Genomic DNA, 57,671 nt, shown 5'->3' on the forward strand with positions numbered 1-57,671 from the left:
GCGGTTAGGGAATTAAATCTACCTCATGAAGCGTCGCCTGTACGTGAATATTTAACAATTAGTGCTGGGTGTGTATTTGCTACAAAAGAAACCTTAAGTAGTAATAATGTGTCTATGCAATCACTAATTAAAGAAGCTGACATAATGCTTTACGAAGCGAAAAACTCAGGTAGAGATAAAACATCAATCAAATCTATATAATTCAAGTGAATTATTAAAGATGCATCAGCTGTTTTTTATTATAAAACGCTTAAACCTCTTTCCCGCCATGGCTCTGTGCTAGGTCGTCAAGTTCGGCGCAAGTATAATCAAAACCACTTTCGTCGTATTCGTATGTCACTTTTACACTATCGCCGCCATTAAAAAGTCGTGTTTTTACATCGTTAACCGGCCAGTCTTTCAGCTCGTGTAAAAACCGGTTAGCAACTTGTGAAGATTCAAAACAATAGCGAATTTCTGTTTTCATAAATAATAAAGCTCTGGCTGTTTACCCCTGCAGCTAGTGCATTATTAATGGGGCGTTCATGATTCGGTTACAAAAAATAAAGAGTTAAATTGTAAATTTTGTGTTTCAATAAATGCATCAAACTCGGTACACACTAACGTACTTTAATTAACAAATGATGACGACTTTACATGCATTATAAATTTGCTCTGATCGCAAGCACGGTTTTTATACTAAGCGCTTGCGGTGGTTCAGGCTCAGATGATACGCCAACCGTTAACGGAAATAAAATCCCCATTTTGTCAGTCGCTGATATTCCTAGTGAATTAAGTAAGGGCCAAACAATTGAGCTAACAGCAACAGCCAGTGATAAAGACGGCACTATTACATCGGTTGTATGGCAACAAACGCAAGGGCCTGAACTAATTCGCGGGCCTTTAGAGGCAGTAACCACCTCAGTAACACTGCTAAATGCGCAAAGTTATAAGCCTGTTAATTACGCTTTTTCGGTAACAGCAACCGACAATGAAGGGGCAAGCAGTGTAAAAACGCTGAGCTTTATAGCGCGCAATAATATGGATGAGATTAGCGCCGCACGGTTACTACACCAAGCAACAATGGGGCCTAAGCTTAGTGAAATACAAAACGCACAAGGTTTAAGCGAGCAGCAATGGCTTGATAAACAAATAGCGCTACCTATTAATTATCACCGTGATTATTTAGTAAAGCTAAATGACGATGACGACTTTAAATACATAAGCCGCATAGATGCATGGTGGAAAGCAGTAATGCAAAGTGACGATCAACTTCGTCAACGTGTTGCGTTTGCGTTAAGTGAAATATTAGTGGTGTCGGATGAAAATAGTGCCTTAAGAGGCCAACCTGAGGGCATGATCACTTATTACGATTTATTACTAAAGCATGTCTTTGGTAATTATCGTGACTTACTCGAAGATGTCACGCTTTCGCCTATTATGGGGACTTACTTAAGCCATTTGGGTAACGAAAAAGCAGACGATACACTCAATATTCGCCCAGACGAAAATTACGCACGTGAAGTAATGCAGTTATTTACTATTGGCCTTGAAGAACTAAATCTAGATGGCAGCGCCAAGCTTGATGCACAAGGTAATACCATTGCCACTTACGGACAGGTAGAAATAGAGGGTTTTGCACGCGTATTTACTGGTTGGACGTTTGCCGATAGTGAAACATTTAAGCGCAAAAGTCGTGATTATATTAAGCCAATGGAAGCATTTGACGAGTACCATTCTAGTAAACAAAAAACCTTACTAAACGGTGAGGTTATACCACAAGGTTATGTAGCAGAAGAGTCATTGCAAATAGCCCTTGATAACTTATTTAACCATCAAAATGTTGCGCCGTTTATTAGCAAGCAGCTTATTCAGCGATTAATTACCTCAAACCCAACACCCCAATACGTTGAGCGAGCAGCTAATGTATTTATTGATAACGGCGCTGGTGTACGCGGCGATTTAGCGGCTGTAGTAAAGGCTATATATTTAGATGATGAAGCGCGGCATTTTGGCTCAGTGCTTAATTACCAAGGTAAAATTAAAGAGCCTATTTTAAAAACTGTACAGTTTTGGCGAAATCTAGATGCTAAATCGCCAGCGGGTTATTATAAAACATGGAATTTAATAAATAACTACGGGCAAGGGCCCATGCAGTCGGCTTCGGTATTTAACTTTTTTAGGCCTGATTATCAAACCGCAGCTTTGCGAAATGAAGGTATTGTTGCGCCAGAATTACAAATAGCAAACGATGCAACACTGATTGGCACCATGAACGCGCTTTACGCAAGTTTAGTGTGGAGTACCGCAGAAGCGCACAGTGATTTAAATTCAAATGGTATTTATGTTTATATTCAAGACGACATGAATGTTTTAGAGAAACACGGTGTTAGCGCGCTATTAACTCAGTACAACACGCTATATTTTGCAGGCGCAATGAGCAGTGACACACGCCAAGCATTACTTGATTTAGATGCCTATTTTAATGAAGAGCAATACCGTGAACGGGTTTCGTATTTATTATATATGATTGCTATTTCACCTGAATTTAACGTGCAGTATTAGGATCGCATAATGAGCATTAATAGAAGAGAGTTTTTGTCGTTATGTGTAAAAGGAAGCGTATCGGCTGCCGCGTTAACGAGCCTGCAATTACAAGCATTAACTGGAGCGACTAATGCTGTTGAGCTAGGTGATTACAAAGCATTAGTGTGTGTGTATTTATACGGGGGGAATGATTCGTTAAATATGCTCGTTCCGCTTGAAGGCGAGCAACGTAGTGTTTACGAGCAAAGTAGGCAGAACCTAGCGGTAGAGAGCCCACTTGAGTTAAGTATTAAAAGCCAGTTTGCCGGTGGAGTCGGTATTCATCCCTCACTTGAACCTATACAAAATGTGTTTGAATCTCAAAATTTAGCATTTATAGGTGGGGTAGGTACTTTACTCGCTCCCACAACATTGAGTGACTATAAAAATAAAACAATAGGTTTGCCTAAGCATTTGTTTTCGCATAACGATCAGCAAGCTGCGTGGATGTATGGTCGAGAAAAACAATCACTTAATAGCGGGTGGGGCGCACGACTTTTAGAACGTTTAGAGCTACAAGATGAGTTTGCAGCTAATGTATCACTCGACGGTACTAATTTATGGCAAACGGGAAGTGCTAGCAATGCATTTGCGCTTAACAAAAGTGGCATTAGTAGTATTAACGCGTTTGGTGGGTATCAACCTCGTAGCGAGCACGTAACTTCTATTATGAACCGCTTACTAGGTAATACGAACCATCCGTTAAGTACAGCTTATGCCAATGGCTTAACAAGTGCGATAAATAACACTCAAGCAATGAACAGCGCGTTAGAAAGCGCGCCTGCACTTATTACCCCATTTAGCGATAATAGCCTTAGTGAGCAATTTGCAGCAGTCGCTAAAACAATTAGCGTACAGGCAAAATTGAGCACTCAGCGCCAAGTGTTTTTTGTTTCTATGGGGGGGTATGATACGCACGATAACCAATTAACAACGCACCCTGCTTTATTAAATACGTTAGCTCAAGGGTTAAGTGAATTTGATAGCGCGATGAAAGAGCTTGATATGGCAGATAAAGTGACTGCGTTTACTATGTCTGATTTTGGTCGCACGTTGACCTCAAATGGCGATGGCACTGACCATGGTTGGGCAGGAAACCAAATAGTAATGGGCGGCGCAGTAAAAGGCGGCAATATATATGGCGAGCTACTAACTCAACATTTGGATGGCCCACAAGATACCGGTGGCGGGCGTTTAATTCCAAGTGTTGCTAATGAGCAGTACTTTGCCACATTGGCTCAGTGGTTTGGTGTGCCAAGCTCTGAGCTTGTTGATATTTTTCCAAACTTGAGTAACTTTGATCACACAACATTGGACTTTTTTGTGTAATTAGTCGCTAATAGTAATCTAAAAGCACTTGTTAGTAGTATAAGCTACTGGTTAATAGTGCTTATCTGTTTTAATAATAAAAATCACACACAATATAGGAATCATAAAATGAAAATTTTAGTGAGCTTAGTTAGTTTAATCTCTTTTTTACTCGTCATACTGCCAGGGCCTTTGTATAAATTTGGTATTGTAGAATTAGGCGTTGCGTTTACGGGGTTTAAATTTGGCGTTTATGCTGGTGGCGCTGCATTGGTGCTACTTATAGTACAAGCGTTATTTATGCGTAAAACGTTAACGCTAAGCAGTGGTGTTATTGCACTTGTATTTTCGGTTGTGGCTATTGCTATGCCACTTAATATGATGAACAAGGCTGAAGGCGTACCGGCAATTCATGACATTTCAACTGATTTAGTTAATCCACCAAAATTTGTAGCAATCGCACCACTACGTGCAAATGCATCTAACCCAGTAGAATACGCGGGTGAAGAAACGGCAGTACAGCAACGCAAAGCATACCCGGAGCTGGTAACTTTAAGCTTTGCACAATCTAAAGCCGATTTAATGACAGCAAGCGAACAAGCAGTTAAAAATCTTGGCTTTGCAGTGGTAAGTGCAAATACGGCTACAGGTATTGTGGAAGCTACCGATACAACAACGTGGTTTGGTTTTAAAGACGATGTGGTAATTCGTATTAAAGATGAAGGCAGCCAACGTTTTGTTGATATTCGTAGTAAGTCGCGAGTAGGGCGTAGTGATTTAGGAAAAAATGCAGAGCGCATTCATTCAATTATTAATGAACTAAACAGCTTACTTGCAAAATAATTAAATTTAGCGCCCTAGTACTAACGATTGAGCCCAAACAGTGTTTGGGCTTTTTTTGTGCCGATTTTATATTGTCAGGTTCTATTCACAGGCTATGTACTATGCTGTTGATGATTTAAATTTTTAACCACTATGGAGTTATTATGAAGACAGTAGGATATGCAGCAAAAAGCCAAGGTTCTGAATTGACAGAATTTTCTTTTGAGCGCCGCGATTTACGAAATAACGATGTAGAAATTGAAATTTTATACTGTGGTGTGTGCCATTCAGATTTACACGCTGTACGAAATGATTGGGGTGGCAGTGACTACCCATTGGTACCTGGGCACGAAATTGTTGGTAAAGTTATGTCGGTAGGTAGCGACGTTAAAAAATATAAGCAAGGCGACACGGTTGCTGTTGGTTGTATGGTTGATTCGTGCCAAAGCTGCGATCAATGTGATAACGACGAAGAGCAATTTTGCCGCGAAGGTATGATTGGTACTTACGCAGGCAAAGACCGCATTAGTGGTGAAATGACCCAAGGTGGGTATTCTAAACATGTTGTTGTACGCGAAGAATTTGTACTTTCCGTGCCAGAAAATTTAGACCTTTCTCGCGTAGCACCGCTACTTTGTGCAGGTATTACTACTTACTCGCCACTTCATAAATGGGGCGTAAAAAAAGGTAGCCGTGTTGGTGTTGTTGGTCTAGGCGGACTTGGCCATATGGCCGTTAAAAATGCAGTTGCAATGGGCGCAAGCGTTACGGTAATTGGCCGTAGTGAGTCTAAAAAAGATGATGCGGTTAAATTGGGTGCTCAGCACTACTTAGTGTCATCTAATGATGACGAAATGAAAGACTCGCAATCTGCCTTTGACGTCATTATAGATACGGTACCTGTAAAACATGATTTATCTATTTACACACCACTACTTGATATAGATGGTACTTTAATTATTGTAGGCCAAGTTGGTCCTGTAGATGAGCTAAGCACGGTGCCATTATTAATGGGTCGCCGTCGTATTGCAGGCTCACTTATTGGTGGTATTGCACAGACGCAACAAATGCTCGACTTTTGTGGTGAAAATAACGTGCTACCTGAGTGCGAAATGATCAACATTGACGAAATTAACACTGCATACGAGCGTATGGAAAAGTCAGACGTACGATACCGCTTTGTTATTGATATGGCATCACTAAGCGCTTAATTTTACCTAAAAAGAGCCGCTAATTAGCGGCTCTTTTTGTATTTTAAATTAACCAGAACTCAGCTAATTAGCTGCTTGCGCTGTTGGTTGCTGTTTGTTTAGTTGTAAGTAACTTAATAGCCACATACCCAAACCACCTAAAAACAATGCAGCTGCTACGTAACCTGTTTGATTAGGTGCAGCACCTTGCGCTATTGCAATTCCGCCAACCCAAGGACCTATAGCATTGGCAGTATTAAATGCGCACTGTACTAAGGCACCAATCATAGCGTGGCCTTCGGGCGCAACGTCCATTAAAAGCGTTTGAATCAGCGTAGCCAAGCCCACACTGCATCCAATAAAGAAGATCACTGCATAAAGAGCCCAAATATTATGGCTTGCCGTTACATAAGCAAAGGCAAATACAATGGTACATACAAGCGCAAGGCCAGTCGTTTTAATTGCTGATTTATCGGCTGCTTTACCCAGTACATAGTTACCGAGCGTACAACCAATACCAAACATTACCATTGCGATAGAAATAGTATACGGGGCTGTTTTTGTTACCACTAATATGGTGTCGGCAATGTAAGTATAAATACAAAACACCCCGCCAAAGCCAATAATTACAATACCCAAAATAGACCAAACCAGTTTATTTTTAAGTACGCCAAACTCGTTTAGTAAGTTAGAAGGCTTAGCGTTATCTATATTTGGAACTACTTTATAAACAAAAATAAAAGCAATAAATGCAAGCACTGCAGCGCCGGCTAAACAATACCGCCAACTAAGGTTTTGACCCACAAGTGTTACAACAGGCACACCAACAATAGTAGCTACAGTTAAACCCATAAACACCTTAGACATAAAGCTAGCACGCTTACCTTTTGGGGCAATATCCGATGCTAATAAAATAGCCGCGCCAAAATATGCACCATGAGGTAAACCACTTAAAAATCTAAATATTACAAGTTGCTCAAGCGACGTTGCCATCGCGCTTAATCCGTTTGAGACAAACATTAAGCTTATAAATATGAGCAATGCTTTGCGCTTTCTCATATTAGCAGTGGTAAGCATTAAAATAGGGGCACCCACTACAACACCAATGGCGTAAGCACTAATTGCATAGCCACTTTGTGATGGCGTTGAGCCAAATGTTTCGCTAATTAGTGGCAGCATAGGCATCATCGAAAACTCAGATAATCCTAAAATAAATGTGCCTAACGCTAATACGAGTAAAATAGCGGTTCTGTTAAGTTGACTAGATGCCGACGTTACATCTGATGTCATAGATGATCCCTTAAGGTTTAATTTAAAAATGAAATTGCACAATAAATCCTGAATAGGAAATATCATGTGTATGCTTAAATTTGGTGTGAGAGGGTAGTCAGTGAGAACGTTATTTTAATTTAAAAAAAGTACAGAGTCATGCATAAATTAGTGTTTTTGTTAGGTTTTTAAAATGTTAATTAGAAGAAAATACTACTTAACATTCATAAAATAAAAAAACTATTTATAAAGCAGGCGTCTACAGGGTATTAAATATTAGCCGAAAGGTTATTTAAAGCTTATATTTACAGTACAGCTACATATTGATATCACATTAATTTGCTAATTTTTGTACTAATTTACTCCTTAAGGTTTTTATATGTTTGGTATTTCTAAAAGAAACGCAAAAATTGAAGAAATGGAGCTTCAATTAATTCAAAAACAATCTATTTTATCTGCAATTAATAAGCACGTTGCTTATATAGAGTTTACACCTGATGGAATAATATTAGACGCAAATCAGTTGTTTTTAAAAACGATTGGGTATAGCAAAGAGAAAATAATTGGTAAGCATCATCGTATGTTTTGCGAACCTGAATATGCAAAGTCAAACGAATATAGTCAATTTTGGCAAGCATTAAAAACAGGGAATTCTAAAGCAGGCTCGTTTTTAAGGTACAAAGCTAATGGCGATAAGCTTTGGCTTGAGGCAACTTACTTTCCTGTAGAAGAGCGCGGCGTAGTCACCAAAGTTATTAAAATAGCCTCTGATATTACGACCAGTTACATACAAAGAAAAGCGCAAGAAGCTATTGCAAATGCACTCGACAAAGCCTTGGCTACAATAGAGTTTACCCCAGAGGGTAATATTTTAAAGGCGAACCAAAACTTTTTAGCAACAATAGGTTATAGCTTAAAAGACATTGTAGGCAAGCATCATAAAATGTTTTGTACTAAATTGTTTTATGAGAAAAACCCACGCTTTTGGAGTGAATTAGCGCAGGGGCAGTTTAAGTCAGGAAAATTTAAACGTATTGCCGCCGACGGTTCAGAAATTTGGTTAGAAGCAACTTATAACCCAATTTTAGATAGCAAAGGTAATGTAATTAAAATAATTAAGTTTGCATCAAATATTACCGATCGAATTAATAATAACAGTGCAGTGACAGAAGCGGCTGCAATAGCACATGAATCGGCGGTAGCTACTGCTACAACCGCTAAAAAAGGCTCTGAAATACTACAAAGCTCTATAGCGAACTCCGACGCCATTGTAAGCCAAGTACTTAAATCGGTAGATTTAATAAAAAACCTTAATGAACAGTCTGCGGTCATAGGTTCCATTGTTTCGACGATTAGCAGCATTGCGGATCAAACTAATTTACTGGCACTTAATGCCGCAATAGAAGCAGCGCGTGCTGGTGATTATGGTCGAGGTTTTGCTGTAGTAGCTGATGAAGTAAGGCAGCTTGCAGCCAGCACTAGTCGATCTACTAATGAAATAGCAAGTGTTGTTAAAAATAACCAAGAGCTCACTAATGATATATCAAAGCAAATAACGTCAGTTTCAGACTCATCAAAACAAGGAAGAGAGCTTATTGCTAATGTGTCTGAGGTCATTAAAGAGATTGAACGTGGAGCCGATATTGTTTCTCAAACGGTAGCTAAGTTAAATGTTTAATTTATTATATGACCTTTTAGATTAAACACACCTAACAACACTCTAAATTGATAAAGTGCGACAATATGTCGCGCTTTTGCTTTTGCCACTCACACTATAATTACGCCAATTATTACAGTGGCATAAATTAACAATGGTTTATAAAAGCAAAACTCAAAAAACATATTTCCTTACCTCTGTCGCACTTTTTATTAGTGGTGTGTTATCTCCTTTCGCATTTGCCGACGATACGTCTTTAGAAGTGATTGAAGTACACGGGCATGCTCAAAATAAACATTTAGTGCTTGGCTCGTCAGAATCATTATTAAATGATTTAGGTGTCGATTTTTCTGCGGCGGGCGGCGTATCTAACTTACCTATTTTAAATGGTTTAATGGGCGACAGAGTTAAAGTGTTAATCGATGGTGCAGATGTAACCGCTGCATGCGCTAATCATATGAACCCGCCACTTTCGTATATCTCGGCCAATCAAATTACGTCTTACAATGTGGTTGCAGGCGTGTCGCCAGTAAGCGCAGGCGGCGATAATATTGCCGGTGTAATAAGCGTTAATTCTATTTCACCACAGTATAGCGATAGCAATGAATTAGGTTGGCACTCAGGTTATGTGTCAGCAAAGTACAGTAGCGTTGATAACGGACGTAAACTTGGCGTAGGTGCACGTTTAGCAAGTGACACGTTTAGCCTTAATTATCAGGGTTCGTTTAGTGACGCAGATAGTTATGAGGACGGTAACAGCGATGTAGTATTAGATACATTGTATCGAGCACAAAATCATAGTTTAACCGCAGCTATGCGCGATGATAAACAGCAATTAGTTATAAAGCTAACGCATCAAAAAATCCCGTATCAGGGATTTGCAAATCAGTATATGGATATGACCGATAACACCAGTTACGGTGCAATAGCTCAATACAAACGCTCCTTTGAAAACAGCGAGCTTGAAGGGCAAGTTAACTGGCATAGCGTAAAGCACGAAATGGGTTTTTTCAGTGAAGAAAAAACAGGCATGATGCCAATGAAAACTGATGCACAAGATATAAGTACGCAGCTAAAATGGCGTATTGCGCTTGATAAAAACAGCAGTATTTTACTCGGTCAAGAATATTATAATTACAGCATTGATGATTGGTGGCCAGGTATTGAAGGCTCAACCATGATGGGACCAGACGATTACGTAAATATTAATAACGGTAAACGAGAGCGCATAGCGGCATTTGCTGAATTTGAGAGCCAAGTAAATACAAAGTTATGGTTAAACGCAGGCGTACGCATTGAAAGTATTAGTACCCACGTTGGAGAGGTTCAATCTTACAACGATGGTATGAGCATGACGGATATGGACGATATGAGCGACATGGGTAGTGTGGAAAGTATGACCATGAGCGATACGTCTACAGATAACACTGTTGCTGCACAGAACTTTAATGCTGGCGACAGAGATAAAACCGACACTATAGTTGATGCTAACTTATTAATTAACTACCAAATAACAAATTATGATGAGCTGCAACTTGGTCTTGCCCGAAAAAACCGAGCGCCTAATTTATACGAGCGATACAGTTGGGGTGTAAGCACCATGGCAACCACCATGATTGGTTGGTATGGCGATGGTAATGGCTATATTGGTAACCCTGATTTAGACGTTGAAACAGCGCATACAATAAGTGCTACTTATATTAAATCGGCTAAAGATGACCGTTGGCGATTAAGCACCAATGTTTGGTATACAGATGTGAGTGACTATATTGATGCTGATATTGTAAGAAGCTTCAATAGTTATGATTTAGACAATACAGCGCGTAACATTTTTCAGTTTACTAATGTAGATGCTATTTTGTATGGTGCAAAAATAGATTTAACAGCCAACATTTATGAATCTAAGCAATTAGGTAACTGGCAGTTACACGCTAATCTTACTAATACGAGAGGCAAGCGCGACGATACTAACCAGCCGCTTTATCAAATTAAACCACTGCAAACCCAGCTAGGTATTAGCCAGCAAATAGGTCGATTTGAAAACGCATTATCTTGGCAATGGGTAGATACTAAAAGCCGAGTAGATAATAATCGTTTTGAAAACCAAACAGACAGCTACAGCCTGGTTAATTTAAGCTCTAAAGCCACATGGGATTCATTAACGCTAAGCGCAGAAGTGAGTAATGTGTTTGATGAGTACTACCAACTCCCGCTAGGAGGTGTAAGTATTGCGGCACTTAAACAAGATAGCAGCAACGGGTTTGAACAACTTGCTGGGCAGGGTCGTTCATTTAATGTAAGCGTTAGTTACGCGTTTTAATTAACCTCATATTCAAATTTAAAATAAAGCAAAAGCCATAACCACGTTATGGCTTTTTTTGCGCTTTAATAATTAAGCCGTAAACTTATTTTAATGAAATGTTTGTATGCAAAAAGCGTTCTATTAAGCACGCTTGTATTAATTTTACAGCGTTATTTTAAGGCAATGCAGTAAAAAGCAGTAACTTGTTCATCGCTCAATGATTAGGAAGTACAGTGTTTAAGCAATTTAAAAATAAAGTGATGGGTGCGCCAACAGCTATGTCCGGTTTAGCTTTGGGTATTGCTAGTATGGGATGGACATGGGAAAACGTTTTTAATTTAAACTCCCAAGGGCAATTTTTGGGAGCGGTATTAGCTGGCGTATTAGTTTTACTTTTGGCTGCTAAGTTTTTACTACACCCTCATTTATTAAAAGCCGATTTAGCACACTCAGTTGCAGGAAGTGTGATCCCTACATTTGCAATGGCTAATCTTGTTATTTCAAACTCAGTTGGGCAATTTAACCCATTAGCTGGTGACATTATGTGGGTTTTAGCTTTTGCGCTGCATCTCACATTTTTGGTGAGTTTTTTATACCAGCGAGCAAAAAAGTTTAACTTTGAGGATATGGCGCCCAGCTGGTTTGTGCCGCCAGTGGGGATAATTATTGCAGATGTTACTTTTTCGGGAAATCCGACATTAGCGTGGTTAGCTTATAGCGCACTGGTGATTGGTATATCAACGTACAGTATTATGCTGCCAATTATGTTTTATCGCTTTTTATTAGCATTAAAAAGTGACTACGAAATACAGCCAACACTTGCCATTTTAGCAGCGCCTGCCAGTTTAACATTAGCGGGGTATTTTCATATTGTAGCTAATCCATCACTCTTTATAGTGGGGGCATTATTTATATTAGCGATAATAAAAACACTGATTGTTTATGTGTTATTTATAAAGTTATTACGCAGGCCTTTTACGCCGAGCTACGCTGCTTTTACATTTCCAATGGTTATTGGGGCAACTGCATTATTTAAAATGAAAGACTGGATGCAAAGTATAAACCTCGCAATGCCATATGTAGATACAGTTAATTACTTAGCTACGTTTGAACTTATAGTTGCCACGGCAGTAGTTGGTTATGTAAGTGGTCGGTACTTTTGCCACTTTAAATTATCAAAGCAACAGGTAACGTAGAGTTACTCTTGGATTACCTGTGGCTCATTACTTTCTTGTTCAGCTAGTTTTTCGCGCTCAGCTTTTGACACATAACCAGGTTTGTTGCTTTTATGTAGTTTAGCGTTAGTGCGTTTATCTTTCTTTTGAAATTTAGTGACGATTTTTTTACGACGGTTCACAATTAAATACCCTGTTAATTTTAAGTCGCGCATTATACATTCATCCTCATAAAAGCTGCTATATAAATATTCAGCTTAAGTTACCTGTGTGTTTAGCGTAAAGAGCTATAAGTAAGCGCTTCATAGCGTTATAATTACCGCTCTTAGTTATTAATTAAATGGGAATTGTTTTGAAAAAGTTAGCTTTAGCCAGTATTGCTTTATTTGCGTTTGGTGCTCATGCGCAGTTAAATAAAAATATTGATAGCGTTGCCGATTACGCAGTAAATACCTACCAAAATGCTCAAATACACACACTTACTAACTTAGTGGCTTTTCCGACCGTTAATAAAAGCGATATTAGCGCTCCTCAAAATCCCGATTTTATTGGCTTTAAAGCACTGTTAAAAATGAAAGCCGCAGAGCTTGGTTTTGACTACCAAGATTTAGGGTACACCGTATTAATAGGTATGGGCGAGCAAAGCGAAAAAGTAACGGTAGTAACCCACGGCGACGTGCAACCTGCTAATGCTAGCAAATGGAAACAAAGTCCTTTTATTATTGATACATCTGAACCGGGTAAATTAGTTGGTCGTGGTACGGAAGACGATAAAGGTGCAATAGCAACAGCGCTTTACGCCATGAAAGCAATTAAAGATAAAGGCATAACCCTTAATAACCGTATTGAGCTGATGATTTATTTTGCTGAGGAGTCTGATTGGGGTCCGCTTACTCAATTTATGAAAACGTATGAGCAACCAAAATATGCAGTAACGATTGATGCATCATACCCTGTAGTGGTTGCCGAGAAAGGCTGGAGCTTAATTGCACCTACTTTTAATGCAACATCACCACAGACGGGTTTATATGTAAAGGATGTAACTGGCGGTGCGTTTAGAAGCCAAATTCCAGAAGATGCAAGTTTAGTACTTCACAATGCAGACGCTGCACTTATTAATACATTAAAAGCAAAAGCTAAAACATTAAATAAAGTTGAATTTAACTTTAGTGAAAAAAGTAATGGCTTAGCAATAAGCGTTAAAGGTATGTCGGCGCATTCATCTGAGCCGGAGTCGGGTATAAATGCCATTGCTTATTTAGCTGAGTTATTTAAAGGCGTGGAGCTTGAAAATAACAGTGACGGCGAGCTAATCGACTTTGTGAATCAGTTAATTGGTTTAGACATTCACGGTAAACAGTTTGGCGGAATAGCTTATAAGCACGACTTTATGGGTCCGATGACAGTGGCACCAACCGTTATTGAGCGCGATGGTAATGCGCTAACACTTGCTGTAAATGCACGTCGCCCTATGGGTAAAGACGAAGCTGTATTACAAAAGCAAATTGATGATGCGCTAGCTAATTGGCAAGCCACTAACAATGTAACGCTTGTCAACATAGAAACAATTATTGGCACACCTATGCTGCTTGATAGCGCGCCGCATGCGCAAAAGCTGCTTGATATTTTTAAGCATTTTACGGGCGACGAAAAAGCTGACTTTGTATCAATAGGTGGTGGCACTAACGCCAAGCTGTTTGATAACGCGGTATCGTTTGGTCCTTCAATGCCAGGTAAACGCTACACAGGTCATTCAGAGCATGAATTTATGACCATTGAGCAACTTGAGCTTAATTTGCGTATGTACACAGCGATGATGATAGAGCTGGGTAATATGTAATTTATATTTAGATGCAATAGAACTAAAAATAGGTGTTGGTTATTAGTCAGCACCTATTATTTCAAAATTCACGTCTGGCAAGCTTTCAAAACTAGGTTTTGCAAATAAATACCCTTGCATAAGCTCAACACCTGCGTTTTTAAGCCATGTATATTCTTCTACTGTTTCAATCCCTTCAGCCAGTGCGATAATATTTAAATCGCGAAACATATTTAAGCAATGAGTTACTATTAATTGGCGTTTTTTGTCGTTGCTTATATCGCGTATTAGCGCCATATCCAGCTTGATAATATCTGTTTGAAAGTCAGCCAGTAGATTTAAACCAGAATAACCTGCACCAAAGTCATCAGTGGCGGTTTTAAATCCGAGAGACTGATAGTAATCAACAACGCGTTTAATGTGTGCGGTGTCTTCTATTTTTTCTACTTCAGTAAATTCAAACATAATATTTTGAATTGGGAAGTTATACTTTTTTGCAGCTTCTAGTGTGGTGCGTATACATCGCTCTGGTTTATAAATAGCATTAGGTAAAAAGTTAATGCTTAGCATTGATGTTATGCCCAGCTTTGAGGCTAGTTGAATGGCTTTAATACGACAAAGCTGATCAAATGCATAGCGGTTGTCTTCATTCACTTTTGAAATGATTGAATAAGCAGACTCGCCATTTAAACCCCTAACTAGTGCCTCATAGCCATAAATAAGATTAGTTTTACAGTTTATAATCGGTTGAAAAGCCATAGAAAAATCAAATTCGAGATCGTTAGCGTCAGCACAGTTACTACACGTAACTTTTTCACAATCTTTTGATTTTTCGCTCATTTAGCTCATCCTCTTATGTTTATTTGTTTAGGTTAGTTGAGATTAGATTCTAACACAAATAGATTAAAGTATTGTTTTTTATGTTTTTATACATAATAAATGACTATGTAATTAAATGAAAAGTGATGACTAATGTCAGATCACTTAGTGACATTTAGCAGGTGTGTACGTTGCTTATTAAAACAATAATAGCGACATACATTACTTGGAGAATATAAATGAGCAATACAGTGACATTAGACAAAAAAATTAAAGGATATTTACTTATTTTAACTTTGCTAAGCGTTATAAATTTACTAACTTCGCCTAGTTATATATGGGTAGTATGGCCAGCAATTGGGATGGGAATAGGGCTTGTAGTAAGTACTTTGAGTAGGAATAAACCTAAAAATAATTCTTTATAATAAGCAAGCCAAGTAATTACTTGGCTTTTTTAGTAAGGAACTGTCTAAATAGTTAAGTCTAAATATTTAAAATGCTGATTGAAGTGTCGCATCTAGTGATATTTCGGTATTTAAGAGCTTGGAAATAGGGCAGCTCTTTTTGGTTTGCTCACATAAGGCTTGAAACTGCTCGTTTTGAATATCATCAATACGCGCTTTTACCTCAAGGGCAATATGCGTTACTGAAAAACCGTCATCTACTTCATCAAGGCTTACAGTGGCTTTAGTATCAATTTTATCTGCGGTAAAGCCTGCATCACCTAATGCAAGCGAAAGTGCCATACTAAAACATGCACTGTGAGCCGCACCTACTAATTCTTCAGGGTTTGAGCCTGCCTTATCTTCAAAGCGGGTATTAAAACCGTAAGGTTGTTTGTTAAGCGCGCCACTTTGAGTTGATATGCTACCTTTGCCTGTTTTAATATCGCCAGACCATGTTGAACTTGCCGTTTTTTTAATCGTCATCATCTTCTCCTTGCTTGAGTGTAAGCTTTTCAGGTTAGCTAAGCGTTATTTACAAAATAAACTTATATAAAGCCTTAAAAGCACTAATTACTGATGATATTGCAAAATAGACGCCAGTTAATTATTACTCTTATTTATTACGCCTGCAGCGCTCTGAACAGAAAATAACGTTATCCCAGTCGCGCTGCCATTTTTTACGCCACGTAAAAGGTTTATTACAAATAGGGCATATTTTTTGAGGTAAGTTTAGTTTTTTGTGCGCCATGCTTACTCAGCCTTACTGTTACTTTTAGTATCCGTTTTACTTTTTGTTCGAGTAACTTTTTGAGTACCCCCAACGTGTTTTTTAAGAATCCTCCCTATGGCGCGTTTAACATCGGCTCGCTCACGGTATTGCCATAAGCGTTCGCGTGCTTCTTTTGAGGCTGCTGTTAAATCAAGCATGGGTTCGGGATAATCCTCCCCTAATTTAAAGTCGTTAAAGAGTGCTTCCATTGGAGTTTGCTCCCAAGGCTGATGTAAATATTCAATAGGGAGTTTTTCAAGCTCTGGGCACCACTTTTTAATAAACGAACCTGTTGGGTCTTGATCCTCCGATTGTTTAATTGGGTTGTAGTGCCTAATGGTGTTAATGCCTGTTACCGAGGCTTGCATTTGAATTTGCGGGTAGTGAATTCCGGGCTCAAAATCTAAAAAGTAATTAGCGAGCGGAAAGCTTGCTTGCTGCCAGCTTATATTTAAATGATGCGTTACAAAGCTTACAAGCATGGCGCGCATTCTAAAGTTTATATAGCCGGTGGCTTTTAAGCAGCGCATGCAAGCGTCAATAATGGGAATACCTGTTTGACCTTGCGCCCAGCGTTCAATATCGTTTTTAACATGTTCATCATCGCGATACGGAAATACGTGATAACCCAAATTAAGGGCTAAAAATTCCATAGAGCATTCGCTTTCAAACTTTTGCATAAAGTGGCAGTGCCAATGCAAGCGCGATACAAACGCAGCAATTGGGCGCTTCCAGCCTCTTTTATCGGGATGCTTTGAGTGATATTCATCAATTGCCATTTGATACACTTGCCTAAGGCTAATGTTCCCCCACGCTAAATAAGGCGAAAGCCGAGAGCAATGTGTTTGGCTTAAACTTGGGCTCGATATTCCTTTTTGATAACCTTTACCGCGCTCGGCAAAAAAGCTCTGCATTACAGTTCGCGCATGCAGCGGGCCACCTTGTTGAAAGCTGTCGTGATCTTGCGTGTAAGCGCTTGGTAGCTCAGGTGTTTGGTAGTTATTGAGGGTAATTGTTTTTATACTCTTCCAATTAGGAACAGCAATAGGTGCTTGCATTGTTTGCTGCCAGCGTTCGTTCCAATTATTACGATTTTTTTTGCCGCGAATAACCGCGCCTGTTTGCGACTCTTGCCAATTAATGTGGTTAAGCTGGCACCATGCTTTTATTGCCTTATCGCGATCAAAGGTGTTGTTTAAGCCTATTTCTTGATGACTAAAAATATTTATTATTTCAAACTGTGCCTTTAACGATTCAAGTAAATCGTTCATATTTAAATTAAATATATAAACACAGGTATTAAAACGAGCAAGCTGATTGTTTAACTCAACTATAGATTGATATACAAAACGCCAATGTCGCTCATTGTAGTGCGCATCTTCAAGCAGTAATGGCTCAAAGTTATAAAGTAATAGGGTAGGTAAGCCATTACTAAATGCATTTTTTAATGGTTGATGATCGCTAAGACGCAAATCACGTTTAAACCACACGATGTTTATTTTCATATAATTTGTGTATTGCTTTAAATGTAAAATATATTTAGTTTGTTACTAAACTGACTTATCTCATACGTAACTAATTCAAATTACGACTTAGTTTTAGATATTAAAAAGGAAAAACATGTTTTTAGATTTAACTGTAAATAAAGAGCTTAATGTTTATTCGTATTTAGTTGGCGGGATTAGTCCTCGCCCAATTGCATGGATAAGCACATTAAGTAGCGACGGTGTGGCTAATATTGCCCCTTACTCATTTTTTACAGTAGCGAGTTGTAACCCACCAGTATTGAGTGTGACGCAAGTAAATCCACGCGATAAAGCAATCAAAGATACATTAATTAACTTATTAGCGACTAAAGAATGTGTAATTAACATTGTGAGCCATGAGCAGGTCGAAAAAATGAACCAAAGCTGTGCTAATTATCCTAGTGATGTTAGTGAGTTTGATGCTGCAAATATAACTAAAATTGATAGCCAAATGGTCGCAGTGCCGAGTGTTGCTGATTCAAAAGTACGCTATGAGTGTAAGCTACGCGAAGTTATTACTATTTCAAGCGAGCCAGGTGGCGGGCAAATGATGTTACTAGACATAGTGGGTATTTGTGTTGACGATGAAGTGTTTGTTGACGGTTATATTGACCCAACACTTTTAGATGCGGTAGGTAGAATGGGTGGAGATTACTATGCAACCACTAAAGACAAATTTGTACTTAAACGACCACAAATCTAGTTTTTATGTTTATTCTTCCTTAGTTTGTGCACAATGTTTGCACTTTTACTTGTTAACTTTGTTTTATTAAACGTTAAAGTAAAGGTTCAAACATTGAAAACACTTCTTAAAACAAAAGCCGCTAATGCAACTAAGTTATTTGCGTTAAGTGCGCTTTGTATCGCTTTAAGCGCATGTAATAGCGATTCAACAAGTACTGCAACAGACGGCGATACAGTCAGTAATAGTGCTCCAACGGTTGATGCTGGTATTGACCAAACTGTTAATGCGGGCGATACCGTTTATTTAAGTTCAACAGTTGAAGATGATGGCGAAGTATCTGTTAGCTGGTCACAAACATCAGGCACTACCGTTAGCTTATCTTCAAGTACTGCAACGTCTACTGAGTTTGTTGCACCTGAAGTTTTAACCGATGAAGCACTTGTATTTGAAATCAGTGGAGATGACGGCACAAACGATGTCGTTGTAGATACAGTTATAGTTAATGTTATTGCTTCATCAGACTCAGATACAGTTGATAATAGTGCAAAACTTACCAGCTGGTTAATTAACAACGATACAACCTCTACTTATATACAAAACAATGGCGCAGTGGTTGAAGATGTTCAATCAGTTGAAGTTGTTAGCGTTACACAAGATGATGCTGACGTTGAATACATGTATGTGCAAACAACTGACATTCCTAAATATGACGTAACGCTTACACAAGACCAAGTAGACGCGTTAAATAACCGCCCGCGTGCAGCTACCGATTTTTATAACGGTGTAACCTCAGCAGCAGTAGGGCAAACCATTTCGTTTGGTGAAGATATTGGCTATAACAGCAGCACTGAAAACTGTGATGACACAGGCGGCGCAGGCTATTGGCCTCCAGGACCAGGTTGCCCGACAGAACAAACAGTTGAGGCGTATTTTCCGATAACACCTACCGATTTATCTGACACTGAAACTTGCGAAACAGGTTTAGGTACAGTTGGCTTAATGGTTAATGGCACCAGTATATTTAACTGGGGCGATGGTATGAGCTACGGTAATAATATTTGGTATACATTAGCGCCCATTGCTGAGCAATACGATGTTGATGTGTGTGGCGGACATGCTGCTAACGGTGAATATCATCACCATTTTTACACTAGTTGCTTAGCTGATTTACTTGAAGATGATGGCGATGCGCATTCACCTATTTATGGGTTTGCAGCTGATGGCTATCCGCTTTATGGTCCTTATGAAAGTAACGGTCAACTTGCATTAAGCGGCTGGGAAATGCGTGATTATGGCGCATCAGAAAGTGAAGGTGGTTGTGGTACTGAGGGTGAGCGAAGCTGTACTTTAGTTGATCAATACGATGTTAGCCAAGGTACACAAACAAGTGATACAGGTCCTGCTATTGGCGCACAAGTAACGACGCTCTCTGGTAATACATTAAATGCCGACGATGGTTATTATTTTGAAGATTTCTACTATGCACAAAAAACAGTAACCGGTGCTCAATTAGATGAGCATAACGGCCACGATACTAACGATGGCAAGGGTTATCACTACCATATAACACTAACGTTAGACAGCGATGGTAAATTACAGCCTTCTTTCCCTTATCAAATAGGGCCTCGTTTTAAAGGTCAATTAGCCGATAATTCAATTGGTCGCTGTGATACGGGCGAAACAATGGGTCCACCACCGGGAATGTAAGGAGTAACTATGCGTTATTTTAAATACGCATTGATCCTAACTACTGCTGTGCTATTGAGCTTTAAGCTCTTTGCGCAGCAGGAAATGATGGATCATAGCCATATGCCTATAGCAGTGCCAAGTGATACGCCAATCCCGGCATTAAGCCTTAAGTTATTAAAAGATAGTATGTCGGGTTATAACTTAATTTTAGATACTCAGCGCTATGATTTATCTGTACCCCCTGAGGGCGCAATGAACATGCAGCAAATGATGAGCGTTACTACAAACGATGACACGGGCTTTTTACAAGGTCATGCTCATTTATATATAAATGGGATTAAAATACAGCGAATTTACGGACATGCATTGCATTTACCTGCTAACTTATTTAAAAGAGGTATAAATACCGTATCGGTTACTTTAAATAATCATGGTCATATGTATTGGACCGCTCAGGGCAAAAAAATAGTTGCTACGCTGTATGTTAACGATCAAACCAAAGAGTTTATAACATACCGATTTGAAAGCTTTCCTAGCAAGGTTGAAAACACGCATTAATGAAAATTCATAATAAACTTTTTTTAATACTATTTAGTTTTACCTTTAGTGTTATTGCAGGGCTAGTAGTACTTATACAATGGAGTATAGGGCAAGGCGTAATTGATTTTGTTAATGCAAAAGAAGTAAAAGCGCTTGAACCACTTGTTGTGCAATTTGCAAAGCAATACGAAAAAACCCCCTCATGGGAACGTGTTGTTGGCAATGGCGAAAATTTTAGAAAACTTGTTGAATCTCAGCTAGAAAATAGCCAGTTTTTACCTAGGCCACCAGAAGGTCCAGGCCCCAGAGGGGGAATGATGCGACGGCCGCCACCCGATCATATTCGTTTAGGGGGAGAGCGCCGCCTACCACCTGAAAATATTGCTCACTACGCTTTGCTTGACGAAAATAAGCAGCGAGTAGTGGGTAGATACCTCAGCGATTTAAAATATATAACAACCCCAATTACAGTGGGCGATAAAACAGTGGGTTACTTAGCTGTATCTAAAAGAGATAGCTTGGTTGATGGTTATGAGCTTGATTTTTTACAGCAGCAAACTAACTACTTATGGTTTATTGCTTTAGCCGCTGTATTGCTTACATTGCTAGTTACCTTTTTATTGTCTCGTCACTTAGTTAGCCCAGTAAAGCAAATTGCTAATGGTATGCATCGCTTAACGCAAGGTAAATACGAGACCAAACTTACGCTTGAGCGAAAAGACGAATTAGGCCAATTAAGCGAAGATTTTAATATCCTTGCATTTACACTCGCTAAAGACGAGCAAGTGCGCAAACGCTGGCTTGCCAATATTTCTCACGAGCTTAGAACGCCAATGAGTATTTTGCTCGGTGAACTTGAAGCTATGCTACTTGGCATACGTGAGCCTAATGCAAAAAATATTAACTCGGCTAACGATGAGGCTTTGCATTTAAAACGCTTAATAGATGATTTGCATATGCTCAATAGCGCAGAGTTAGGGGGTATGCATTACACTATGCAACCTACTGATATGGCTTTATTATTAAATACTATTGAGCAAAAATATCAGGTTATACTTGAGCAACATAATATAAAAATTTACTTACTAAATAGCGCTAAACACATAACTGTACAAGCAGATAAAACACGCCTTTTGCAGCTGCTCGATAATATTTTAATGAACGCCGTGCACTATGCACAATGCACCACTATTTCATTAACGGCTAATAATATAAGCATTAAAGGGCAAACCTACTTAGAGCTTATAATTGAAGATAATGGCGTAGGTGTAGAGCAGTCGCATTTATCGCATTTGTTTGAGTATTTATACCGAGTAGATAGTTCGCGTAATCGTCAAGAGGGCGGTTCGGGCTTGGGCTTATCTATTTGCCAGCATATAGTTAAAGGCCATAATGGTGAAATAGCTGCTGAAAAAGCCACTTTAGGCGGTCTTGCTATTATTATTAGATTGCCAACTATTTAGTTTATAAAAATAAAGTTGAGGTTACTTACAGAGATGCCTATGAGTGAACAAATACTGATTGTGGAAGATGAAGTAAAGCTGGCTAACTTAATGAGTGACTTTTTAAGTAGCCATCATTTTGTTACTCATCAAATACATCACGGAAATGAAGTATTACCTTGGCTTGAAATTAACAGGCCGAGCGTAATTTTGCTCGACATAATGCTACCAGGTCAAAGTGGTATTGAACTATGTAAAGCAATCAGGCGCTTTTCAAATGTGCCTATTATTATGGTATCGGCAAAAGTAGAAGAAATAGATAGGCTGCTTGGACTTGAGTTAGGTGCAGATGATTATATTTGTAAGCCGTTTAGTTATGCTGAGCTGGTGGCGCGAGTTAAAGCTATATTAAGGCGATTAAGTAGCACAAGTGATGTTACAGAGTCAACAATGAAGCTTGACGAGAGCACCTACAGCGTAAAATACAAATCAAGCAGCATAGAGCTAACGAACTTTGAATTTCAGCTATTTAAACCTTTGTTTAACAACCCAAATCGTATTTATTCGCGCGATAGTTTAATGGACACTATGTACGCCGATCAGCGTATTGTGAGCCATCGTACTATTGATAGCCATATTAAAAAGTTGCGTAAAAAACTAGATGAAGTGACACAAACTGAAAGTGTTATTCAGTCTGTTTATGGGGTTGGCTACCGATTTGTGCACCCGCAGTAAGAGGTATTAGTGAGCTATGACGATGAGTTACTCATCATCGTCAGCATTTTTAATTCGCTCTAAACGGTCAAACTCTTCGTATTCGGCAGCTTGAATTTCATCAAGAATAGAATCTACATCAGCAAGTTCATCGCTGTCTTCAAATTCACCTGTAAGCGTTGAATTAGGCGTTAAATTGGCCTCTTCAAATAATGCCCACATTTCTTTAGCGTATTGAGTTTTTAGTATGCTTGGCGCAAATTCACCATAATAGCGGCGTATGTTATTTACATCGCGTGCAAACATAGCTTGTGCACTGTTATTTGCTGAAGCGTTAACTGCTTGCGGTAAATCTATAATTACAGGGCCGTTATTATCTACAAGTACATTAAATTCAGATAAATCGCCGTGTATTATACCTGCGCAAAGCATAAGCTTAATGTAATGCATCATGAGTTTATGCTGCTCAATCGCTTGCTCTTCACTAAAAACGACATGTCCAAGTTGAGGGGCTACGTTACCGTCCTCGTCCGACACGAGTTCCATAAGCAGCACGCCATCAATACAAAAATAAGTATCAGGAACACGTACACCCACGCCAGCTAAACGAGATAACGCATCAACTTCGGCATTTTGCCAAATCTCTTCTTCTAATTGACGGCCATAGCTAGAACGTTTACCCATAGCACGCGCTTGGCGTCCACCACGTACTTTTCGGCCTTCTTGGTATTGTGCCGCTTTTTTAAAGCTACGTTTAACCGCGTCTTTATACACTTTCGCACAGCGAATATGCTCACCACAGCGGACAATAAATACATCGGCTTCTTTACCGCTCATTAGTCGGCTTATAACTTCGTCAATAAGGCCATCATCAACAAGGGGTTGTAGGCGTTTAGGTATTTTCACAGATTGCCTGCTAAGTAGGGTTGGTTATTAATCATTATTTATGAAAGTGCTCTGTATTTGTTTGTTTAATTGGCTCAAGCAGTATATCAGCTTTGAGAATTAAGGGCAGTAACACTACTGCCTGAGAGTAATTAATCGTATTATTTTATTAGCTTATATATTGATTGCAAAGCAATCAACCAGAACTTTTTAAATAAGTATTTAGATTACTATTTTTTATCCAAATAATTTATTACTTCCTTATTATTTGCACATTGTTTGCGTTTTTAAAGCGTAAGCTTAGTTTAATTCTTAAATACGAGGTTATTACTATGAAGCATTTTTCAACTCTTGCCACTGTGGCAATATTATCTATTGCTTTTTCAGCTAATGTAGCTGCTCGAGGCGGTGACAATCCTCCTGAAAAACCTGATTTTTCAACTATTGATACTGATGGTGATGGCGTAATTAGCTTTGAAGAGTTTAGTGCTAAAAAACCGCCACACGGCGATGCACAAACAATTTTTGATTCTATAGATGCCGATGGTAATGGCGAAATTAGTGAACAAGAACTTAGCGATCATAAACCACCTCGTCGTGAACGCTGAAAGGATACTAAAATGATTAATAGTATTAACAGTAGTTCTGCGAGTTTTATGCCGCAACAAAGTAGTCAGGCTGCAAAGCTAACAACAGAGCAAAGCGATTTTGTTAAAGAAACGCTTGCAGAGTTTGACGCTGAAAACTTAACCGAAGAAAACGCGCAAAGTATTCAAGCGGCATTTAAAGAACAAGGTATTGAACCAACAAAAGAGCTTGCTGATTTAATGAGCGAACTTGAGTTTGATGCTAAAAGCATTGGTGATGCAGGACGAGTGGAAGGTCAAAGACCGCCACCGCCACCGCCGCCACAGAACTCATTAGAATCAGTAGATACAGACGAAGTAGTCAGCTACTTAGATGAGCTATTAACTGAGTATTCAAGCCAGTTGTCTGATGAAGATAAAGAATCAATCCTTGCATCAGTGCAAGAGAAGTTTGGTTTAAGTGAAGGCGATTCACTGCTAAATGTAACTGCTTAGGTGTTATAACTTAGAGTAAAGCTGACTGTTACTCGAAAGTCTTAAGTCCAAAGCCCAACGGTTAACTCTGTTGGGCTTTTTTATTGGCTTAATTTAAGCGTGTTTCTATTTTGCTGGTGCCATCTTCTTCGGTAAATTTAAATACAAAATCTTTTTTACCGTCTTGGTTTATATCTACTAGAAGAATATCTTTATTATTTTTAGGCAGCGTTAGTTTTAATTTTGTACGCTTATCATTTAGCAGTGAGTCTTGCTCTCCGTAATAAATATACAGCGTTTTTTTACTGTATTTGTATACTGCGTCAATATAGCTGTCGCCGTTAATATCACCTAAATATAGGGCTGGCTCGGAATCATCGCCGTTCATTCCCACTTCCATTTCTAAATCAAGTTCTATACTCGATTTATTGGCAAATGAGCCGTCGGGTTGCTGCTTATAAAGGTTCATTTCTACATCTACATCAGTACTGCCACCGCCCAATGCCATAGACGCGATAGTACCTAAGCCAATATCTAAATCCATTTTTTGTAAATCAATTAAGCCATCATTATTAAAATCAGTTTTGAGCAATAACTCACTAGGGCCCTGTGTTTCAAATAAGGTAATGGGCGTATTAGTAAAGCCTTTAGCACTTCCTAGGTACAAAGTATGTGCTATTTTTATATCTAGCGAGTCCATACCTTGCGTAGGCTTAAACTGTCTGGTTGTAAAATCTAGAAATCCGTCGTTATTAATATCAATAATTTGCTTTATTTTGCGAGTTTCGCCATTGCTTAGCTCGCCTAATTCGATGTTAAAATCAATTGAGGTGAGCTTTTGCTCAAAGCCTTCTGAATTAGCAAGTAGTACATCCGCTCCAAAGTCATTTGAAAAAACCAAGTCGTTCAACCCGTCGTGGTTAAAATCAATAACAACGGGTTTATTGTTAATATTAACTTCTAGAGAAAGCCCTTTTCCTGAAAAGCTGCCTTCATACATAGGTGTTTGTTTAAATTTGTTAGGCTTAAAGCTGCCATCTTTATTTTGAATATATAAAGTACTGCTTGCTAACCCAGGGATGAAAATATCGCTTAGACCGTCATTGTTGGCATCGAAGACAAAGTCTACTTTTTCAAATTTATCTATTTTTAATTGATTTAGAACCGACTCATAATTAAACAATAGTGTTGGTTTACCAGCTTGGGCTTTGTATACGCCATCACTTGTTAGTACGAGTGCTTGTTTATCGGTAATGTTAGCAAGTGTAGCCACATCAAACCCGATGGCATTTTTTGGTAAAGCAAGTTCACTACTTAGTGATGTGAGTAAATTGATGGCTTCTAATTGTTTTGATTCTTTATTATATGCAAATAAAATCTCTGAATCGGTTGATACTAATTCATCCGTTGTTTTTATTGCCATTGTTTGAGCTATAGCGCTAATGGGGGTAAGTAAAGTGATGAGTGAATAGCAAAGTGGTTTTATCATGCAAATCCCTTTTTTATATTTAGTTGTATCGTTACATTTTTATTATTCACTTATATAAGCAACATCAGCGCATAACTTAACGTAGGGTCCAGCACTGGCGGTTTGCTAATTAGCGTAAATTTAAACGTAATACACTTATGTAAGTTGGTTTATATTTAGCCTACGCTAATAACTATGTACTGGGTGTAAGTAATTGTAAGATTATGTTTTAAGGAGGGCTTGTTGACCTTTCAGGATTGAACTTTGTTCAACCCAAGGAAGATTTAATCGCGGCGCGAGGTTTGTAACCTAGTAACAAAGAGTCAATCTCCCCTAGGCAGAACCCTTCGGGCAGCGAATGTTTGGTATTTATGCTGCGTTATCGCCTATTTATGGGGAATAACCACACTACATAGGCTCTGCATTGCCTAAATACCAAACAGTATGCTGCAAATTTAACCTCGAAAGATAAACAAGCCCTAATAAGAAAGGTAGTGCAAAACTCATATGGCAGTTAAGCGCTTTTAGCGGGTTTTGGTTATCAACGGCACAGCTTATTTTGCTCATTTAAATAAGCATCTACAAAATCTACTTCCATCGGTTTTGAAAAGTAATAACCTTGCAGGTGAGATACACCAATATTAGTAAGCGTGTTTGCTTGTTCAATAGTTTCAACGCCTTCGGCAACAACAGTAAAATCTAAAGATGAGGCCATTTGTACAATTGCATGAATAATACTTAACCCTCTTTTATCCATATTTTGAATAAAACTTCTGTCTATTTTTACTATATCTACACCAATATCAAGCATGCTTGATAGTGATGAGTAGCCAGTTCCAAAATCATCAATTGAAATACAAAAGCCTTGTTTTTGTAGTGCTTTCACGGCTGTCAAAAACGTGATTTTATCTTCGGCAAATACTGATTCGGTAATTTCTATATGCAGATCTTTAGGCTCTACTTGATGATTTTTTACTATTTTTAATACCTTAGTTACAAAATCTGGATCTTGTAATTGGATTACCGATACATTCACGCTTACTGCAATTTTCTCCGGTAAATGATTGAATTTTTTTGCTTGTATACATGCTTGATTTATCACCCAGAGGCCCATTTGGGTTATTAACCCGTATTGCTCGGCAATAATTATAAACTCATCAGGGAAAATATTTTCACCGTCTAGTTGCCAACGTAATAATGATTCGAAAGAGGTTACTTTTGATGTTTTGCTATCTATAATTGGCTGAAATACTAGCCTTAAACTGTTTTCTTCTATAGCACTGGCTAACCGTCGACTCAACAGGTACTCTCTTTCTTGTTTTAATTTGAGTGAATCGTTATAAATATTGATGTTACCTTTAGCTATGCGTTTTTGGTGATACATCGCAGTATCAGCAGAGCGAATTAAGGTATTTAAGTCGTTCCCGTGCTCAGGGTACATGGCAATTCCAATAGTTGCTGATACCCATTTTTGATATTTATATGTTTCATGCTCGGCACCAATGCTTTGAAGCACTTTATTAGCAAACTCGATAAGCTCAGCTTGATTTTGATAGGTTGCTAAAATTAAAAACTCATCTCCGCCCCAACGGCATTTATAGAGTTGTTGGTTGCATACATTACTAATTCTCAGTGCTATTTCTTTTAATACTTTATCGCCTACTTTATGACCCAACGAATCGTTGATTTGCTTAAAACCATCTAAATCTACAAATAATAAAGCAAAGGGTTCTTTAGGATCATCTGCTAGTTGTTTGTTTGCATTTTTTAAAAATGCGGTACGGTTTAATAGATTTGTGAGTGGATCGGTATTCGATAAGCGGTAAATTTCTTCAGTGCGTTGCTCGACCTTGTTTTCCATTTCATTAAGCAGCTCTCTGTTTTGGTTTTTTAGCTTGATTGCACTGTGTGTAAATGTGGCTGATTTGTACGAAGAGGCAATCATAATTGTGGCAAAAGTTAAACCTAATAGCCCCAATATGTGATGGTAGTGATCGTTTGAAAGCGTTAGCAAAAAAGAGTAGGGGGCCAATAAAGTAAAGCTATATAAAACAGCTGTAAAACGACTACCAGACAGCAAATTTGCAGAGCCACCGGCAAGCGCTGATAAAATAGCAATGGTCGTAGTAACTTCCACCGTAGATGAAGTGCTATGAAACCAAAGAGCATAGCCACACCAAGACACGGCTGTTGATATACAGCCAATAGCAAAGCGATTTAGATAAAAATGTGTGTTGTAAGGTTGGCGAGAATTTTGAGCTTTCAAAAAAAGCCCTACATCAATAATGCGTAAAGTAAGCACGCACATCATTATGCCTAACCAGACTACTTTATCGTGGTTGGTTTTCTCATTAGTTATATCAAAAGCAAATACCAAAGCAACGCTGACTAGTACAGAGACTGCAATTCCGGAAATAGCATTCGAGTATAAAATTTTGAGCGCTTCTTTTCGCTCATTATTACTTAAATTGTTATATGGCACTAATTAAAACCTTTTTCAAAAACAACCCCTAGGAAATTAAGTAAACCATTTAGCAAATTACACTAATGCAATACTGGTAATACAAAGAGCTTAATAAGCCTTTACGCAGCTAAATAAAACTTTAATGTAAAAGTAAATATAGTTTACGGGAGGGATAAAAAAAGTTTAAGAAGTAAAAAGGCCCAAAATAAATATTTATTTTGAGCCTTAAAATTATCAAGCAGGTTAAAGTGTTAACGACTTTACTTGCTGTTCTATAGATTTAACCTTCGAAATCGCTATCGTTATGGCGCTCTGCCATTTGCTCTTCTTCAGGACCCCATGTGCGATTTACGCGACGACCACGCTTTACAGCAGGGCGCTCTGATACTTGCGTAGCCCAGCGTACAACATGGGTGTATGAGGCAACATCTAAAAACTCTGCTGCATCATATAAAGCTCCAAGCACTAACGATCCGTACCACGGCCAAATTGCAATATCGGCAATTGAGTATTCATCACCTGCCATGTATTCATTTTCGCTTAAATGGCGATTTAACACGTCAAGTTGGCGTTTAGTTTCCATGGTAAAACGGTCAATAGGGTATTGCATTTTACTTGGTGCGTAGCTATAAAAATGACCAAACCCACCACCTAAGTAAGGTGCTGAGCCCATTTGCCAAAATAGCCAGTTACGACACTCAGTTTTAGCTTTTAGATCTTTAGGTATAAGTACATCAAATTTTTCAGCCAAATACTGTAAAATAGAACCTGATTCAAAGATGCGAGTAGGCGGCGTGGTTGAATGATCCATTAGCGCTGGGATTTTTGAGTTTGGATTAATATCAACAAAGTCAGATCCAAACTGATCGCCATCACCTATGTTTATTAAATATGCGTCATAGTCTGCATCGGTGCAACCAAGCTGTAAAAGCTCTTCAAACATGATTGTAGCTTTTTGGCCATTAGGTGTCGCAAGAGAATAAAGCTGAAATGCGTGCTCACCAATAGGTAGAGTTTTGTCATGAGTCGCGCCTGCAATTGGGCGGTTAATGCTGGCAAACTTACCGCCACTTTCACTTTCCCACGTCCATACTTTTGGTGGCGTGTATTCGTTTTTATCACTCATAAATAACCTCTGTTAGATGAAATACATATATGGTAAATGTGGCCATAAAAAATTAATTAAAGGCCCTAATACTTAATTTACCGACCTTTTAATTTATCGGCTTTTGCTAATCTATAACCTAAAAACAATCCGCTTAGTGCTCCAAATAAATGGCTTTCAAACGATACATGATAGCGCTGGGGTAAAACACCCCATATAAAACCGCTATAAAGTATAGCCACTACAACAGCAATTATAATTGATTTTAATGAGCGTCTTACTAAGCCGTAGCATAGAATAAAGCCCCATAAACCATATATAACACCGCTTAAACCAACATGTATGTTACTGCGCCCAAATGCCCAAACTAACAGTCCACCAACTAGAGCGGTAAAAATAAATACGTTATAAAAACGTTTTACGCTGTACTGGCAAATTAGCCAACTTAACACTACAAATGGGATCATATTACTGGCAAAGTGCCACCAGCTACCATGTAAAAAAGGTGCGCATAGTATGCCAATTAAGCCTTGGATACTGCGTGGATATATGCCTAAACCATTTAGGTTTATACCAGGTAGGCTATTGATCACTTGTAGTACGAAGCAAATAACAACAATACTAAAAATTGCGAAGCGGGTACTAGTTAGTAATGACAGTGTGGTTGGCTTGGTTGCCATATAATCGCCCTAATTGACTTTAAGAGTTGCCAGTATAGGAATTGTATTTGCTAATGAAAAGCAATTAAAAAAGCACAGCATAAGATGCTGTGCTTATTTTTAATTTTTACTCACTATTAACCTAGTTTAGTTAATAGTTTTTTGGCTGCTAGTTCAGAGCTTGCTGGGTTTTGACCGGTAATTACTAAACCATCTACTAGCGCTAATACGCCCCAGTCGTCAGTTTTTTGATAATCGCCGCCTTTTTTAATTAGCTCGTCTTCAACTAAAAATGGCACGATATCGGTAAGTTGCACTGCAGCTTCTTCAGAGTTAGTAAAGCCAGTTACTTTTTTACCCGCTACTAATGCATTGCCGTCTGTATCTTTAACATTTAAAAATGCAGCACTTGCATGGCATACCGCAGCGACAGGCTTTTGCTCTTTTATAAAGCTTTCGATAAGCGAAATTGAATCTGTGTTGTCAACTAAATCCCATAATGGACCGTGACCGCCTGGGTAAAATACAGCGTCAAAATCGCTTGAGTTCACTTCACTCAATACTTTAGTGTTTGCCATAAGTGTTTGTGCTGCGCTATCGGCGTCGTAACGTTTTGTTGCATCTGTTTGAAAATCGACAAGTGTACTTGTCGGATCAATTGGTGGTTGGCCGCCAGCTGGAGACGCTAACGTTACTTCAACGCCTGCATCAACAAATGCATAGTAAGGGGCTGCAAATTCTTCTACCCAAAAACCTGTTTTTTCGCCAGTGTTACCAAGTTCTGCGTGAGATGTAAGAACCATAAGTATTTTTTTAGACATTGAATATATTCCTTCTGATGATTTGAATTAGTTTATCTTGCTTACCAATTACTATATGCACTAAAAGAGCTTTAAACAACGATGATAAATTTAACTTTATTGGTTTAATAATTGATACAATAGAGGGGTTGAATTTAAAACACGCTACGGAGCACATATGAAGGTGTCGTTTGAGCAGTTAAAGAGCATGGTCGTATTTGCGCAAATTGTAGAGCAGGGCAGCTTAACCGCTGCGGCTAAACAGTTAGGTCTTACGCGAGCAGTAGCAAGTTATCATTTAAAAAAGTTAGAAACCCAACTTGAAGTCACTTTATTAAATCGCTCAACTCGTACCATGGCGCTAACTGAGGCGGGCATTGCTTATTATGAGCGTTGTAGAATAATTACCGAACAAGCTAATGCAGCTAATCAGCAAATAGAAAATATAAAGAGTGAGCCACAAGGTTTACTTAAAATTAGCTGCCCTGTGAATGTGGGAATGCAGCTAATTGTGCCCGCAATAAATACGTTTAAGCGCCAATACCCTAAAATTAAAATAGACTTACAGCTTACTGACGATGTGGTTGATATTATTAAAAATGGGTTCGATTTTGCAATTAGGGGTGTGGCACTGAGTGACTCCAACTTGCAAGCAACCAAGCTGACTACAATGAGCACTTGTATTTGTGGCGCGCCGGATTACTTTACACATTTTGGTAAACCTAAAACACCTTTAGAATTGGCAGATCATCAATGGGTGGTTTATCAGCTAGGAAGTAAAACTTTAACACTTTCAAAAGATGGCAAAAAACACGACATTACAATGCAAGGCGCCTTAAGTACTAATAACGCAGCTGCACGTACTGCCTTTGTAGAAGCGGGGCATGGCATTGGGCGTATTCCGCTTTACGATGCGTGGCCTAAAGTACAAGCTGGGCTACTTGAAATAATATTAGATGATTATAAAAGCAAAGATATTGAACTGTACGGGGTATTTCCGCCAGGAGCTGCGGGATCTAAAAAACTACGATTATTTATTGATTACTTAAAAGCATATTTTGTGAAACAGCATACCGCCTTGGGTATGCTGAAAAGCGTTTAATTATTTTTGCTTTTTAAATATTTATAAAGCATTTATAAAACACTTATAAAGTACGGCTAAATAATGCAACCGCTTGTTGATACATATTAATTGCAAGGGCTGCATCGTATCGCTCACCTTCATCACGCATAAAGGCATGCTGGGCATTAACTTCTTGCCATTGGTAATTAATGCCTGTGTTTACGCATTGCTGGTATATTTTAGTGCGGCCTTCTTGTGGCACATGCGGGTCTTGTTTACCCCATATAAAGTGAATTTCGCCTTGTATATCAGCCATGCGTTCAAATGAGTTATTACCTGATTTTGCCGGTAATGTGTCGCTGTGAATATCAGTTGCGTATAAGCAAAAAGCCGCTTTAATTTCAGGGTTAAGCGCCGCTCTGTAAGCTAAATGCCCGCCAATACATACGCCCATAGCGCCTACTGTACCTGTGCAGTAATGTTGCTGCTTTATAAAGTCGATCATGGCTTGCGTGTCGCTATCATGATGCTCAAGTGGCTTTGCCCACTTATCAGCATTGCCTTTGTCTTTACCTGTATCATCATAAGCAAGCACAGTGCCCATAGGATTTAACTCGTGAAACACTTCCGGTACTAATACCACAAAGCCATGGCTTGCTAAAATAGCTGCGCTGCGTGCAATAGGTGCAGTTTGCTGAAATATTTCAGAATAAAAAATGATAGCAGGGAATTGCCCTTGCGCCTGAGGGCGATATACGGTTGTTCGCATTAAACCTGTAGGTGTTGGCAAGTCTGCATTATGTTGTTGAATTATCATAAAAGCGCTCAGTTAAATAAAATTATATATAATGATATGGTAACTGAGCGCGATAAAATAAACGACTTTTGTTGTTGAGTATTTATACCAACCTGCATAAATCTTTGATCAATTTAACGAGTTAAATTTCACTATAACGTCGTTAAAAATTTTTTATTTAGAACAACTAGATAAAAAAATTTTTGCCTAGTTCTAGCGTAATTTTCTTAACGTTAAATAGACCCCATATATAAGCAGATTGGTATTAAATACTTGCAGGCATTTTATTACAACTAGCGTAATAACTTACGGTAGCCGGCCAATCTGAAAATATAGCCATTACACCCACGTCTTTTGCGAGTACATCAACGACCGTCATCATGTCGCCATCGTTATCTATAACATCAGCAATTGATTGATAGTAATAACCACCACCTTCATTAAGCGGACCTGAGCGCTCAAGGCTCCATGCAATAAGCTCTAAACCTGCTGCTTTTGCGTCAATTGCGTATTGTGATGGCACGATATTATTTTCGTTATCTATTGTTAGCATCATCCAAATTGGAGGGGCTAAAATTTTAACGCCGTCAGCCACAAGTTCATCCATACCAGGTTGCCATGTTTGTGGGTTACTTGGATCAAATCCGGCTTCACTGTCGCGACCATCTAGGTATACGCTTTTATCTGCAAAGTCAGGGTTAGTGTTAATCCAGTATTTTACGTCTTCAAGGTTAAACGATTGTGGATAAACTTTTGAGGCTGGCACATTCATTTGTGTGTACTCGTCTAGCATTTTTTGCGCGTATTGCTCTTGCGTCATTCCATCAAATGGCATACTTACTTGTGGCGATTTAAGTTCAGGGGTCATTTTTACACCCAGCTCATTAAACAGTGCAATGCTTTGTTTATGGGTCATCAATGTGCCGTTGGTGGCATATAAATCAGTGCGCCAACTTGGTGTACCATCCATGTAATCGGCAACGGTAGTTGCATTAGTGTTTGCACCATCCATTTTACCTTCAAGGGTTAAAAATTCCGCTAAGCTTATATCGCTAGTACAACATTTTGCAGAAGCAGCAACACCATTAGCAGGGTCTGCTGGTGTAAATGGCACACTGCATTTAGCTGCAAGTTCAGGAATGGCTAAAATATTAGTTGTGGTGTGTAAGTCGCATTGGGAGTGGCGACATACTAGTTCTTTATCGTTTGTAAATGTAACATCGCATTCAACAATGCCTGCGCCCATTCTGGCTGCAGCAATGTAGGCTTCTTTAGTATGCTCAGGGTATTGCATTGATGCACCGCGATGACCAATAGAAAAGTCGGTACGGTAAAAAGGACCTTCACTACAAGATTCTAATTTTGTTTTTAAGTTGCTGTCGCTCATATCATCTACTAAATAATAAGGGCGAGTGCCTAGTTGAATATCTGGCGCATCACCGTTTGGTACTTCTACAATAACAGGCGTAGGTATTTCAACAATCTCAACTTCGGTGTTGGTAACAACCACTTCTTTTTCTATTATTTCTACATCGTCGTCGCAGCCAGCAAGTGTGGCTAACAATATACAGCCTGTAAGTAAGGTAATACGTTTCATTGTTTATCCTTAAAAAGTAAAATTTGTACTACCTTAATGATTATTAATGACAATTTAGCTACAAGTTTATTAATTTACTTTTTTATTAAGCACTTGATTCACTAATAATGCACCTAACATTATAGCTGCACCAATACTTAACCTAACTATGTCAGCGTCTCTGTTCCAAATAAGCACGTTAACAATAATCCCTGCTGGGATAAGTAAGTTATTCATGACTGCCAGAGCTCCAACGTTGACGAGTGTTGCGCCTTTATTCCACATAAAGTAACCAAGGCCTGATGCAACAATCCCTAAATAAATCAGTATGCTCCACTGAGTAGAAGTGGTTGGTAATTTGTTTGAATTACCAAATAATGCATAACAAATTGTGGCAATAATAAGTGCGCCTATAAAAAACCATCCAAATACGGTTTTATCATCAAGCTGATTGTTCATCATTAAGCGTTTGTAGGCTACTTGGCCTACAGCAAAACTTATGTTCGCACCTTGAACTAATAATAAGCCAATTATGAAATTGCTATTTAGGTTTTCGTAACGAATGGTAATTGCACCAATTACAGCAATAAGTGCGATTATAAAAAAGCGTGGGTTAAAATGTTTGTTCAATGCATCATTTAGCAAGGTAATGTACAAAGGAGTCATTACTGTAAATAGCAGTACTTCGGGGACGCTTAAAAATAAAAAGGAATGGTAGTAAAAGCTATACATAACACCAAGTTGTATAGCGCCAATCAGCATGAGCTTTAAGGCTAAAGGTTTAGGTGTTTGTTTAAACTTTAAAAATGGTAAAAATACGAGGGTTGCTAGTGCTATGCGAATTAACACACTAAACCATGCATCAACCTGACCTGCTAAATACACGCCAATTAAACTAAATGAAAATGCCCAAAGTAAAGTTACTGCAAATAAGTACCGCATAGCCGTCGTCTTTAAATAATTAATGGCAGCAGTTTATCTGTTATAAATTAATGTATAAACAATAAAAGCCCGCAAGCGGGCTTTTATAAATTTAGTATATCAATAAATTAGTTTATTGATTACTCAACTAAACCACGGCGCTTAAGTAGTGCGTCGGTAGTTGGTTTCTGACCTCTAAACTCAATATAGCTTTGCATTAAGTCGCGGCTGTTACCTTTTGATAGGATTTCTTTACGGAACTTATCACCATTTTTACGTGTTAAGCCGCCGTTGTTTTCCATATGTGCAAAGGCGTCTGCTGCAAACACTTCAGTCCATAGGTACGCGTAGTAACCCGCTGAATAACCACCTGCAAATGTGTGGCTAAAGAAGTTTGATTTATAACGCGGTGGAACAGGGTAGTAAGCAATACCGTGTTTTTCTAGCGCGTCTTGCTCAAACTTTTGAACGTCAGCTACTTTTTTATCAGAACCAAATGAATGCCATTCCATATCAAGTAGTGCAGCGGCTAAGTATTCAGTAGTGCCGTAACCTTGGTTGAATTTTTGCGATTCAAGTACTTTATCAAGTAAAGCTTGTGGAATTGGCTCACCTGTCTTGTAATGCTTAGCATAGTTTGCAAGTACTGTTGGTTCAATCATCCAATCTTCATTTGCTTGCGACGGAAACTCAACAAAGTCACGTGCCGTTGCAGTACCTGCTAGGCTTGGGTATTTAACATCTGAGAATAACCCATGTGCAGCATGACCAAATTCATGGAACATAGTAGACACTTCGTCAAACGTCATTAGCGTAGGCTCGCCTGCAGCAGGTTTTGGAATGTTCTGCGCATTGTAAATAACAGGTTTGGTGCCTTTTAAGCCGCTTTCGCTAACGTATGCACTCATCCATGCGCCGCCACGTTTACCTTCACGTGCGTAAGGGTCTAAGTAAAATAAACCAATAGCGCTGCCATCAGCGTTAAATACTTCGTATACGGTTACATCTTCATGATAAACAGGAAGGTCTTTACGTTCTTTAAACGTAATACCGTACAGTTTGTTCATTGCAAAAAATAAGCCATCGTGAATAACCGATTGCATTTCAAAGTATGGTTTAACAAGTGCTGGATCTAAGTTGTACTTTTCTGCACGTACTTTTTCAGCATAAAAAGTCCAATCCCATGGTTTAAGCTCAAAGCTTTCGCCTGAATCGTTAATCACTTTTTGAATAGCGGCTGCTTCAATTTTTGCTTTTTCAACTGCTTTTGGTGCTAGGTCATCAAGGATGCCGTAAACGTTTTCAGTTGTTTGCGCCATACGCGACGTCATTACATAAGAAGCCCAATCTTTGTAGCCTAAAAGCTCTGCTTTTTGAGCGCGTAGGTTGGTTTCTTTAATAATAATAGGGCCGTTAGTTTTTGCTGCACGGTTTGCAGAAGCTTTAAAAATTCGCTCACGTAGGTCGCGGTTTTCAAGGCTGCTTAAAATTGGTTGTTGCGTTGTATTTACCAAAGTGATCATGTAGCCGTCTTTGCCCGCTTTTTTAGCTGAAGCTGCAAGGCCTGCAATTTCGCCTTCAGAAAGACCCGCTAATTCACTTTTATCTGTAACTACAATAACGTCTTCTTTAAACGATTTTAAAATGTTTTGTGAAAACGCAGTAGATAGCTGAGCTAGCTCTGAGTTAATTTCACGCATTTTAGCTTTTTCAGCGTCATTTAATTTAGCACCTGCTTTTACAAACTGCTTGTAGTAAAAATCAACTAGGCGTTTATCTTCTGCGTTTAATTTATCTTGATTGTCGTAAATTGTTTGTACGCGCTTAAATAATTCACCGTTTAAGTAAATATCATCTGAGTGAGCAGATAGTACCGGCGCCATTTTTTTGCTAATGCGTTGGTATTCGTCATCTGAGATTAAGCCTGATAAATTGAAAAACGCAGCCGATACGCGATTTAATAGCTCCCCTGACAATTCCATTTTAACTAAAGTATTTTTAAATGTTGCAGGAGCAGGGTTGTTAGCAATCGCTTGTACTTGCGCTGTATGCTGCGCAATACCAGCGTCAAAGCCTGCTTCGTAGTCTTTTGTACCAAATTTATCAAACTCTGGTGCCATGTATTGTAATGGGCTTGGCTTAAATAAAACATTGTTTGCGTTCATGTCTTGCACTTGTGCTGCGCCTTCTTTTGCCATGTTTTGTGTATCGTTAGATGAACAGGCCGATAATATTAAGGCACTAGCAATAGTAGTGGCGATCAGGGTTTTACGCATAATAACTCCATAGAAAGATTAGCCGGAATAGGCTTTGCGAGTCGAAAAACCTAGTTAACTTATCAAATTTTGGCGTTTATACAATAAAGTTTATCGGTATTAAGGGGGATTTGAACGCAAATTAGCTAATATTTAGCTTTAAGGGAGGTAAAAGTAGCTCTAAAAGTAAACACCTGAGCTACTTAATAAGTCGTTGAGTCATAATTGCTTAGTTATATCCAAGTACAAATTTTCTCTCAGAGCCAAAGTTGCTAGGTTGTTGTTGGCCAAACTCTTTGTTGATAGATGCCAGTGTTTGCTCTTGTTCTGCAAGAAGGCACAAAATTTTATTTCGGTAATCTAGGCTGCTTTCAAACAAATGTAAGTCTACCTGCGGCTGCAAAGTAGCGAGTCTTTGATTTAAAGTAAGTTGTGTCATATGTGATCTCCAGTGCTTGTACACTATTTATATAGCACTCGGTGCAATAAAGAGTTAATAAATTGTTCATAAAAAGTATATTGAACTTATTAACTTGGCGTTTTAGTTATATTATGACTGCTAAACTTACCCAACACTGAACCGCTTTCACTTTATAGCGATTTAAATTTAAAGCGCTCCTTTGCTTGTTTTGGAAAATAAATGACCTTAGAACACATAAACCAAATTCTTGCCTTTGTTGTATTTAGTTACAGCGATGTACACATTACCGTAGCAAAAATTATTAAAGTGCCTTTAATACTTTTCGCTATTTGGTTTATTGTGACGCGTATTGGCAAGCTAATAACAAAAACATTATTGGCAAAAAAGTTAAGCCAAGATGCCGTGCATTTATTTACACGTATCTACTTTATTTTAAGTATCGCTATTTTAATTTTTACATCTTTAGAAGTATTAAGCATACCGCTTACTGCGTTTGCTTTTGTTTCAGGTGCTATTGCCATTGGTGTTGGTTTTGGCGCGCAAAATATTATTAATAACTTTATTAGTGGCTGGATATTAATGTGGGAGCGCCCAATACGTATAGGTGACTTTTTAGAAGTAGGTAATGCAAAAGGTGTGGTAGAAACAATAAATACACGTTCAACACGTATTCGCCGAAACGATGGCGTACATATGCTTATACCTAACAGCCAACTACTAGAAAACACAGTAACAAACTGGACGCTAATAGATGGCAATGCACGCTCATCGGTCAGTGTAGGCGTTGCGTATGGATCAGACGTGATACTGGTTAAAAAGCTTATTCAACAAGTGCTTGATGATCATGAAGCAATATTGGCTAATCCAAAGTCATCGGTGTTATTTGATGACTTTGCAGATAGCTCGCTCGTATTTAACGCTATTTTTTGGGTGTGCGCCGAGTCTGAAACCATGCTTAGAAAAGTACGCAGTGATATTCGTTTTAGTATTTACGCTGTATTTGAAAAGCATGATGTAGTGATTGCTTTTCCGCAGCGTGATATTCATATCGACGGTGAAATTGCATTTAAGCGCTCATAGTTCAAATATAGTAAATATTAAAAGTCGCTCTTGGGCGGCTTTTAATAAAAACACAGGTGTTTCTATTTTAGGTTAACATGTAAAACAATCCCTTCTTCCTACTCCATTTTATTAAATTCAATAAAGGACATATGTCCTTAATATTAGGATTTTGCATCTAAATAGTGATAAAAACACGTGATTTTGTAGTTAAATGTTGCAAAAAAGTTTCTAATTATGTCTATATTTATGCAGTAAAATTGTCACACAATGGTATAATCTTAATCGTTCGTTCAGCCTTATAACATCGTTTTTGTACTCTCGGTAATAAGGTCCGCGCGCATGACGCAAGTCGCGAAAAATTGAACGAGCCCGCAATGAATACATTGCGCAACACAAAAAACCGTTGAACAAGAGTGCACAAAAAAGGTTAAACCCAACATGAAAGCAATGAAAAGATCTACGTTAGCTACCCTAATCAATGCAACGTTGTTCTCTGCAGTAGCAGGTACTTCATTTTCTTCTTTAGCTGCTGAAGAAAAAACAGCTAAAAAAAGTAATCAACTAGAAGTTATTCAAGTAACAGCCCGTAAACGTGTAGAAAACGCTCAAGAAGTACCAGTAGCAGTATCTGCTCTACAAGGTGATAACCTTGATGCGTATAGCTCAGCTGGTATGGATATTCGTTTTTTAAATGCGAAAATTCCAAGTTTATCTATTGAATCTTCATTTGGTCGTTCATTCCCACGCTTTTACGTTCGTGGTTTAGGTAATACCGATTTCGATTTGAATGCATCACAACCAGTATCACTTGTTGTTGATGAAGTCGTTCAAGAAAATGCAATTTTAAAAGGCTTCCCAGTATTTGATGTTGAACGCGTAGAAGTATTACGTGGTCCTCAAGGAACTTTATTTGGACGTAACACGCCAGCTGGCCTTGTTAAGTTTGATACTGTTAAACCAAGCCAAGAATTTGATGGTTATGGCTCTGTTTCATACGGTAGCCGTGGCGCTGTAGACACAAGTGGTGCTGTAGGTGGTGCTTTAACTGACCGTTTATCTGCTCGTGTTTCATTATTATGGCAAGATAAAGACGATTACATTGATAACCAAGCTCCAGGCTTTGAAGCTAAAGACGAGCAAGGTGGTTACACTGAAAAAGCGGCACGTGTTCAATTTTTATATGAAGGCGATGATTTTACTGCTTTATTAAACTATCACACACGTGATTTAGATGGCTCGCCAATTGCCTTTCGTGCAAATGTAATTAAAACGGGTACTAACGAGCTAGTAGATAATTATGAAAGTGATGTTGTTTATCAAGATGCGGCATCTCGTTCTACTCAACAAGTAGAATCTGAAGGTGCAAGCTTAAAGCTTGAGTGGGAACTTAAAAATCACACAATCACTTCAATTTCTGCATGGGAAAGTGCTGAAATTTATTCTCGCGCTGACATCGACGGCGGTTACGGTGCTTCTTATATTCCAGATTTCATGGGGCCTGGTTTTATCCCTTTCTCTTCAGAAAGTGCTGATGGCATTCCAGATCACGACCAGTTGACGCAAGAGCTACGCTTATCTAGTAACTTTGATGGCGATTTAAATTATCAAGTAGGTGTTTTTTACTTCGATGAAGAACTAACAATTGAAAACTACAGCTACGATACATTCTCAACACCCGATGCTGGTGCTTTAAATGGCTATGTTCGTCAACAGCAAGATACTACAGCTTGGGCTGTATTTGGTTCTGTAGATTATACTTTTTCAGATGATTTAAAAGTAACAGCGGGACTTCGCTACTCTGACGATGATAAAGATTTTGTCGCTGACCGTACACTTAGCCCAATTGGCGGTGGTGCTTTACTAGTAGAGCGTGATGTTAGTGACGACCATGTTAGCTGGGACTTATCTGCAAATTATAAAGTAAACGATGATGTTAACTGGTACGGCCGTGTAGCAAACAGCTTCCGCGCACCTAGTTTACAAGGTCGTATTTTGTTTGGTGATGATGTAACAACAGCTGAATCAGAAACTGTAACATCGTACGAAACAGGTATTAAATCAGACGTGTTAGATGGCCAAGGTCGTGTTAACGCGACTGTGTTTTATTACACAATGGACGACCAGCAACTTACCGCTGTAGGCGGTGGTGCTAACTTTAACCGTTTAGTTAATGCTGATAAAACGACTGGCTATGGTTTTGAGTTAGATACGCAGTGGGTATTAAGCGATGAGTTTAATGCAACGTTTAACTTAAGCTACAATAAAACAGAAATTAAAGATAACGATTTAGCTGTCGCTGTTTGTGCTCAATGTACTGTAACTGACCCAATTAATGGTTCTGGTCTTGCTGTACTTGATGGTAATAGCTTACCGCATGCTCCTGAGTGGATCTCTAACTTTACGCTCCGCTACACTAAAGAACTTGCCGATGGTAACTTCTTCGCTAGCGGTGATATTTCTTATCGCAGTAAAATCAATATGTTCCTTTACGAATCAGTAGAGTTTGAAGGTAAAGAGCTTATTGAAACAGGTTTGCGTACAGGTTACACATGGTCTGAAGGCGATTACGAATACGAAGTAGCCGCTTTTGTTCGTAACTTATTTGACGAGCAACAAGTTATTGGTGCTGTAGACTTTAATAACAATACGGGTATTGTTAACGAAGAACGTTATGTAGGTGCTGAGTTTAAAGTTAGATTTTTCTAACTAATAGCTAGAAGTATTTATTTTAAAAGCCTGCATTGCGCAGGCTTTTTTATTTGTATAACCCCTTTTAGAGCTGCTAAAGTAGCGCCTAATTGGTTTATTTAAAGAGAAGAGCAATGGCTGGATTTTGGAATTACCGTGTAATTTTTTGTGAAGCAACGAAAGATGAAGCAGCGCAATATCAAATACACGAAGTAGAATATAATCTGAACGGTAAAGTGACTAACTGGTCAGAAACAGGCGCAGCCCCTTTTGGTACAACACTTGATGAGTTGAAAGATGACTCAGATCGTTTAAAAACAGCATTTGAAAAGCCTGTACTTAAAGTTATGCGTAAAACGCGTGGCTACGAGCTTGTTGATGTTGAAACAGGTGAGGAAGCAACGGGTGAGCCACCAGCAGGCTTAACGCAATAACAACAATTTAATAAAAGGTGCTTAAGGCGCTTTTTTATTGTCAAAATTTGGCTTAGGTTAAATAAGGAATGAGGATGACATTAGAAGCAGTATTATTTGATATGGATGGCACATTAGTTGATTCAGAAAGCATGCACTTTGTATGTTGGAGTAAACTACTTAAGCCTTATGGTGTTAGTTATTTAGAAAGTAATTTTTGTCAGCGCTTTTCAGGACGACCCACTTTAGAAGCTGCAATAGAGATTAAGCAAGAGCATAACTTATCAGTAAGCGCACAGTTTTTAGCGGATGAAAAATACAGTTTATTTGGCGAATATGTAATAACACATTTACCACCACTAATGCCGTTTACTGAGCAAACGTTGAAAGCTGTAAAAGCGAGTGGCTTAAAAATGGCGCTAGTAACGGGCAGTGCTAAAAGTGAAGCTATGCCAATACTTAAAGGTTTAGGATTTTATGAGCTGTTTGACACGGTGGTAACAAAAGACGATGTAACTAATCCTAAACCTGCTGGAGACCCATATTTACTGGCACTTAAGCAGATAAATATACAGGCAGGCAATGCAATCGCCGTTGAGGATACATTTACCGGCGTTACGGCGGCCAATAACGCCTTGTTACGTGTTGTAGCCATTGCTAATAGCCACACAAAAGATCACGATTTTAGCCAAGCTACCTATAAAATGAGTAACTTAGATGAGTTTTGGCAATGGGTGCAATCTCAACTATAGTTTAAGCCAACTTTTACTTGCTTGGATGCGCTAATGTCTACTATTAAACACCTGTTTTTAATTGTTTTTGTACTTTTTACGCAATGTATAAGTGCAGCACAACCCTCTGTTTTACTCGCGAAAGTATATGACGAAACTAAGCATTACGATGTAAGTAAATATTTAGTCAGTGAAAAATATGATGGCGTAAGAGCTGTATGGACCGGCACGCAGTTTGTTACTCGCAAGGGTAATATTATTAATGCGCCAAGTTGGTTTACAGCGCCATTGCCAAACGTATGGCTTGATGGTGAGCTGTGGACCAAACGTGAGCACTTTTCTGCGCTTAGTGGCATAGTAAGAACTAAAACCCCTAATAATCATGATTGGCAAACTATTACTTATAAAGTATTTGATATGCCAGATAAAACCCTGCCTTTTAGCATTCGCTATAAAAACTATAATGAGCTTATTACTAGCCTAAACTCGCCGCACATTAGCGTTGTAGTTCAATATAGCTTTACTAATAATGAGCAGCTCACAGAGTATTTTGAAAATATAACTAAGCAGGGCGGCGAGGGTGTAATGCTTCATTTGGCCAGTGCTAAGCACAGCAATGGGCGAAGCAGTGCATTACTAAAATTAAAGCCTTATTTAGATGCAGAAGCGATTGTAATTGCGCACTTACCAGGTAAAGGCAAATACCAAGGTATGTTAGGTGCATTAAGAGTAAAAACAGCACAAGGGCAGGTGTTTTCAATTGGTACTGGGTTTAATGATGCAGAGCGCGCCACTCCACCTGAGATAGGCAGCGCTGTAACGTACCGGTATCATGGCTTAACAAAAAACGGGTTACCGCGTTTTGCTAGTTTTTTACGAGTTAGAGATAATTTATAACATTTATAAATTTTACAAAGTGTGCTAAATTGCGCGGCCTTTTTGGTAATGTGTGGTGAAGTATGTTTGTAGGTTTTGATTACGGTAGTTCTAATTGTGCTATGGGTGTAATGAGCGAGGGTAATGTTCAATTAGTACCGCTAGAGCAAGGAAAACATTACTTACCGTCTACACTTTACACTCATCACAGTGCCTTGGTTGTTGACTTTGTTGCTAAGCACTTACATGGCACAGCCCATGAGCATGACTTTTTAACACAGCGCCAAGCATTATTAAATACCTTACCTCGTATTAAGTCAGACCTTGATTTACAGCCTTCAGATGAAACCCTATTTATTGGTCGTGAAGCGATTAGCGAGTACGTGCAGTTCCCTGAAGAAGGCTACTTTGTTAAGTCCCCTAAATCATTTTTTGGCGCAACAGGTTTAAAGCAAGGTCAAATTAACTTTTTTGAAGATATCGCAACCGCGATGATCTTAAAAATTAAGCAACGCGCTGAGCTCTCTTTAGGTAAAACACTTACACAAACAGTGATTGGTCGCCCAGTAAACTTCCAAGCTGTGGGTGGTGAGCAATCAAATCAACAAGCGGTCGGTATTTTAGAACGCGCTGCTAAACGCGCTGGTTTTAAAGACGTAGAGTTTTTATATGAGCCACTTGCTGCGGGTATCGATTACGAGAGTGATTTAACTCAGGATCAAAAAGTACTCGTTATTGATATTGGTGGTGGTACAAGTGACTGCTCATTTGTACAAATGGGCCCAAGCTTTAGAGGAAATAGCCAGCGCGATGGCGACTTTTTATCTCACAGTGGTAAACGTGTTGGCGGAAACGATTTAGATATTGCTTTGAGCTTTCATGGTTTAATGCCGTTATTGGGTTTAGGCAGTACGTTTAAATCAGGTCTACCTTTGCCTAATCAAGCGTTTTGGCAAGCGTGTAAAATTAACGATGTAAATTTACAAAGCCAATTCTATAGTGAAAGCCATACCCGAGAGCTAAATGCACAATTACGTGATGTAAGTGCACCTGAGCTTTATAAGCGTTTAATACATTTACAGCAAAACAAGCAGGGTCATCAGTTAGTACAACAAGGTGAAGCGGCTAAAATAGCACTTTCATCAGCTAGTGCGTTTGATTGTGATTTAAGCTTTTTAGATAGTGGGCTGAATAAAAATGTATCGGTAAGCGATTTAGCTGTTGCCGTTGAGAGTAGTATTAGCCAAATAGTTACTTTAGCAAAACAAGCAATCAGCGACGCTGCGACCACGCCAGACATTATTTACTTAACAGGCGGTAGTGCACAGTCACCATTGATTAAAGCGGCTTTAAGTGAGCACTTAGGTAATATAAAAATGGTTAACGGGGACCACTTTGGTAGTGTAACTGCTGGCCTGACTAAATGGGCCAGCATGCTTTATAAATAACCTAGATTACAATTGAGGTTTAAAGATCTATTTGTCGGGTTGCGAGGTATTTTTCGTAATCTGGCAATGTACGTTCAAGCTCTACATCCATAAGTGGTGAGCTTAATAACATATCTGCACTCACCTCATTACACGCCACCGGAATATTCCAAACAGCGGCTAAACGCAGCAGTGCTTTAACATCAGGGTCATGAGGCTGTGATGCTAATGGGTCCCAAAAAAATATCAAAACATGTATCTCATGTTCAGCTATTTTAGCGCCAAGTTGTTGATCGCCGCCCATAGGACCACTTAATAGCTGAACCACATCAAGTCCCGTGGTTTTTTGAATTAAATGCCCGGTAGTACCTGTGCCATATAAAGTGTGCTTACTTAGTATTTCTTTGTGCTTTTCACACCATAATTTTAATGCTGCTTTTTTACCGTCGTGGGCAACTAAAGCAATATTTTTTTGTGCGGGAAGAGATTGTGTTTTTTGTTCCATGCTGATTCTTTTTTATTAGTTAGCTTAAACTCTGGGTAATAAATCTCTTAACCAAAGTGCAGGTTAGTTAAAATAATAGATTGATAGCAAGGGCTATAAATACAATGCCGGTGATCCTATCAATCCAAAGTTGGCTATTTGGGTTACGTCTAAAAAACTGTGCAATTTTGTCGCCAAAATAAATATACGTGCAGTCAATCGGAAAAGCAAAAATAGGGTAAAGCAAGCCAAAAAAAGCGAGTTGAAAAGTAGCAGATGAAAGCGTTGGATCTACAAATTGCGGAATAAATGCAATAAAAAACAGCGCCACTTTAGGGTTTAGCACTTCAGTCATCATGGCTTGAAACATGACATTACTTTTTTTACTGGTACTTATATGCGGTTTATCGGTTTGCTTGTCATCAGATATAGGCTCTGGCTGCTTTAGCGTGCCTTTAATCATCATAAATCCCAAATAACATAAATATGCTGCGCCTACATATTGCACTGCGGCATAGGCACTTGGGGAAGCTTTTAGGACTGCGCTTAGGCCTACAACAGCAAATAGAGTATGAATAACCCCACCTAATGCAAAACCAAAAGCACTTTGCATACCGGCGCTTCGACCATTAGCAAATGTTTGTGCCATCAAAAATGCATTTGATGGCCCAGGTGCTACAGCCATTAAAAAGCTGGCTAATAAAAACGAGGCTAAAAAATCAGGATTGATCATTGAGCGCTTTTAGTTGGGTGTAAAGTATGTGCTTTTTTGCTCATTAAAATAATCCAAAGCGGAACTAGTAATAATAAATGAAAAGCAATTAACCACGGTGTACTTAACCCCAAATATTGGGTTAAAACAACGAGTATACTCGCGCCACTCATTTGCATAGCACCAAGTAATGCCGAGGCTGTGCCTGCTTGTTTAGGAAAACTCGACAGAGCCATACCTGCAGCTGAGCCTAAACTTAGAGCAAAGCCTAATGCTGCAATTAAAATAGGTAACATAAGCGCAAATGCCGTCTCTATACCGCTAAGGGCTAGCATTAAAACACCTGAAAAAACCAGTACACTCACACCGACACGCAAAGCACGTTGGCTATTTCGTTTAATGTACGTTGGTAAAATAAAACTAGCGACAATACTTATTACGGCGTTTAACGTAAACCAAAAAGTAAAGTCGGCTACAGTGCCGCCTAAATGCGTAATAAGCCAGCCTGGAGCTAGCGTCACATAAACTAATATTGCCGACATTGAGACCATGCAAATTAGGCTATTAAACAAAAATACCGGTGTTTTTATAATAGGTGTAAAGCGACGTAAATCTAAAATATGCCCCTGATAATGGCTATCAGCAGGACGAGTTTCTCTAAAAAAGAATAGCGTAACAACAAGCCCTACAATGGCAAACGCGGTTAAAAACATAAAGTTCATACGCCAACCAAATTGTACGGTAAGCCAAGCTCCTAAAATAGGTGCCATTGCCGGAATAAAGCACACAATCCCGTTAAGGTAGGTAATCATTTGTCCACTTCGTTCACTGCCATATTTGTCACGTACTATCGCAAATGCGACAACAAATGTGGCACAGGCTCCAAAACCTTGCAGGGCACGTGCAATCATCAATACTTCAAAAGAAGGCGAGTAATAGGCAAGTAATGCTGAGCCTGCATATAAACTTATACCTACTATAGCCACTGGCTTTCGGCCAAACCTATCGGCCAAAGGCCCCGCAATTAATTGGCCTAAACCTACTGTTAGCATAAAAATAGCAACGGTTTGCTGAACTTGTTGTTCTGTAACTGCAAATTGTTCTGCAATAGTAGGAAAAGCGGGTAAGTAAATATCGATTGCCATAGGGCAAAATATAACGAGTAACGCTAGGATAAGTAACAAAGTCATATTAGGTTTAGCGGGCTGTGTTTGCATTGAGTCTCCTTTTGCCGAGTATTTTAGGTGGGCACTCGTAAAAAAGAAAGGGCTTATGACCCCTGCATAGGTTGTCATTTTTATTTTTTGATTGGATTAAGCTAAAAAGGCAGTGTAAATGCACTTTTTAAAACTGGTCTGATGTGTTAATTTGAAAAAAGTAACTGTTGATGGAAAATAATAATGAGTAATAAATCTGCACTTGTACAAACATGGCATAAATTTAAGCGTCTACCTTTTGGGAATTGGCTTTTTACTAAAGCTGTTTGCTTTAAAGCGCCATATTTTGGTTCAATGAAACCTTACGTGCTCGACCTTCGAGAAGGGCATTGTAGTGCGTTGGTTAAAAATCGTCGCAGCGTTCATAATCATATTGGAACTATTCATGCTATTGCGCAGTGTAACTTAGCTGAATTGTGTGCAGGTGTAATGGTTGATGCAACAGTGCCAGTTAAAACGCATCGTTGGATCCCAAAAGGCATGACAGTTAGGTATTTGGCTAAAGTAGATACAGATGTAAGGGCAGTCGCTGAAATTGATTTACCGCATAAGTGGATTGATAAAGAAGACTTAGTAGTACCGGTTAAACTGTATAATACCCGCAATGAGCTTGTTTTCACTGCAGATATTACAATGTACATTACTGAAAAAAGGTAACTTACGTAAAGCTGATTCTACTTAGTTTTTATCAGCGGCTTGTTTATTTACAAATGATAAGTCGCTGCCATCTTCCTTCAACAATGCTTTAACTTCTTTTGCAGGTTTAAGTTCTTTCGAAATTAGTTCAGGCTCTTCTTTTTCAAAGCGTTGCTTTAAACTGCCTTCAATTACTGCACCTGCATCAATACTCAATGTATCGTGAAACACATCGCCATGAACATGAGCGCCACTTTGTACCTTTACTTCACTAGCATTAATTGAGCCAATAACTTTGCCTTTAACAATAACGCTTTTAGCTTCAACAATACCTTCAACAACACCCGTTGAGCCAATAACTAAATGCTCCACTTTTATATCGCCATCAATGCGGCCATCAAGCTGTACTTCACCTTGGCTAACTAAAGTGCCTGTAAGGCGTACGTCTTCAGAAATAATAGACGGTGTGTGATTTACTCTTTTTAAATTAGAGCTAACTGTTTTTTGTTTTTTTCTACCAAACACGAGAAAGCGCCTTTGTTATTTTTAGAGGATTGACTTGTTTACCGTTAAGTAATACTTCGTAGTGTAAATGCGTGCCTGTGCTTCGGCCGGTGCTGCCCATTAAACCAATTACGTCATGTTTAGTGATTAACTGACCTTTTTTTACTTTAATTTTATTTAAGTGTCCAAATCGAGTCACTAAGCCATTTTTATGTTCAAGCTCAATAAAGTTACCATAACCACCATTACGACCGGCACGAAGCACTACAGCGTCTGCTGGGGCAAATATCTCGGTTTTATGCCAACCTGCTAAATCAATTCCTTTATGAAAGGCATGATTACTATTCATAGGATCTTTTCTAAGACCAAAACTACTCGAAATATAATATTTAGCTTTAGCTAAGGGGAGGGTGTTTGGTAGTTCAGTTAAAAAGTTTTCTAAATTATTTAATGCTAATAACTTATCAACGATGGCTAAAAAGTGGCTTGGAATTTTTGTTTCGTTAAATGTATCAAGTGGGCCACCTTGTGCGGTTGTTTGGGCACTTAATATTAAGTGTTGCTCAAGCGCTGACTCAATTCCAGCGCCTTTAACCATAGCTAAAATAGCTTGGTGACGTTCGCTAATTTGGTTATCTAAAAAGTTAAAGCTTTGCTCATAATGATTATTCAAATTGGCAATTCTTGTTGCGAATGGAATTGGAGCTATTAACTGCGCCTGCTTACTTTTTGGATTTTCATCGACTAATGGTTCGTGAAATTCATTGCTGCTTTCATTGATTGGCACGTCAAGATCTGAATCAAGCTTAATAACGTCTTTGCTAATCGAAGCGGGAAGGGACTCTATCATGCTTTGCAGTAGCGCCTGCTTTTGCTCAAGTATCGCAAGTTGCTCTAACTGCGTTGCTTGCAGGGCTTGCTGTTCACTGACTTTTTGTTGCCAAAGTGTTTGCTTGTTTATTTGACTTTGTTCTATATCAGATATTTTATTAGTTTGTGTGTAAACACGAAAGCTCGAAATACTCAGCCAAATAAAAGTGGCTAAAATAAGCGATGCTACAAGAAGTTGAAACCAAGAGGCTAAAACAACATGCTTAACTTCGCCATTTTGGCGAATAAGTAGCTGACGAGCTGGGAAAAATTTATGATAAAAAGACTTTATAAATACTGACATGGCATATAAACACTGGCTATTAACCGAATTAAGATAGCAATTTGAGTTAAAAAAGCTAGAAAAAAATTGTAACTGTTCAAAAATTAATAAAAAAGGGCTGCTTTTAGTAAGCAGCCCTTTTAATAATTTTTTTAATACTCGTATTACTTTGTAGGCAGTACTGTGCTCTCTACAGAGCCAAAACCTATGCGTGCATAGCCTTCTTTTTCACACCAGCCGCGCATAATAACGTTATCGCCATCTTCTAAAAAGCTACGTTGTTCGCCATTGCTTAGCGTAATTTTTTCTTTACCGCCACGAGATAGTTCAAGTAAAGAACCCGCTTCTTCGTGCGTTGGACCAGACTGAGTGCCCGAACCTAACATGTCACCTGGCATAAAGTTACAGCCATTTACTGTGTGGTGAGTAACCATTTGTGCCACAGTCCAGTAAGAGTGCTTAAAGCTAGATGTTGATACACGCGTTGGGTTATGGCCTTCGCTACGCATTTTTTGCGTTTGAATTTTAACATCCATTTGAATATCAAAAGCACCTTGGTCGCGATTCGCTTTTGACTCTAAATAGTCCATAGGCTGTGGATCGTTTTCATCACGCGTCCAGCTTGTTCTATAAGGCGCTAGCGCTTCGGTTGTAACAATCCAAGGCGATACAGTTGAGGCAAAGTTTTTAGCTAAAAATGGACCAAGCGGTTGGTATTCCCACGCTTGCAAGTCACGTGCTGACCAATCGTTAAATACACAAAAGCCAAATACGTGGTTTTCAGCATTTTCGATAGCGATTGCATCGCCCAGTGCATTGCCTTTACCTAAGTAAATACCTAGCTCTAGTTCGTAATCAAGACGTTTACAAGGACCGAATGACGGCACTTCTGCATCAGGCGCCTTAGTTTGGCCTTTAGGGCGATGAAATGTTTGACCTGATACGTCAATAGATGAAGAACGACCATGGTAACCAATGGGTACCCATTTATAGTTAGGTAATAATGGGTTGTCAGGGCGAAATAAACTGCCTACGGCTGTAGCATGATAAATAGAAGTGTAAAAGTCGGTGTAATCGCCGATACGACAAGGCAAAGAAAACTCTATATCAGATTGTGCAACTAATGTATCGCTGAGCGCTTGTTGGTGCTCAGAGCCTGCTCGTAGTGCTTTTGAAAGCGCTAAACGAAGTGCTGACCAATACTGCCCCCCTAAACCCATAAATGTATTTAGAGTTGCTTCACTTGCTGCATCAGCGGCTGTTTTAGCGTCACCTGTTAAAACATTTAATTTACTCAGTTTTGCTAAATCAATTACTTGGTCACCAATTGCAACACCACCACGAAAGGCCTCATCAGACCCTTTACGGCGAAACTCTGCAAACGGTAAGTTTTGAATAGGGAAGTCGCAATTATCAACATTAGCTGACTCTACCCAGCTGGTTAAATTAATATCGTGGGTTTCGTTAATTAGGCTCATTACATTTCCTTTGGATTTTACTGTATGGCGACAAGGTATAGTTTATTTAATCATACTTGTACTTGGCGCCATACTTTTTAAATATTAAAACGACAAAAAGCAGCGAAGTTCGCTGCTTTTAATTTACTCAAATATTTTATAAAACGCCGCGACGCTCTTGGTCGCGTTCGATTGATTCAAATAATGCTTGGAAGTTACCTTCACCAAAGCCACCATCATCAACGCGTTGGATCATTTCTATAAAGATTGGACCAAATAAGTTTTTAGAGAAAATTTGCAATAAATAACAATTTTCACTTTGGCTATCTACGAGTATCTGGTGCTGACGAATTTTTTCTTTGTCTTCAGCAACCCAAGGTACTCGGTCAAAAATAGTATCGTAGTACTCTGGGATAATATCAAGCGTTGCAATTGTTGATTTATCAAGCTTATCAAGAGAACTTACTAGGTCATCTGTTAAAAACGCTAAATGTTGAACGCCTGGGCCGTTGTACTCACCAAGGTATTCATCAATTTGGTTGTTATCGTTACCTTTACCTTCGTTTATTGGAATAGAGAAGGTGCCACAAGGTGATTTTAGTGCATACGAAATAAGCGCTGTTTTTTGACCTTTAATGTCAAAGTAGCGTACTTCTGTAAAACCAAATACGTCTTTATAAAAGTTAGCCCATTTTTCCATGGTGCCTTTATAAACGTTATTGGTTAAGTGATCGATTCGGATAAAGCCTTTATCTTCTACAACATTTTGCGTTTCTAAATCTTCAAAATCACTTTCGTAAATAGTGCCTTTGTCGCCAAATTGTTCAATAAAGTAAATTAGGCTGTCGCCAATGCCATAAATTGCAGGGTAAGGCATGTTTTTATGTGTTGAATCAGTGGCTGGTTTTGCACCACGCTCTACTGCAGTTTCAAATGCTTTTTGCGCATTCTCAACACGCCAACCCATTGAACAAATAGCAGGGCCATGGCTTTTAGCAAATTCTGCAGAAAAACCTTCACGCTCGTTATTCAGTAAAAAATGAATATCGTTTTGGTTGTAATAAACAATGTCTTTACCTTTGAATTTTTTAAGCTTAGAGAAGCCAAAATCAGTAAATACTTTATCCATATAATCAGCATCAGGTGTTGCGTACTCGGTAAATTCAATACCGACTAAACCTAAATAGTTATTTACTTCACTCATTATTATTACTCCCGCAATTAAGCACTGCGATTATGTGTTGTTGTCATATTGCAGTAGATAATCAACCAGATTCTTGATTTGGGGAAGGGGGAGGCACTATTTAGTGTGTAGTGTATGTGTAAATTTTATAAGACGGTTATTATAAAGTTACGTGTTTGTAATACAGTTAAGTAAAATGAAGTTATATGGCATAGGGTTGAATAGTGGTTTTTATTCTTAATTTGTTGTTTTTAAATAATAAAAAGGAGGGTTCACCTGCGTGAAACCTCCTTTTAGAATGAACAAGAAAAAGCTTAGTTGTATTTAATTGTTTACACTTTTAGAGTTGCCACCAAAGAACTTGTTACGTTGCTCAATCCATTGGTTTGTTTTTATCGCTGGCGCAGCTTGATAGTGACGTTCAATCGTTTGATTTAACACTCGCGTTGGTTGCTCAAAGGACAACTTTTGTTGTGCGCCGCCCATACTTTTAATTTCACCGCGAGTCATAGCACGACCAGCATAGAGTAATGCATTCAAGTAACCAGGTCGGGTTTCGTAGTTGTTATCTGTAAATAACAGGATTGTTTTATCAAGTGCCCATCGACGGTTTATCTCACCTTCTTCTTTAACACCTTCGAGTTCACCATCTACGTATATTTCAAATACGCCATTTGTTGGTGCGGCATAAAATACAAAGGCAATACGATGCCAGTTACCTGGTTCAGTATCGCCAAAGTATCCACTATTGCTGGTTGCTTCACCGTACCCACCGTCTGGGCTTGCAAATATATCTGCGTCATCTGTATCGTAGTTTTCGGTATCTGCTTGGATTATTGCGCGGTAAATGTCGTTTGTTTCCAATGGCCAGTTTATATCCATAACTATTGTGTAGTCAGACACTAACCCGTCATCTTTAAAATCACCATTTGCAGCTGTGTTTAACGTAATTAATAGGCCTTCTGTTGGGGAGTGACGAGTAAAAGCCATTACACCAGAAGGACCATCAGTTAAATCCCCAATATTAAGATCAGTGGTTGTCTCATAGCGGGTGTCTTCTGGGCCCCAACCGTCATTTTCTGGGTCAAAGTAGCTTAAAACAGATGGGCCTGAGTCTGGAGTTAGTGGGTTTGTTGGATCGTCAAAGTTCCAAGTTGTTATATTTGCAACATCTTGGCAAGCATTAAGCTGTGTGTCTGTATCAAGGTGAAGACATTGAGTTGTTCTAAAGCGCGCGTATTGATCAAGTAGCCACCATGCTTCGGCAATTGGCTTTACATCATTAAAAGTAACACTGCTAAAAAATAAATCTGGATTAAGTGCCGGACCTTTAAATAAAGCGACATTATAATTTGTCGTTACTTGAATATCTTCTGGCTTTAACACAAACCAATCGGGTTGGCTGGCAATCATTGTGTTTAAATCAGTGCCTGTAACGGTTACTTGATACAGTGAATTAAAGCCAGGCGTGTTTGAAGGCTGTCTTTCAACATAAAATGCTTTGTGAAAATCTTCTTGTGTAACAGTGCCTGGCGTCCATCTTTTTTGTACAAGTTCAGGGTTAAGCAGCGCTGCGTTGATTGAGCTTGAATGTTTAGTTGCAAGTGCTGCTATTTCTGCAACTTCAAAACTACTTGGGTAGTTTTCTGAAATGGCAATTTCTGTATCAGCATCGGGTGCATATCGGCCCATTACTTCATCGATAGCTAGCTTGGTTTCTTCGTCAGGTTCTATAGATGTTCGCGTATCTACATGTTGATAATCGTAACGACTTAGTGCTTTATCTGCAGTATTAAATACTAAATTTAAATCGGTGACTCCGCGAGCATAAAATTCTGGTTGAATGACTAAAGCATTATTTTCAAGCTCTATAAAGTCTTCACCACCATGAGTATGCCCACCAAGCACTAAGTCTATACCGGGCACATTGGTTGCTATCTCAACGTCAGTTCCTTTACCTAAGTGGCTTAGCATTATCATGTAATCAACATCACCGCTGTATTGGCTTACAATACTTTGTGCGATTTGTTGCCATTTCCAACTCATTTTAAATTGTTTTATAAAGTCAGGAATAGGGTCATCTTCAATTGGCTCGTCAAGTTCATCCCATGGTACTGACGTCATCCCAAACACACCCAATGTTATGCAGCCAACCTGTACTTTAGTAAAGTCCACACCGCCAAAACTCTTATTTTGTTCTCCCTCAAATCGGGTATTACTGGCGAGTACAATGGCATTATCGTCTTGTGAAAACTCAAGCAGCTTTTCAGGACCCCATGCATAGTCATGATTCCCTAAAACACGTAAATCAAAAGCCATTAGCTTTACGGTTTCATCAGAGGCTAAGCCTTGTGATATTTGCTCTGCAACGGTCCCTTTTTCGTAATCATCGCCACCATCGGTAAATAATGTATGGGGTGATTCGCTTAGCGCTTTTTTATAATAAGCTTTAATGCGGCTAAAATATTGTTCCTGATACCCAAAGCGAGAATGCATGTCGGCAACGTGCACAAACCTTACAGATTGCTCTGTTGCATTTGCATCACAGGTTGGGCCAATATCAGAAAACGTGACAGTACGTTGCATTTCTATTGCATAGCTACCTAGTTGGTCTACTTGTGCGCTAACAAAGCCTTGCGATACCGTTGAATTAGTAATACTTGACCAAGAATCGCCGCTCAAACGCGCAATAGTTAATTGGCCGCCTAATACATAGTCGTCAGGTATTTTTATAGTGATTGTCATTGAGCTAGAAAGTTGGAGTGTATTCGGGGTAAGCGTATGTATATCTGAAATGATATTTTTAGCTTGATTATTCTCATCAAGGACTAATTTTTCGTAGGTTATTTCAGTATCGTTAGCCACTATTTCCCCAGGGGCATTGATAGTAAAGTTACCTTCATCTAATGACGTTTGTAAGCCATTAGCATTGGTAATAATTAAGCCACTAGGCTCAGGTTCTACAGGATCATTTGGATTTACTGTAACTTGATCTTCGGCTCCACCACAGGCAGATAAAAAAATAAGGAGAAATGCTATTAGAGTGGCACGTAATAATGTTAATGAATGCATATACTGCTGTCCCTGGGTCTATTGAATAATCAATCAGGACATAATATCAGTTAACGGGGGCAGGGCAAAGTTGAATAAAAAAATTCCCCCATAGAGGCTATGGAGGAATGTTTAGGTTATGTTGTTATATTAAAATAAACAACAATTAAGAGACTTTCTCTTCTAACCCTTGTTTTTCCCATACTTTAGCTTTAAAGGTCATTAGTACTAAGACAGCACCAACACCAATGCTAAATAATGCAATTTGTAAGTATAAGTTAGGAATTTCAGAAACATTATTCGGATCGAAATTACCAGCAAGTAAACCCGCAATAATATTACCAATCGAGTAAGTTAATACAAATACACCCATCATTTGACCTGTGTAACGTCTAGGCGATAACTTACTTACAGCACTTAACGCTACAGGGCTTAAACAAAGCTCACCCACTGTATGTAAAAAGTACGTAGTAACAAGCCAGTAAGGCGCTACTTTTAAACCTTCAGCTGCGTAATGAGCCGCCATAAACATAACTAAAAAGCCAGATGCCATGATAATTAAGCCAATTGCACATTTAACGCTGTAGCTAGGTGACACTAAGCTTTTAGATAAGTTAATCCAAAGTGCTGCAAAAAATGGCGATAAAGCAATAATAAACAGTGAGTTTAATGATTGAAACCACGTTGTAGGGATTTCAAACGTACCAATAAATCGGTCGGTGTAATCACGGGCAAATAGGTTTAATGAAGAACCGGCTTGTTCAAAGCCAGACCAAAAACATGCAGAAGCAATACAGACTAAAAATAGTGCCCACATTCTTTGTTTTTCGGCATCGGTTAATTTACCTGTAAAGTAAATAACACCAAAATAAACAAAAAAGATAATAGTAAATACAATCGCTGTGTAACCTGCAACCACTGTTGGATTGATTACAATTGCGCCGGTCATTGCAGCCGTAGTAACTGCAGCAGCTGCAATTACAAATGCAGCAATACCAATCCATGCACGTGAAGTACCTTTAGGACCAAGTGGATTAGCAGGTAAAGCGCTGTGCTCTGGTAAGTTATTAAGTGTGAGTTTGTACTGAACTAAACCAATGGCCATACCGACAGCTGCCGCACCAAATGCCCAGTGCCAGCCTACGTTCTCCATAAAGTAACCACATACGTAGTAACCGATTAAAGAACCCATGTTAATACCCATGTAATAAAGAGCGTAACCGCCATCACGACGCTCATCTGTATCACTGTATAGTTGGCCTACCATTGCACTGATATTTGGTTTTAGCAAACCAGTACCTGTTGCTACAAATATTAAGCCAATGAAGAAAGAATAATCATGTGGAATAGCCAAAATAATATGGCCAATCATAATAATTATGCCGCCATACCATACTGCTTTTTGACCGCCAAACAATCTATCAGCTAGCCAACCACCAGGTAAGCCTAAAAAGTATACTGCGCCCGTATACAAACCATAAATTGCAGCAGCTGAGGCAACAGTAAAGGCAAGGCCTTCTTCTTGTAAGCTTGCTGTCATGAATAATACGAGCATAGCTCGCATACCGTAATAACTCATTCGTTCCCACATTTCAGTGAAGAACAATGTCGAAAGTCCTTTAGGGTGGCCACACCAACCACTATCTGGAGCTGAACTCATATTTACTTCCTAACTTTAAGAATTGTTGTAATGGCCTTATAATTTTTTGCTTTAGCTATTTTAGAATTTGTAACCACTAAAATGCTCGACCATCAGTATATTATTTGTAGCTAAGATAATGATTTGCTATATGGCAGTAACACCACAAGGTAAGAGACACACCCTTATCCTAGTTACAATTGCGCTCAAGTATACATATACCTTAG

The 57,671-nt window shown here is 38.9% G+C and carries 52 protein-coding genes (1 of these 52 cut by a window edge); 25 read left to right on the forward strand and 27 right to left on the reverse strand.

Annotated features, from left to right (window positions below; all coding sequences use genetic code 11):
• On the forward strand, positions 1-201 hold the 3' portion of the coding sequence (locus tag I6E82_RS10390) for a diguanylate cyclase domain-containing protein (protein ID WP_231616921.1). Its footprint begins 1,365 nt before the window's first position; only the last 201 of its 1,566 coding nucleotides appear in the window; its start codon lies beyond the left edge, outside the window; it ends in the stop codon at positions 199-201.
• A 49-nt stretch (positions 202-250) separates the two neighbouring features.
• Here the strand turns inward: I6E82_RS10390 and I6E82_RS10395 are convergent, their stop codons facing one another.
• On the reverse strand, positions 251-466 hold the full coding sequence (locus I6E82_RS10395; protein WP_002958138.1) for a hypothetical protein: 216 nt from the start codon (positions 464-466) through the stop codon (positions 251-253).
• 170 nt (positions 467-636) lie between these two features.
• Between I6E82_RS10395 and I6E82_RS10400 the strand changes: the two genes are divergently transcribed.
• The 4 genes from I6E82_RS10400 (at position 637) to I6E82_RS10415 (ending at position 5,906) form a co-directional block, all read left to right on the forward strand.
• Positions 637-2,544: a DUF1800 domain-containing protein gene (locus I6E82_RS10400; RefSeq protein ID WP_197117837.1), complete on the forward strand. Its 1,908-nt coding sequence runs from the start codon at positions 637-639 to the stop codon at positions 2,542-2,544.
• 9 nt (positions 2,545-2,553) lie between these two features.
• Positions 2,554-3,894 carry a DUF1501 domain-containing protein gene (locus tag I6E82_RS10405; RefSeq protein ID WP_197117838.1) on the forward strand — a complete coding sequence of 447 codons (1,341 nt, stop codon included), beginning with the start codon at positions 2,554-2,556 and terminating at the stop codon, positions 3,892-3,894.
• 108 nt (positions 3,895-4,002) lie between these two features.
• On the forward strand, positions 4,003-4,716 hold the full coding sequence (locus I6E82_RS10410) for a DUF1499 domain-containing protein (protein WP_101163026.1): 714 nt from the start codon (positions 4,003-4,005) through the stop codon (positions 4,714-4,716).
• 143 nt (positions 4,717-4,859) lie between these two features.
• On the forward strand, positions 4,860-5,906 hold the full coding sequence (locus I6E82_RS10415) for an NAD(P)-dependent alcohol dehydrogenase (protein ID WP_197117839.1): 1,047 nt from the start codon (positions 4,860-4,862) through the stop codon (positions 5,904-5,906).
• A 63-nt stretch (positions 5,907-5,969) separates the two neighbouring features.
• On the opposite strand, the gene I6E82_RS10420 is transcribed toward I6E82_RS10415, so the two are convergent.
• The gene (locus I6E82_RS10420; RefSeq protein WP_197117840.1) at positions 5,970-7,175 is read right to left on the reverse strand and encodes an MFS transporter; all 1,206 of its coding nucleotides are present in this window, start codon (positions 7,173-7,175) and stop codon (positions 5,970-5,972) included.
• A gap of 358 nt (positions 7,176-7,533) precedes the next feature.
• Between I6E82_RS10420 and I6E82_RS10425 the strand changes: the two genes are divergently transcribed.
• The 3 genes from I6E82_RS10425 (at position 7,534) to I6E82_RS10435 (ending at position 12,309) form a co-directional block, all read left to right on the forward strand.
• Positions 7,534-8,832 (forward strand): methyl-accepting chemotaxis protein, encoded by a 1,299-nt coding sequence (locus I6E82_RS10425; protein WP_197117841.1) that lies wholly within the window; start codon positions 7,534-7,536, stop codon positions 8,830-8,832.
• Between the two features lie 133 nt (positions 8,833-8,965).
• Positions 8,966-11,131 carry a TonB-dependent receptor gene (locus I6E82_RS10430; protein WP_197117842.1) on the forward strand — a complete coding sequence of 722 codons (2,166 nt, stop codon included), beginning with the start codon at positions 8,966-8,968 and terminating at the stop codon, positions 11,129-11,131.
• Between the two features lie 215 nt (positions 11,132-11,346).
• Positions 11,347-12,309: a TDT family transporter gene (locus tag I6E82_RS10435; protein ID WP_197117843.1), complete on the forward strand. Its 963-nt coding sequence runs from the start codon at positions 11,347-11,349 to the stop codon at positions 12,307-12,309.
• Positions 12,310-12,311: 2 nt separating this feature from the next.
• Here the strand turns inward: I6E82_RS10435 and I6E82_RS10440 are convergent, their stop codons facing one another.
• Positions 12,312-12,503, reverse strand: coding sequence for a DUF2986 domain-containing protein (locus I6E82_RS10440; protein ID WP_197117845.1), 192 nt, complete (start codon positions 12,501-12,503; stop codon positions 12,312-12,314).
• A 137-nt stretch (positions 12,504-12,640) separates the two neighbouring features.
• On the opposite strand from I6E82_RS10440, the gene I6E82_RS10445 reads away from it, so the two are divergent.
• Positions 12,641-14,128: a dipeptidase gene (locus I6E82_RS10445; protein WP_197117846.1), complete on the forward strand. Its 1,488-nt coding sequence runs from the start codon at positions 12,641-12,643 to the stop codon at positions 14,126-14,128.
• A 42-nt stretch (positions 14,129-14,170) separates the two neighbouring features.
• Here the strand turns inward: I6E82_RS10445 and I6E82_RS10450 are convergent, their stop codons facing one another.
• Complete coding sequence (locus tag I6E82_RS10450) at positions 14,171-14,947, reverse strand: EAL domain-containing protein (RefSeq protein ID WP_101217770.1); 777 nt, start codon at positions 14,945-14,947, stop codon at positions 14,171-14,173.
• A 218-nt stretch (positions 14,948-15,165) separates the two neighbouring features.
• On the opposite strand from I6E82_RS10450, the gene I6E82_RS10455 reads away from it, so the two are divergent.
• Positions 15,166-15,351: a 2TM domain-containing protein gene (locus I6E82_RS10455; RefSeq protein WP_165734713.1), complete on the forward strand. Its 186-nt coding sequence runs from the start codon at positions 15,166-15,168 to the stop codon at positions 15,349-15,351.
• A 66-nt stretch (positions 15,352-15,417) separates the two neighbouring features.
• On the opposite strand, the gene I6E82_RS10460 is transcribed toward I6E82_RS10455, so the two are convergent.
• From I6E82_RS10460 to I6E82_RS10470, 3 genes are all read right to left on the reverse strand, one after another.
• Positions 15,418-15,855 (reverse strand): OsmC family protein, encoded by a 438-nt coding sequence (locus tag I6E82_RS10460; protein WP_039487188.1) that lies wholly within the window; start codon positions 15,853-15,855, stop codon positions 15,418-15,420.
• 130 nt (positions 15,856-15,985) lie between these two features.
• Positions 15,986-16,120 (reverse strand): DUF2256 domain-containing protein, encoded by a 135-nt coding sequence (locus tag I6E82_RS10465; RefSeq protein ID WP_076916399.1) that lies wholly within the window; start codon positions 16,118-16,120, stop codon positions 15,986-15,988.
• A 2-nt stretch (positions 16,121-16,122) separates the two neighbouring features.
• Entirely contained in the window at positions 16,123-17,646 is a 1,524-nt protein-coding gene (locus I6E82_RS10470; RefSeq protein WP_197117848.1) for a cryptochrome/deoxyribodipyrimidine photo-lyase family protein, read from the reverse strand.
• Positions 17,647-17,761: 115 nt separating this feature from the next.
• On the opposite strand from I6E82_RS10470, the gene I6E82_RS10475 reads away from it, so the two are divergent.
• From I6E82_RS10475 to I6E82_RS10495, 5 genes are read left to right on the forward strand one after another with little or no spacing between them, the layout of a single operon-like run.
• Positions 17,762-18,370, forward strand: coding sequence for a flavin reductase family protein (locus tag I6E82_RS10475; RefSeq protein ID WP_197111140.1), 609 nt, complete (start codon positions 17,762-17,764; stop codon positions 18,368-18,370).
• Between the two features lie 33 nt (positions 18,371-18,403).
• Positions 18,404-20,059 carry a YHYH protein gene (locus I6E82_RS10480; RefSeq protein WP_197117850.1) on the forward strand — a complete coding sequence of 552 codons (1,656 nt, stop codon included), beginning with the start codon at positions 18,404-18,406 and terminating at the stop codon, positions 20,057-20,059.
• A 9-nt stretch (positions 20,060-20,068) separates the two neighbouring features.
• Positions 20,069-20,599, forward strand: coding sequence for a hypothetical protein (locus I6E82_RS10485; RefSeq protein WP_197117852.1), 531 nt, complete (start codon positions 20,069-20,071; stop codon positions 20,597-20,599).
• Positions 20,599-22,044, forward strand: a complete 1,446-nt coding sequence (locus I6E82_RS10490; protein ID WP_197117853.1) for an ATP-binding protein — start codon at positions 20,599-20,601, stop codon at positions 22,042-22,044. The genes I6E82_RS10485 and I6E82_RS10490 overlap by 1 nt, the downstream gene beginning before the upstream one ends.
• A gap of 39 nt (positions 22,045-22,083) precedes the next feature.
• Positions 22,084-22,758, forward strand: a complete 675-nt coding sequence (locus I6E82_RS10495; RefSeq protein ID WP_197117854.1) for a response regulator — start codon at positions 22,084-22,086, stop codon at positions 22,756-22,758.
• Positions 22,759-22,785: 27 nt separating this feature from the next.
• On the opposite strand, the gene I6E82_RS10500 is transcribed toward I6E82_RS10495, so the two are convergent.
• Positions 22,786-23,643: a PA4780 family RIO1-like protein kinase gene (locus tag I6E82_RS10500; RefSeq protein ID WP_007376869.1), complete on the reverse strand. Its 858-nt coding sequence runs from the start codon at positions 23,641-23,643 to the stop codon at positions 22,786-22,788.
• A 311-nt stretch (positions 23,644-23,954) separates the two neighbouring features.
• Here I6E82_RS10500 and I6E82_RS10505 point away from each other — a divergent pair, with 311 nt between their 5' ends.
• Complete coding sequence (locus tag I6E82_RS10505) at positions 23,955-24,230, forward strand: EF-hand domain-containing protein (RefSeq protein WP_007581281.1); 276 nt, start codon at positions 23,955-23,957, stop codon at positions 24,228-24,230.
• A gap of 12 nt (positions 24,231-24,242) precedes the next feature.
• Positions 24,243-24,704: a hypothetical protein gene (locus I6E82_RS10510; RefSeq protein WP_024589242.1), complete on the forward strand. Its 462-nt coding sequence runs from the start codon at positions 24,243-24,245 to the stop codon at positions 24,702-24,704.
• Positions 24,705-24,792: 88 nt separating this feature from the next.
• Here I6E82_RS10510 and I6E82_RS10515 read toward each other — a convergent pair whose 3' ends face one another.
• From I6E82_RS10515 to I6E82_RS10535, 5 genes are all read right to left on the reverse strand, one after another.
• Positions 24,793-26,172 (reverse strand): FG-GAP repeat domain-containing protein, encoded by a 1,380-nt coding sequence (locus I6E82_RS10515; RefSeq protein ID WP_024607167.1) that lies wholly within the window; start codon positions 26,170-26,172, stop codon positions 24,793-24,795.
• A gap of 520 nt (positions 26,173-26,692) precedes the next feature.
• On the reverse strand, positions 26,693-28,633 hold the full coding sequence (locus tag I6E82_RS10520) for a putative bifunctional diguanylate cyclase/phosphodiesterase (RefSeq protein ID WP_197117855.1): 1,941 nt from the start codon (positions 28,631-28,633) through the stop codon (positions 26,693-26,695).
• 262 nt (positions 28,634-28,895) lie between these two features.
• A complete protein-coding gene (yghU, locus tag I6E82_RS10525; RefSeq protein ID WP_024589239.1) occupies positions 28,896-29,741 on the reverse strand; it encodes a glutathione-dependent disulfide-bond oxidoreductase in 846 nt (281 codons plus the stop codon).
• 77 nt (positions 29,742-29,818) lie between these two features.
• Entirely contained in the window at positions 29,819-30,400 is a 582-nt protein-coding gene (locus I6E82_RS10530) for a rhomboid family intramembrane serine protease (RefSeq protein ID WP_010555361.1), read from the reverse strand.
• Between the two features lie 116 nt (positions 30,401-30,516).
• Positions 30,517-31,200: a type 1 glutamine amidotransferase domain-containing protein gene (locus tag I6E82_RS10535; RefSeq protein WP_101164169.1), complete on the reverse strand. Its 684-nt coding sequence runs from the start codon at positions 31,198-31,200 to the stop codon at positions 30,517-30,519.
• A 157-nt stretch (positions 31,201-31,357) separates the two neighbouring features.
• Here I6E82_RS10535 and I6E82_RS10540 point away from each other — a divergent pair, with 157 nt between their 5' ends.
• Positions 31,358-32,281, forward strand: a complete 924-nt coding sequence (locus I6E82_RS10540; RefSeq protein ID WP_101164168.1) for a LysR family transcriptional regulator — start codon at positions 31,358-31,360, stop codon at positions 32,279-32,281.
• 43 nt (positions 32,282-32,324) lie between these two features.
• Here I6E82_RS10540 and I6E82_RS10545 read toward each other — a convergent pair whose 3' ends face one another.
• From I6E82_RS10545 to I6E82_RS10565, 5 genes are all read right to left on the reverse strand, one after another.
• On the reverse strand, positions 32,325-33,059 hold the full coding sequence (locus I6E82_RS10545) for a dienelactone hydrolase family protein (RefSeq protein WP_197117856.1): 735 nt from the start codon (positions 33,057-33,059) through the stop codon (positions 32,325-32,327).
• Between the two features lie 244 nt (positions 33,060-33,303).
• Complete coding sequence (locus I6E82_RS10550) at positions 33,304-34,635, reverse strand: glycerophosphodiester phosphodiesterase family protein (RefSeq protein WP_197117857.1); 1,332 nt, start codon at positions 34,633-34,635, stop codon at positions 33,304-33,306.
• 69 nt (positions 34,636-34,704) lie between these two features.
• A complete protein-coding gene (locus tag I6E82_RS10555) occupies positions 34,705-35,556 on the reverse strand; it encodes a carboxylate/amino acid/amine transporter (RefSeq protein ID WP_197117858.1) in 852 nt (283 codons plus the stop codon).
• A 119-nt stretch (positions 35,557-35,675) separates the two neighbouring features.
• Positions 35,676-37,811 (reverse strand): M3 family metallopeptidase, encoded by a 2,136-nt coding sequence (locus I6E82_RS10560; protein WP_165721311.1) that lies wholly within the window; start codon positions 37,809-37,811, stop codon positions 35,676-35,678.
• A gap of 208 nt (positions 37,812-38,019) precedes the next feature.
• Positions 38,020-38,229 carry a hypothetical protein gene (locus I6E82_RS10565; RefSeq protein ID WP_024590275.1) on the reverse strand — a complete coding sequence of 70 codons (210 nt, stop codon included), beginning with the start codon at positions 38,227-38,229 and terminating at the stop codon, positions 38,020-38,022.
• A gap of 201 nt (positions 38,230-38,430) precedes the next feature.
• Here I6E82_RS10565 and I6E82_RS10570 point away from each other — a divergent pair, with 201 nt between their 5' ends.
• The 6 genes from I6E82_RS10570 (at position 38,431) to yegD (ending at position 45,429) form a co-directional block, all read left to right on the forward strand.
• Positions 38,431-39,291, forward strand: coding sequence for a mechanosensitive ion channel family protein (locus I6E82_RS10570; RefSeq protein WP_007581304.1), 861 nt, complete (start codon positions 38,431-38,433; stop codon positions 39,289-39,291).
• 420 nt (positions 39,292-39,711) lie between these two features.
• A complete protein-coding gene (locus tag I6E82_RS10575) occupies positions 39,712-41,979 on the forward strand; it encodes a TonB-dependent receptor (protein WP_165721312.1) in 2,268 nt (755 codons plus the stop codon).
• A 116-nt stretch (positions 41,980-42,095) separates the two neighbouring features.
• Positions 42,096-42,395 (forward strand): hypothetical protein, encoded by a 300-nt coding sequence (locus tag I6E82_RS10580; RefSeq protein ID WP_101217785.1) that lies wholly within the window; start codon positions 42,096-42,098, stop codon positions 42,393-42,395.
• Positions 42,396-42,469: 74 nt separating this feature from the next.
• Positions 42,470-43,126 (forward strand): HAD family hydrolase, encoded by a 657-nt coding sequence (locus I6E82_RS10585; protein WP_101217786.1) that lies wholly within the window; start codon positions 42,470-42,472, stop codon positions 43,124-43,126.
• Between the two features lie 33 nt (positions 43,127-43,159).
• Positions 43,160-44,002: a DNA ligase gene (locus tag I6E82_RS10590; RefSeq protein ID WP_101217787.1), complete on the forward strand. Its 843-nt coding sequence runs from the start codon at positions 43,160-43,162 to the stop codon at positions 44,000-44,002.
• 62 nt (positions 44,003-44,064) lie between these two features.
• A complete protein-coding gene (gene yegD, locus I6E82_RS10595; RefSeq protein ID WP_007581315.1) occupies positions 44,065-45,429 on the forward strand; it encodes a molecular chaperone in 1,365 nt (454 codons plus the stop codon).
• Between the two features lie 19 nt (positions 45,430-45,448).
• Here yegD and I6E82_RS10600 read toward each other — a convergent pair whose 3' ends face one another.
• The 3 genes from I6E82_RS10600 to I6E82_RS10610 form a co-directional block, all read right to left on the reverse strand.
• The gene (locus tag I6E82_RS10600; RefSeq protein ID WP_002958191.1) at positions 45,449-45,913 is read right to left on the reverse strand and encodes a methylglyoxal synthase; all 465 of its coding nucleotides are present in this window, start codon (positions 45,911-45,913) and stop codon (positions 45,449-45,451) included.
• Positions 45,914-45,980: 67 nt separating this feature from the next.
• On the reverse strand, positions 45,981-46,625 hold the full coding sequence (locus I6E82_RS10605; RefSeq protein WP_101164159.1) for a LysE family translocator: 645 nt from the start codon (positions 46,623-46,625) through the stop codon (positions 45,981-45,983).
• Positions 46,622-47,821 (reverse strand): multidrug effflux MFS transporter, encoded by a 1,200-nt coding sequence (locus I6E82_RS10610; protein WP_101164158.1) that lies wholly within the window; start codon positions 47,819-47,821, stop codon positions 46,622-46,624. The genes I6E82_RS10605 and I6E82_RS10610 overlap by 4 nt, the downstream gene beginning before the upstream one ends.
• Before the next feature lie 183 nt (positions 47,822-48,004).
• Here I6E82_RS10610 and I6E82_RS10615 point away from each other — a divergent pair, with 183 nt between their 5' ends.
• Positions 48,005-48,478, forward strand: coding sequence for a hotdog fold domain-containing protein (locus tag I6E82_RS10615; RefSeq protein WP_007581322.1), 474 nt, complete (start codon positions 48,005-48,007; stop codon positions 48,476-48,478).
• A gap of 21 nt (positions 48,479-48,499) precedes the next feature.
• Here I6E82_RS10615 and I6E82_RS10620 read toward each other — a convergent pair whose 3' ends face one another.
• The 6 genes from I6E82_RS10620 to I6E82_RS10645 all read right to left on the reverse strand — a co-directional run bounded on the left by I6E82_RS10620 (position 48,500) and on the right by I6E82_RS10645 (position 57,465).
• Entirely contained in the window at positions 48,500-48,982 is a 483-nt protein-coding gene (locus I6E82_RS10620) for a bactofilin family protein (protein ID WP_007581324.1), read from the reverse strand.
• Entirely contained in the window at positions 48,972-50,135 is a 1,164-nt protein-coding gene (locus I6E82_RS10625) for a M23 family metallopeptidase (RefSeq protein WP_165726443.1), read from the reverse strand. Before I6E82_RS10625 ends, I6E82_RS10620 begins: the two co-directional genes overlap by 11 nt.
• Positions 50,136-50,278: 143 nt before the next feature.
• Complete coding sequence (gene fahA, locus I6E82_RS10630; RefSeq protein WP_010555130.1) at positions 50,279-51,592, reverse strand: fumarylacetoacetase; 1,314 nt, start codon at positions 51,590-51,592, stop codon at positions 50,279-50,281.
• Between the two features lie 136 nt (positions 51,593-51,728).
• Positions 51,729-52,775 carry a 4-hydroxyphenylpyruvate dioxygenase gene (gene hppD, locus I6E82_RS10635; RefSeq protein ID WP_149594251.1) on the reverse strand — a complete coding sequence of 349 codons (1,047 nt, stop codon included), beginning with the start codon at positions 52,773-52,775 and terminating at the stop codon, positions 51,729-51,731.
• 303 nt (positions 52,776-53,078) lie between these two features.
• On the reverse strand, positions 53,079-55,826 hold the full coding sequence (locus tag I6E82_RS10640) for a metallophosphoesterase (protein WP_197117859.1): 2,748 nt from the start codon (positions 55,824-55,826) through the stop codon (positions 53,079-53,081).
• Positions 55,827-55,971: 145 nt separating this feature from the next.
• Positions 55,972-57,465, reverse strand: a complete 1,494-nt coding sequence (locus tag I6E82_RS10645; RefSeq protein WP_007581335.1) for a peptide MFS transporter — start codon at positions 57,463-57,465, stop codon at positions 55,972-55,974.
• Between the last annotated feature and the right edge of the window lie 206 nt (positions 57,466-57,671).

The organism is Pseudoalteromonas sp. NZS11 (assembly GCF_015864765.1).
GTDB classification, from domain to species: domain Bacteria; phylum Pseudomonadota; class Gammaproteobacteria; order Enterobacterales; family Alteromonadaceae; genus Pseudoalteromonas; species Pseudoalteromonas arctica.

Bases quoted from the DNA above. Each gene is read 5' to 3' on its own strand.
- I6E82_RS10415 (WP_197117839.1), top strand. From the start codon at position 4,860: ATGAAGACAGTAGGATATGCAGCAAAAAGCCAAGGTTCTGAATTGACA.
- I6E82_RS10605 (WP_101164159.1), bottom strand. From the start codon at position 46,625: ATGATCAATCCTGATTTTTTAGCCTCGTTTTTATTAGCCAGCTTTTTA.
- I6E82_RS10430 (WP_197117842.1), top strand. From the start codon at position 8,966: ATGGTTTATAAAAGCAAAACTCAAAAAACATATTTCCTTACCTCTGTC.
- I6E82_RS10600 (WP_002958191.1), bottom strand. From the start codon at position 45,913: ATGGAACAAAAAACACAATCTCTTCCCGCACAAAAAAATATTGCTTTA.
- hppD (WP_149594251.1), bottom strand. From the start codon at position 52,775: ATGAGTGAAGTAAATAACTATTTAGGTTTAGTCGGTATTGAATTTACC.
- I6E82_RS10395 (WP_002958138.1), bottom strand. From the start codon at position 466: ATGAAAACAGAAATTCGCTATTGTTTTGAATCTTCACAAGTTGCTAAC.
- I6E82_RS10495 (WP_197117854.1), top strand. From the start codon at position 22,084: ATGAGTGAACAAATACTGATTGTGGAAGATGAAGTAAAGCTGGCTAAC.
- I6E82_RS10505 (WP_007581281.1), top strand. From the start codon at position 23,955: ATGAAGCATTTTTCAACTCTTGCCACTGTGGCAATATTATCTATTGCT.
- I6E82_RS10485 (WP_197117852.1), top strand. From the start codon at position 20,069: ATGCGTTATTTTAAATACGCATTGATCCTAACTACTGCTGTGCTATTG.
- fahA (WP_010555130.1), bottom strand. From the start codon at position 51,592: ATGAGCCTAATTAACGAAACCCACGATATTAATTTAACCAGCTGGGTA.
- I6E82_RS10450 (WP_101217770.1), bottom strand. From the start codon at position 14,947: ATGAGCGAAAAATCAAAAGATTGTGAAAAAGTTACGTGTAGTAACTGT.
- I6E82_RS10400 (WP_197117837.1), top strand. From the start codon at position 637: ATGCATTATAAATTTGCTCTGATCGCAAGCACGGTTTTTATACTAAGC.
- I6E82_RS10475 (WP_197111140.1), top strand. From the start codon at position 17,762: ATGTTTTTAGATTTAACTGTAAATAAAGAGCTTAATGTTTATTCGTAT.
- I6E82_RS10625 (WP_165726443.1), bottom strand. From the start codon at position 50,135: ATGTCAGTATTTATAAAGTCTTTTTATCATAAATTTTTCCCAGCTCGT.
- I6E82_RS10410 (WP_101163026.1), top strand. From the start codon at position 4,003: ATGAAAATTTTAGTGAGCTTAGTTAGTTTAATCTCTTTTTTACTCGTC.
- I6E82_RS10615 (WP_007581322.1), top strand. From the start codon at position 48,005: ATGAGTAATAAATCTGCACTTGTACAAACATGGCATAAATTTAAGCGT.
- I6E82_RS10610 (WP_101164158.1), bottom strand. From the start codon at position 47,821: ATGCAAACACAGCCCGCTAAACCTAATATGACTTTGTTACTTATCCTA.
- I6E82_RS10510 (WP_024589242.1), top strand. From the start codon at position 24,243: ATGATTAATAGTATTAACAGTAGTTCTGCGAGTTTTATGCCGCAACAA.
- I6E82_RS10465 (WP_076916399.1), bottom strand. From the start codon at position 16,120: ATGGCGCACAAAAAACTAAACTTACCTCAAAAAATATGCCCTATTTGT.
- I6E82_RS10540 (WP_101164168.1), top strand. From the start codon at position 31,358: ATGAAGGTGTCGTTTGAGCAGTTAAAGAGCATGGTCGTATTTGCGCAA.
- I6E82_RS10490 (WP_197117853.1), top strand. From the start codon at position 20,599: ATGAAAATTCATAATAAACTTTTTTTAATACTATTTAGTTTTACCTTT.
- I6E82_RS10565 (WP_024590275.1), bottom strand. From the start codon at position 38,229: ATGACACAACTTACTTTAAATCAAAGACTCGCTACTTTGCAGCCGCAG.
- I6E82_RS10470 (WP_197117848.1), bottom strand. From the start codon at position 17,646: ATGAAAATAAACATCGTGTGGTTTAAACGTGATTTGCGTCTTAGCGAT.
- I6E82_RS10545 (WP_197117856.1), bottom strand. From the start codon at position 33,059: ATGATAATTCAACAACATAATGCAGACTTGCCAACACCTACAGGTTTA.
- I6E82_RS10570 (WP_007581304.1), top strand. From the start codon at position 38,431: ATGACCTTAGAACACATAAACCAAATTCTTGCCTTTGTTGTATTTAGT.
- I6E82_RS10590 (WP_101217787.1), top strand. From the start codon at position 43,160: ATGTCTACTATTAAACACCTGTTTTTAATTGTTTTTGTACTTTTTACG.
- I6E82_RS10420 (WP_197117840.1), bottom strand. From the start codon at position 7,175: ATGACATCAGATGTAACGTCGGCATCTAGTCAACTTAACAGAACCGCT.
- I6E82_RS10405 (WP_197117838.1), top strand. From the start codon at position 2,554: ATGAGCATTAATAGAAGAGAGTTTTTGTCGTTATGTGTAAAAGGAAGC.
- I6E82_RS10530 (WP_010555361.1), bottom strand. From the start codon at position 30,400: ATGGCAACCAAGCCAACCACACTGTCATTACTAACTAGTACCCGCTTC.
- I6E82_RS10555 (WP_197117858.1), bottom strand. From the start codon at position 35,556: ATGCGGTACTTATTTGCAGTAACTTTACTTTGGGCATTTTCATTTAGT.
- I6E82_RS10480 (WP_197117850.1), top strand. From the start codon at position 18,404: ATGTTTGCACTTTTACTTGTTAACTTTGTTTTATTAAACGTTAAAGTA.
- I6E82_RS10550 (WP_197117857.1), bottom strand. From the start codon at position 34,635: ATGAAACGTATTACCTTACTTACAGGCTGTATATTGTTAGCCACACTT.
- I6E82_RS10515 (WP_024607167.1), bottom strand. From the start codon at position 26,172: ATGATAAAACCACTTTGCTATTCACTCATCACTTTACTTACCCCCATT.
- I6E82_RS10535 (WP_101164169.1), bottom strand. From the start codon at position 31,200: ATGTCTAAAAAAATACTTATGGTTCTTACATCTCACGCAGAACTTGGT.
- I6E82_RS10640 (WP_197117859.1), bottom strand. From the start codon at position 55,826: ATGCATTCATTAACATTATTACGTGCCACTCTAATAGCATTTCTCCTT.
- I6E82_RS10455 (WP_165734713.1), top strand. From the start codon at position 15,166: ATGAGCAATACAGTGACATTAGACAAAAAAATTAAAGGATATTTACTT.
- yghU (WP_024589239.1), bottom strand. From the start codon at position 29,741: ATGAGTGATAAAAACGAATACACGCCACCAAAAGTATGGACGTGGGAA.
- I6E82_RS10460 (WP_039487188.1), bottom strand. From the start codon at position 15,855: ATGACGATTAAAAAAACGGCAAGTTCAACATGGTCTGGCGATATTAAA.
- I6E82_RS10425 (WP_197117841.1), top strand. From the start codon at position 7,534: ATGTTTGGTATTTCTAAAAGAAACGCAAAAATTGAAGAAATGGAGCTT.
- I6E82_RS10560 (WP_165721311.1), bottom strand. From the start codon at position 37,811: ATGCGTAAAACCCTGATCGCCACTACTATTGCTAGTGCCTTAATATTA.
- I6E82_RS10645 (WP_007581335.1), bottom strand. From the start codon at position 57,465: ATGAGTTCAGCTCCAGATAGTGGTTGGTGTGGCCACCCTAAAGGACTT.
- I6E82_RS10585 (WP_101217786.1), top strand. From the start codon at position 42,470: ATGACATTAGAAGCAGTATTATTTGATATGGATGGCACATTAGTTGAT.
- I6E82_RS10575 (WP_165721312.1), top strand. From the start codon at position 39,712: ATGAAAGCAATGAAAAGATCTACGTTAGCTACCCTAATCAATGCAACG.
- yegD (WP_007581315.1), top strand. From the start codon at position 44,065: ATGTTTGTAGGTTTTGATTACGGTAGTTCTAATTGTGCTATGGGTGTA.
- I6E82_RS10440 (WP_197117845.1), bottom strand. From the start codon at position 12,503: ATGCGCGACTTAAAATTAACAGGGTATTTAATTGTGAACCGTCGTAAA.
- I6E82_RS10580 (WP_101217785.1), top strand. From the start codon at position 42,096: ATGGCTGGATTTTGGAATTACCGTGTAATTTTTTGTGAAGCAACGAAA.